Source organism: Nonomuraea sp. NPDC003709 (assembly GCF_040610775.1).
Classification (GTDB): Bacteria; Actinomycetota; Actinomycetes; order Streptosporangiales; family Streptosporangiaceae; genus Nonomuraea; species Nonomuraea angiospora_A.
This window is the reverse complement of record NZ_JBEXMW010000047.1, coordinates 1-57,671: the sequence shown is the minus strand read 5'-3', so window position 1 is coordinate 57,671 and position 57,671 is coordinate 1. Positions and strand designations below refer to the sequence as shown.

At 70.5% G+C, this 57,671-nt stretch carries 39 protein-coding genes and 1 pseudogene; 19 read left to right on the top strand and 21 right to left on the bottom strand.

Annotation, left to right across the window (positions count from 1 at the left end; genetic code table 11):
* The first annotated feature begins 93 nt into the window (after positions 1–93).
* Positions 94–339 (top strand): hypothetical protein, encoded by a 246-nt coding sequence (locus ABZX61_RS62515; protein WP_355211948.1) that lies wholly within the window; start codon positions 94–96, stop codon positions 337–339.
* 1,014 nt (positions 340–1,353) lie between these two features.
* Here ABZX61_RS62515 and ABZX61_RS62510 read toward each other — a convergent pair.
* Positions 1,354–4,614, bottom strand: a complete 3,261-nt coding sequence (locus tag ABZX61_RS62510) for a BTAD domain-containing putative transcriptional regulator (protein ID WP_355211946.1) — start codon at positions 4,612–4,614, stop codon at positions 1,354–1,356.
* A 102-nt stretch (positions 4,615–4,716) separates the two neighbouring features.
* Here ABZX61_RS62510 and ABZX61_RS62505 point away from each other — a divergent pair, with 102 nt between their 5' ends.
* Both ABZX61_RS62505 and ABZX61_RS62500 read left to right on the top strand, forming a co-directional pair.
* Entirely contained in the window at positions 4,717–5,148 is a 432-nt protein-coding gene (locus tag ABZX61_RS62505; RefSeq protein WP_355211943.1) for a hemerythrin domain-containing protein, read from the top strand.
* Between the two features lie 42 nt (positions 5,149–5,190).
* Complete coding sequence (locus ABZX61_RS62500) at positions 5,191–5,616, top strand: DUF4267 domain-containing protein (protein WP_355211941.1); 426 nt, start codon at positions 5,191–5,193, stop codon at positions 5,614–5,616.
* A gap of 108 nt (positions 5,617–5,724) precedes the next feature.
* On the opposite strand, the gene ABZX61_RS62495 is transcribed toward ABZX61_RS62500, so the two are convergent.
* Genes ABZX61_RS62495 through ABZX61_RS62485 form a run of 3 tightly spaced genes read right to left on the bottom strand, consistent with a single transcriptional unit; the run spans position 5,725 to position 8,454 of the window.
* Positions 5,725–6,861, bottom strand: a complete 1,137-nt coding sequence (locus ABZX61_RS62495) for a mandelate racemase/muconate lactonizing enzyme family protein (protein WP_355211938.1) — start codon at positions 6,859–6,861, stop codon at positions 5,725–5,727.
* Positions 6,858–7,793 carry a dihydrodipicolinate synthase family protein gene (locus ABZX61_RS62490; protein WP_355211936.1) on the bottom strand — a complete coding sequence of 312 codons (936 nt, stop codon included), beginning with the start codon at positions 7,791–7,793 and terminating at the stop codon, positions 6,858–6,860. The genes ABZX61_RS62495 and ABZX61_RS62490 overlap by 4 nt, the downstream gene beginning before the upstream one ends.
* On the bottom strand, positions 7,780–8,454 hold the full coding sequence (locus ABZX61_RS62485) for a GntR family transcriptional regulator (RefSeq protein WP_355211933.1): 675 nt from the start codon (positions 8,452–8,454) through the stop codon (positions 7,780–7,782). Before ABZX61_RS62485 ends, ABZX61_RS62490 begins: the two co-directional genes overlap by 14 nt.
* Positions 8,455–8,631: 177 nt before the next feature.
* On the opposite strand from ABZX61_RS62485, the gene ABZX61_RS62480 reads away from it, so the two are divergent.
* From ABZX61_RS62480 to infA, 6 genes are all read left to right on the top strand, one after another.
* Positions 8,632–9,990: a sugar ABC transporter substrate-binding protein gene (locus ABZX61_RS62480; RefSeq protein ID WP_355211930.1), complete on the top strand. Its 1,359-nt coding sequence runs from the start codon at positions 8,632–8,634 to the stop codon at positions 9,988–9,990.
* Positions 9,987–10,901 (top strand): sugar ABC transporter permease, encoded by a 915-nt coding sequence (locus tag ABZX61_RS62475; protein ID WP_355211927.1) that lies wholly within the window; start codon positions 9,987–9,989, stop codon positions 10,899–10,901. Before ABZX61_RS62480 ends, ABZX61_RS62475 begins: the two co-directional genes overlap by 4 nt.
* Positions 10,898–11,803 (top strand): carbohydrate ABC transporter permease, encoded by a 906-nt coding sequence (locus ABZX61_RS62470; protein ID WP_350734160.1) that lies wholly within the window; start codon positions 10,898–10,900, stop codon positions 11,801–11,803. The genes ABZX61_RS62475 and ABZX61_RS62470 overlap by 4 nt, the downstream gene beginning before the upstream one ends.
* A gap of 133 nt (positions 11,804–11,936) precedes the next feature.
* Complete coding sequence (locus ABZX61_RS62465) at positions 11,937–13,583, top strand: RecQ family ATP-dependent DNA helicase (RefSeq protein ID WP_355211924.1); 1,647 nt, start codon at positions 11,937–11,939, stop codon at positions 13,581–13,583.
* Between the two features lie 241 nt (positions 13,584–13,824).
* Complete coding sequence (locus ABZX61_RS62460) at positions 13,825–14,613, top strand: GNAT family N-acetyltransferase (RefSeq protein ID WP_355211921.1); 789 nt, start codon at positions 13,825–13,827, stop codon at positions 14,611–14,613.
* 53 nt (positions 14,614–14,666) lie between these two features.
* Entirely contained in the window at positions 14,667–14,891 is a 225-nt protein-coding gene (gene infA, locus ABZX61_RS62455) for a translation initiation factor IF-1 (RefSeq protein WP_350734166.1), read from the top strand.
* A 174-nt stretch (positions 14,892–15,065) separates the two neighbouring features.
* Here the strand turns inward: infA and ABZX61_RS62450 are convergent, their stop codons facing one another.
* The 7 genes from ABZX61_RS62450 to ABZX61_RS62420 form a co-directional block, all read right to left on the bottom strand.
* Positions 15,066–16,646: a hypothetical protein gene (locus ABZX61_RS62450; RefSeq protein WP_355211918.1), complete on the bottom strand. Its 1,581-nt coding sequence runs from the start codon at positions 16,644–16,646 to the stop codon at positions 15,066–15,068.
* The gene (locus ABZX61_RS62445; protein ID WP_355211915.1) at positions 16,643–18,463 is read right to left on the bottom strand and encodes an NAD(P)/FAD-dependent oxidoreductase; all 1,821 of its coding nucleotides are present in this window, start codon (positions 18,461–18,463) and stop codon (positions 16,643–16,645) included. The genes ABZX61_RS62450 and ABZX61_RS62445 overlap by 4 nt, the downstream gene beginning before the upstream one ends.
* A gap of 291 nt (positions 18,464–18,754) precedes the next feature.
* A complete protein-coding gene (locus tag ABZX61_RS62440; RefSeq protein ID WP_355211912.1) occupies positions 18,755–19,000 on the bottom strand; it encodes an SDR family NAD(P)-dependent oxidoreductase in 246 nt (81 codons plus the stop codon).
* Between the two features lie 588 nt (positions 19,001–19,588).
* A complete protein-coding gene (locus ABZX61_RS62435) occupies positions 19,589–19,891 on the bottom strand; it encodes a hypothetical protein (RefSeq protein WP_355211909.1) in 303 nt (100 codons plus the stop codon).
* Between the two features lie 116 nt (positions 19,892–20,007).
* A complete protein-coding gene (locus ABZX61_RS62430) occupies positions 20,008–21,234 on the bottom strand; it encodes an MFS transporter (RefSeq protein ID WP_355211907.1) in 1,227 nt (408 codons plus the stop codon).
* Between the two features lie 27 nt (positions 21,235–21,261).
* Complete coding sequence (locus tag ABZX61_RS62425) at positions 21,262–22,215, bottom strand: aldo/keto reductase (protein WP_355211905.1); 954 nt, start codon at positions 22,213–22,215, stop codon at positions 21,262–21,264.
* Between the two features lie 714 nt (positions 22,216–22,929).
* Positions 22,930–23,307 carry a ketosteroid isomerase family protein gene (locus tag ABZX61_RS62420; protein WP_355211902.1) on the bottom strand — a complete coding sequence of 126 codons (378 nt, stop codon included), beginning with the start codon at positions 23,305–23,307 and terminating at the stop codon, positions 22,930–22,932.
* 257 nt (positions 23,308–23,564) lie between these two features.
* Between ABZX61_RS62420 and ABZX61_RS62415 the strand changes: the two genes are divergently transcribed.
* Positions 23,565–24,788: a BTAD domain-containing putative transcriptional regulator gene (locus ABZX61_RS62415; protein WP_355211899.1), complete on the top strand. Its 1,224-nt coding sequence runs from the start codon at positions 23,565–23,567 to the stop codon at positions 24,786–24,788.
* A 191-nt stretch (positions 24,789–24,979) separates the two neighbouring features.
* Here ABZX61_RS62415 and ABZX61_RS62410 read toward each other — a convergent pair whose 3' ends face one another.
* Complete coding sequence (locus ABZX61_RS62410) at positions 24,980–25,588, bottom strand: TetR/AcrR family transcriptional regulator (protein WP_355211896.1); 609 nt, start codon at positions 25,586–25,588, stop codon at positions 24,980–24,982.
* 187 nt (positions 25,589–25,775) lie between these two features.
* Here ABZX61_RS62410 and ABZX61_RS62405 point away from each other — a divergent pair, with 187 nt between their 5' ends.
* Entirely contained in the window at positions 25,776–26,336 is a 561-nt protein-coding gene (locus ABZX61_RS62405; protein WP_355211893.1) for a hypothetical protein, read from the top strand.
* An 80-nt stretch (positions 26,337–26,416) separates the two neighbouring features.
* On the opposite strand, the gene ABZX61_RS62400 is transcribed toward ABZX61_RS62405, so the two are convergent.
* Positions 26,417–27,073 carry a M15 family metallopeptidase gene (locus ABZX61_RS62400; protein ID WP_350734186.1) on the bottom strand — a complete coding sequence of 219 codons (657 nt, stop codon included), beginning with the start codon at positions 27,071–27,073 and terminating at the stop codon, positions 26,417–26,419.
* Positions 27,074–27,175: 102 nt separating this feature from the next.
* A complete protein-coding gene (locus ABZX61_RS62395; RefSeq protein WP_355211890.1) occupies positions 27,176–30,184 on the bottom strand; it encodes a BTAD domain-containing putative transcriptional regulator in 3,009 nt (1,002 codons plus the stop codon).
* Between the two features lie 33 nt (positions 30,185–30,217).
* Between ABZX61_RS62395 and ABZX61_RS62390 the strand changes: the two are divergent.
* The 4 genes and pseudogenes from ABZX61_RS62390 to ABZX61_RS62375 all read left to right on the top strand — a co-directional run.
* Positions 30,218–30,883, top strand: a pseudogene (locus ABZX61_RS62390) (CHAP domain-containing protein); the annotation flags it as partial.
* An 849-nt stretch (positions 30,884–31,732) separates the two neighbouring features.
* Positions 31,733–33,184, top strand: coding sequence for a GH25 family lysozyme (locus ABZX61_RS62385; protein WP_355211888.1), 1,452 nt, complete (start codon positions 31,733–31,735; stop codon positions 33,182–33,184).
* 249 nt (positions 33,185–33,433) lie between these two features.
* Positions 33,434–34,951, top strand: a complete 1,518-nt coding sequence (locus ABZX61_RS62380; protein ID WP_355211885.1) for an RtcB family protein — start codon at positions 33,434–33,436, stop codon at positions 34,949–34,951.
* Between the two features lie 68 nt (positions 34,952–35,019).
* Positions 35,020–39,450 carry an AAA family ATPase gene (locus tag ABZX61_RS62375; RefSeq protein WP_355211882.1) on the top strand — a complete coding sequence of 1,477 codons (4,431 nt, stop codon included), beginning with the start codon at positions 35,020–35,022 and terminating at the stop codon, positions 39,448–39,450.
* Here the strand turns inward: ABZX61_RS62375 and ABZX61_RS62370 are convergent.
* Both ABZX61_RS62370 and ABZX61_RS62365 read right to left on the bottom strand, forming a co-directional pair.
* Positions 39,424–40,017 (bottom strand): methyltransferase domain-containing protein, encoded by a 594-nt coding sequence (locus tag ABZX61_RS62370; protein ID WP_355211879.1) that lies wholly within the window; start codon positions 40,015–40,017, stop codon positions 39,424–39,426. The two genes, ABZX61_RS62375 and ABZX61_RS62370, sit on opposite strands and share 27 nt — an antisense overlap.
* A 4-nt stretch (positions 40,018–40,021) precedes the next feature.
* Entirely contained in the window at positions 40,022–40,225 is a 204-nt protein-coding gene (locus ABZX61_RS62365) for a 2TM domain-containing protein (RefSeq protein WP_350734196.1), read from the bottom strand.
* A 319-nt stretch (positions 40,226–40,544) separates the two neighbouring features.
* On the opposite strand from ABZX61_RS62365, the gene ABZX61_RS62360 reads away from it, so the two are divergent.
* On the top strand, positions 40,545–42,167 hold the full coding sequence (locus ABZX61_RS62360) for an FAD-dependent oxidoreductase (protein ID WP_355211876.1): 1,623 nt from the start codon (positions 40,545–40,547) through the stop codon (positions 42,165–42,167).
* A 76-nt stretch (positions 42,168–42,243) separates the two neighbouring features.
* Complete coding sequence (locus ABZX61_RS62355) at positions 42,244–43,251, top strand: NAD-dependent epimerase/dehydratase family protein (protein ID WP_355211874.1); 1,008 nt, start codon at positions 42,244–42,246, stop codon at positions 43,249–43,251.
* 6 nt (positions 43,252–43,257) lie between these two features.
* On the opposite strand, the gene ABZX61_RS62350 is transcribed toward ABZX61_RS62355, so the two are convergent.
* A complete protein-coding gene (locus ABZX61_RS62350) occupies positions 43,258–44,445 on the bottom strand; it encodes a cytochrome P450 (RefSeq protein ID WP_355211872.1) in 1,188 nt (395 codons plus the stop codon).
* A 326-nt stretch (positions 44,446–44,771) separates the two neighbouring features.
* Entirely contained in the window at positions 44,772–48,131 is a 3,360-nt protein-coding gene (locus tag ABZX61_RS62345) for a BTAD domain-containing putative transcriptional regulator (protein ID WP_355211869.1), read from the bottom strand.
* A 134-nt stretch (positions 48,132–48,265) separates the two neighbouring features.
* Between ABZX61_RS62345 and ABZX61_RS62340 the strand changes: the two genes are divergently transcribed.
* The gene (locus ABZX61_RS62340) at positions 48,266–49,459 is read left to right on the top strand and encodes an SGNH/GDSL hydrolase family protein (RefSeq protein WP_355211866.1); all 1,194 of its coding nucleotides are present in this window, start codon (positions 48,266–48,268) and stop codon (positions 49,457–49,459) included.
* Positions 49,460–49,604: 145 nt separating this feature from the next.
* Here the strand turns inward: ABZX61_RS62340 and ABZX61_RS62335 are convergent, their stop codons facing one another.
* From ABZX61_RS62335 to ABZX61_RS62325, 3 genes are all read right to left on the bottom strand, one after another.
* Entirely contained in the window at positions 49,605–50,441 is an 837-nt protein-coding gene (locus ABZX61_RS62335; protein ID WP_355211863.1) for an alpha/beta hydrolase, read from the bottom strand.
* 284 nt (positions 50,442–50,725) lie between these two features.
* Positions 50,726–53,851 (bottom strand): amidohydrolase family protein, encoded by a 3,126-nt coding sequence (locus ABZX61_RS62330; RefSeq protein WP_355211861.1) that lies wholly within the window; start codon positions 53,849–53,851, stop codon positions 50,726–50,728.
* A 1,082-nt stretch (positions 53,852–54,933) separates the two neighbouring features.
* On the bottom strand, positions 54,934–56,787 hold the full coding sequence (locus ABZX61_RS62325) for a PHB depolymerase family esterase (RefSeq protein WP_355211858.1): 1,854 nt from the start codon (positions 56,785–56,787) through the stop codon (positions 54,934–54,936).
* Positions 56,788–57,032: 245 nt separating this feature from the next.
* Here ABZX61_RS62325 and ABZX61_RS62320 point away from each other — a divergent pair, with 245 nt between their 5' ends.
* Positions 57,033–57,503 carry a MarR family transcriptional regulator gene (locus tag ABZX61_RS62320; protein WP_349449740.1) on the top strand — a complete coding sequence of 157 codons (471 nt, stop codon included), beginning with the start codon at positions 57,033–57,035 and terminating at the stop codon, positions 57,501–57,503.
* Positions 57,504–57,671 lie beyond the last annotated feature (168 nt).

Sequence of the window (57,671 nt, the reverse complement as noted above, 5' to 3'; positions counted from 1 at the left end):
TGTCGGGTAAGCAACCAGGAAAGGATCATTGGGTCCGGCCCGCCATCCGCTTGTGATGAAGTCGGGATTGTGCGCTGTCGGTGATGGTCTTCGGTGCGCGCGATCCTGGTATGGCGGGAACACGGCGAGCAGCAACTGTCGCCGATGAAGGCCCCGGCCGAGGTGTCGGAGCTGTGCTCGGCCGACCAGTTGGCCGCCCTGCGCGCTTGGGCCGAACAGCTGACTGGTCAAGCTTGTGCCGATGCGCTGGCGCTCATGGCTCTGACCTGCGGGGTGAGTCCTGGCGAGCTGGCCGCCGCACGCGGCGGCCACCTGCGCCGTCTCCTCAGCCGTCGGTGACGCAGGTCATCATGGGGAAGGCCAAGATCGATGGCGCGTACGCACCTGCCGGCGTACCGGCAAAGGGGAGCGGATCTCGACCGCATGTGGCGGGATCTTCGACAGCTTCAGCACCCTGCCGTACTGATCCGCCGGGTATCCTTCGAACCCCAGCTGACCTCGGCTGGCGTCGGCGGCAGCCCGAGCGTCCCAGACGCTGACGCGCAGATCGGGGTCGTGCTCTAGCCAGCCTTCGAAGTCGTCAGGATGGCCGGCGACCTGCTGCAGGCCATCCCCAGCACGACCGTGCTGCCCAACCGGGGCAGCCCCCGGGACTTTGATTTCCTCTCGCCGACAGAAAGAGTTGAACCACTCCGCTGGAAACCGTCCGAACCAAAGTGTGGTGCCGCAGGTCAAGATCTGTCCAGGCCGTCAACTTCATCCGGAAGAGACAGCGAGAAGTAGCAGTGCCCCTTCGGCTGTTCGGCCTCCCGGATCGTGGTCAACGTGGCCGATCTTGGTTAGCTGCTTGCCGATTATGCGCCGCTGCCCGCTGGTGCCAGGCGGCGCGCTCAAGATGTTGGTCGATGAGCCCGATTTCAAGGGGGGCGCATTGCCGCTGCAGTGCCGCGGCCCTGTCCTTGCAGATCGCCACCCGCCTGACCGACACCCGGGAGGTTACGGGGGTGAGCGTGGCGACCGGATGCTCCGGGCCGGTGATGGCGGTCAGCCGGGTGAGGGGCTCGGCGTAGCCGGCACGGGTGGTGACCGCGGTATGGGACGCCAGGAAACGCTCAACGGCGGCCGCGACCGGCGCGACGATCGCGGTCGGGACGCCGAGGGCGGAGTCGGGCTGGCCCGGGGAACGCCACGACGGACACGGGGATGCCCTCCTCAACGTCGATGTGACACCTAATGTTGCCGAGTCGCCCGCGGCGCGGCGGAGGCCGAGCTGGGCGGAGGCGATCCGACGACAGTCGGCGTGACAGATAATGCACCTTCTGTGTCACAGGCGTGCGGCGCCGTGGGCAGAGGCTAGGTGGTCGTTCGCAACCGGGCCTCGGCGGCCCAGTGGGGTGCGTTCCACCGGTCGGCGATGGTGGCGGCCTGGGTGAAGTGGGCGGCGGCCTCGGTGCGGCCCAGGAAGAGGGCCAGCTCGCCGAGGGTGTGGGCGACCGGGCGCAGCGCCACCGCCAGGCTCGCGGCGCCCGCCGGAGGGCCGTTGCGGTGCGGAAGCAGCGTCGCGTAGATCTCCTCGGCGGCGTCGCGGTCGTTGAAGGCGACGATGGCCATCGCGCGCAACGTTGTGAGGAAGGTGAAGAAGAAGTCGGGGCGGATCGGGCTGGGTGACGCGCGGACCGCGCGGGCTTCGGTGTCCAGGCCGTTGGCGTGGAGGGCGAGCGCGAGCAGGTCGGAGGTCATGGGGCCGAGCGCGGTGTGGAGGGCGCGCACGTCGTCCAGGTGCGCACCGAGCGTGCCGTCGTTCAGCCAGATCGTGGCCAGGGCGAGTTGGAGAAAGCCCGTGCCGTGCACCGATCCGGCGCGCCGCATGCCCTCGTCGGCCCTGATGTAGAAGCGCTCGGCGTCGGCGAATCGGCCTTCGACGAGCGCCAGGGTCGCCAGCGTGATCTCGGCGACGGCGATCGCCTCGCGCATTCGGTAGGTGCGCGCGAGGTCCAGGGCCTCGGTGGTCGCCTGGCGCATGGTCACCGGGTCGTTGGCGGCGGCGGCGACGGTGGCATGGTTGATCAGCCCGGTGACGCGGTAGACGGGCAGGTCGTGCTCGGTGCCGATCGCCACGAGTTCTCGGCAGAGCTCGGCGTCGCCGTGGACCCGGGCCAGGCTCTGGAGTGCCGCGGCCCGCAGCCGGGGTCCGGTGGCGAGGTCGAGTGCCTCCTGCGCTGCCTCCAGAACGGTCGGGTCGTCCTCGCCGACCAGTTCGTCCACGTACGCCGTCAGGAGCCGGGACCGCACCGAAGGGGTCAGGTCGCGCTTCAGCAGGCGGCTCAGGCGGTCGACGATGGACCGGTCGACCGTGCCGTACATACGGGCCTGCCAGGTGGTCGGCTCCGTCCACGCGGTGAATGCGGCGATCATCAGGTCGTCGCGGCCCAGGGACTCCGCGTACTCAACAGCTTCACGGCGGGTCTCGCGGGCGGCTCCGACGGCTCCCGCCCGGATCTGCGCGCGCAGCAGCCTGCCGAGCAATTCGATGCGTTCGTCCGGTCCGGTCGAGTTGGCGACGGCGTCGGTGAGGAGGGCAGCCGCCACGTCGTGGGCGTAGCGGGCCTCGGCAAGCTCGGCGGCCTGGACGCAGTAGCCGACGGCCTTTGGTGAGCCGGCGCGCGCGTAGTGGTGGGCCAGCGCCGCGATGTCGTGGGTACCTTCAAGAGCGGCGGCGATCCGGGCGTGCATGCGGGCTGTGCGGAGGCGGCTGAGGTCGGCGATGAGCGTGTCCCTGACGAGGGCGTGGACGAAGCGGACGCGTCCGGGGGCGGGCTCGTTCAGCAGCCCGGCGATGACGCCCGCGTCCAGCGCGTCCATCACGCCGTCCTCGTCGGTGTCGGCGGCCTTGACGAGGACGTCCACCGAGCTTTCCCGGCCTGCGACCGCGGCCAGCCGGAGGATGGACACGCCTCCCTCGGGCAGGCGCGCGAGGCGGCGGCGGAGGACGTCCCGTACGCCTTCGGGTACCTCGGAGAGGGCGACCAGCGCGCCTTCGCCATTCAGCAGCCGGGCGCTTTCGCGCACATAGAACGGGTTGCCGCCGGTGCGCTCGGCGATCCCCGCGATGGTCTCCTCGTCGGCCTCGCATTCGGTCCGTACGAGCTCCGCGACGGCCTCGTCGTTCAGCCCCGGCAGCGCCAGGCGGAGGGGTGTGGCGCGCGCGAGGGAGGCCAGCGTTTCGGTGAGGTGCCCGCTCTCGTCCGCGCGGTACGCGGCGACGACCAGGATCGGGGCCCGCATGCCGAGGCCGCCGCCGAGCAGCTCCAGCGTGGCGGCGTCCGCCCAGTGCAGGTCGTCCAGCACGACGGCGACCGGGCGTTCCGCGGCGACCGCCGCGAGCCATTTCCACACGGCCTGGCGCAGGCGGAACCGTCCCGCGGTGGCGTCGGCGTTCACCGGCTCGGTGTCGGTGAGCAGCGGCGCGAGGCCGTCGGCGAACTCGCCCGGGGACGTGACCGCGGCAACGGCTCTCAGCGCCTCGGTCCAGGCCCACGCGGGCGGCGCGCTGTCGACCTCGGGGCAGTGGCCGACGGCGACCAGCCATCCGTCACGTTCAAGCCGCCTGCCCAGGTGTTCCAGTAGCGTCGACTTGCCGAGCCCGGCCTCGCCGGTGACAAGGGCGATGCGGGCGCCGTCGGTGGTGGCCCCGGTGGCGGCCCCGGTGGCGGCCCCGGTGGCGGCCCCGGTGGCGGCCTCGGCGGCGGCCGTGACCAGTGCCGACAGTTCCGCCTCGCGTCCGACGAACGGCGCCTCGGTGATCGGAGCCGGCCGCGGCAGCGGTGCGCTCGGCGGTGGCGGGGGCACGGTCTCGCGCAGGACGTCCGTGCGCTGGGTGAGGATCGCCTCCTCCAACGCCGTCAGGTCCGGGCCGGGGTCGAGCCCGAGCTCCTCGGCGAAGATGCCGCGGGCGCGGCGGAGCGTCGCGAGCGCGTCGGCTTGGCGGCCACTGCTCCACAGTGCCAGGGCGTGCAGCCGCCAGCCCTCCTCGCGCAGCGGCTCATCACGGGTGAGCCGCTCGGCCTCGGGGACCACCGCGGCAGCGTCGCCGGTTCGCAGACCCGCCGCGACGTGCAGCTCGGTGGCGAGCAGGCGCAGCTCGTTCAGCCGGGCCGTCTCGGCGGCGGCCCACGGCTCGTCGGCGACCTCGGCGAACGCCGGTCCCTGCCACAGCCCCAACGCTTCGGCGAGCCGGGACCGGACGGCACGCGGGTCGGTGACCGTACGGGCCTGGTCGAGCAGGTCCTCGAACCGCCACGCGTCCACCGACTCCGATGGCAGCCGCAGCGCGTAGCCGGGCGACGCGCTCACCAGCAGCCGGGCCGACGTGCGCGGCGGGCGCCCGGGCTCCAGCAGCCGGCGCAGGTTGGACACATACGCCTGCAAGGACATCAGCGCCCGCGCGGGCGGCTCCTCGCGCCACAGATCCTCGATCATCCGATCGACCGGCACGACCTGCCCACGCGCCGCCACCAGCAACGCCAGCACGCCCCGCTGCCGCGGCCCGCCGAGGTGAACGGCCGCACCGTTCACCTCGGTCGCGAACGAGCCCAGCACCCGGATGAAAACCATGATTCGCACATCGTACGGGGACGGTTCCAAATCGGCTCCAAGCCCCCTCCAAATACCCGGGAGCAGCCTGAACACATCGCCACCGAAGAAGGGCAGGAACAGATGAGCGTCAACACCCAGGACATGGAGATCGTCCACCGCGCCTTCCGGCGCGAGTCGCGGCTGTTGATGGAGCTCGTCGCGGCGGTCGCCCCGGGTGACACCGCTCGCGCCAAAGTGATCGCCGACCATTTCCGCGACTACCGGCTGGGACTGAAGAACCATCACGAGGGAGAGGACGAGCTGCTGTGGCCGCCGCTGCTGTCCCGGGTCGATCTGGAGGCCGACATCGTCCTGCGCATGGAGGCACAGCACGAGCGCGTCGCGGCCACGCTGACCAGGCTGGACGCCGCGGTCCCGGCGTGGGAGGCCGCCGCCGGGGCGGACGAGCGCGACACGCTCCTGTCCGCCCTTCCCGCTCCGGTACGCGGCATCTGGCACATCATCGGCCGCCCCCGCTACGCCCGCCACATCAGCCGCGTCCGCGCCGCCTGACCAGACCCCACAGAACTCCCAAGCCCTCGCAGGAGAAGAACAATGTCACTGAAGAAGATCAACACCGTCCTGACCGCCGCCTTCATCCTCTTCATCCTCTGGTTCGGGACGGATTTCATCCTGAGCCCGGAGACGACGGCGCCGGGGTTCGGCCTGCCGGGCTGGCCGTCCGGCGACGGCGGCGGCTTCCTGATCATCAAGGGAATCCGCGACGTCGTCCTGGCCCTGGTCCTGGGCATCCTGCTGGTGACGGGCCACCGCCGGGCGCTGGGCTGGGTGCTGCTGGTGGAGGCCCTCGCCGCGTACGGCGACATGACCACCGTGCTGGCCCACCACGGCTCCGTGGCCACCGCGCTCGGCGTCCACGCCCTGACCGCGACGCTGATGGTGGTCAACGGCCTGCTGATGATGCGCGAGACCCGCAAGGTCGCGGCCGCTCCGGCGACGCCCGCCCCGCAGCCCGCCTGACGCTGCGCGGCAACGGTCCCAGGGGCGGTCGCCTACGGCATCCACGGCGCCCCCGCCGCGGTGATGCCGGCGATCAGCGCGCTCCTGGCGGATGACGACGGCGCGGTGTCAGCAGAACGCGAGGGACCCGTCCGGCCGGACGGGAACCCGGCGTTCCCAGTGCACGTAGTCGTCCTCCGCCAGGGAGTCCTCGTCGATGGTGATCCCCCAGCCGGGCCGGTCGGGCCGCAGCTCCAGGTGCCCGTCGACCGGCACGTACGGGTCCGGGCACCACCTCGTCGTCTCCGGCTTGTACTCCAGGATCGAGAAGTTGCTGCAGGCCGCGGCGAAGTGCACGTTGTGCGCGGTGGCCAGGGGCCCCATCGGGTTGTGGGGCGCCACCATGGTGTTGAAGGTCTCGGCGAGGGTCGCGATGCGCCGCATCTGGGACATGCCGCCCACCACGCAGATGTCCGGCTGGACGAGGTCGGCGCCCCCGTGGGTGAGCAGGTTCAGGAACTCGTGGGGAGAGTACAGGCTCTCGCCGGTGGCCAGGGGCACCTCCAACTGCCAGCGCAGGTGGCCCCAGGAGGCGAAGTGCTCCGGGCGGAGCGGCTCCTCCAGGAAGAGCGGGTCCATCGGCGCCAGGGCGTTGCCGAGCTGAACCGCCTGGTAGGGCTCGAAGATCTTGGCGTGCGCGTCGAAGGCGAAGTCGAACTCCTCCGGGCAGCACCGCCTGACCTCCTGAGCCCATTCCGCCGTCTCGGCGACGACGAGGCCCCAGCGTCTGGCGTGCAGGTCCGTACGGAACGGGCTCAGCTTGAAGGCGGTGAATCCGTGTTGCCGGTGCAGCTCGGTGGTCTGGCGGCGGCACTCGTCGGGGTCGGGCGCGGAGTAGAGCCCGCAGTAGACGCGCACCCGATCCCGTACGGCGCCACCGAGCACCTGGTAGACGGGCACGCCGAGCGCCTTGGCGGTGATGTCCCACAGCGCGTGGTCGATGGCGGCGATCGCCGCCAGCCCGAGCGCCCCCTGCGGGAACCTGGCGGTGCGGAGGAGGAGCTGGGACACGTATTCCACGCGCCGCGGGTCCGCACCCCTGATCTGCCCGCCGAGGTAGTCGAGCAGGGGGCCGAGCGCCAGGTCGGGGCCATGGTTGTAGGCCTCGCCCCAGCCGCTGACGCCCTCGTCGGTGTCGACGCGCACCAGCACCCGGGGACGATCGCCGACGCGCTGCACGAACGAGCGGAGGCCGCTGATCCTCATGACGCCGCCACGGGCAGGGGCCCGAGGTCGTCGGCCTTCGCCCACTCGGTGAGGATCCGCGCGACCTCCTGCCGTTCGGGTTCGCCGAGGACGGTGCTCGGCGCCCGGACCGCGCGGTCGCACAGGCCGAGCTGGTGCATCGCCTCCTTGACGACGCTGACGTTGTTGGCTCCGCCGTCGACCGCGCGCAGGTGCTCGAACCGCGCGATGTCGCGGAGCATCCGCTCCGCCGCCGGATAGCGCTCCTCACGCAGGGCGTCCCTGAGCCGGAGCGAGAAGGCGGGGTTGACGTTCACCAGCCCGGAGGTGAAGCCCTCGGCCCCGTGGACGGCGTAGGACAGCGCGTACGGTTCGGCCAGCCCGGCGATCCAGACGAACCGGTCGGGTCCTGTCTCCGCGCGTAGCTGCGCGAAACGGTTCACGTCCGCGACGGCGTACTTCAGGGCGATCACGTTGGGGCACAGGTCGCCCAGCCGCGTCAGCAGCCGGCCGTCCACCCAGGCGTTGCGCAGGTAGAGGACCAGGGCCAGGTCGGGCACCGCTTCGGCGATCTCCCTGTGATAGTCGAGCCAGCCCTGGGCCGACACGTGCGGGTGCACCGGCTGGTGCACCATGACCATCCGGATGCCGTGCGCCGCCGCGTGGCGGGCCTCCGCGACGGCGGTGGCGACGTCGAGGCCGATCCCGGCCAGGAGATGCGCCTCTCCCTGGACGGCCTCCGCGGCGGCCGTGATCAGCTGGAGCCGCTCCTCGGCGCTCAGGGCGTAGAACTCGCCGGTGTTGCCGTTCGGGGTGAGCACGTTGACGCCCGCGTCGACCAGGCGGCGCAGCAGCGAACGATACAGCGTGAGGTCGGGGACGCCGTCGGCGTAGGGCGTGACCGGGATGGCGACGACGTCGCTCAGGGCCCGGGAGAGCTCACCGAACCTCACGGCCGGCCTCCTTGATCTGCTGGAGCGCCCGCTCCTGGAACACGCTGATGTGCTGCAACACGAGCCGGGCCGCCTCGTCGGCCTGCCCGTTCAGTGCCGCCTCGAGAATCTGCCGGTGCTCCTGCGCCTCGTCCTCCCAGGAGGGACGCTGGGACCAGACGTTGACGGAGATGAGGGCCGTCTGGTCGCGCAGCTGGTCGAGCACGCCGACCAGCACCTCGTTGTCGCAGTCGGCGTAGAGGGCGCGGTGGAAGTCGCGATTGGCGAGGCTGCGGGTCACCTCGTCCGTGGCCTCGTCCGACTTGCGCAGGGCCTCGCGGGCGAGCCGGCCGCCGTCGCTCAGCCCGGCCTCGACGCTTCGCCGCACCGCGGCCGGCTCGATCAGGCACCGGGCGTCGAACACGCTCCGGGTGAGGCGCTCGTCGACCTTGCGGACCGTCACCCCGGTGTATTCGCTGATGGTGACCAGGCCGGCCCCGCTGAGCGTCTTCAGCGCCTCGCGCACCGGAGTCTTGGAGACACCGAAACGGCTGGCGAGCTCCACCTCCACGAGGGCACGCCCGGCCGGCAGCTCGCCGCTCAGAATGCCGCGACGCAGCGCTTCGAGGACGAGGGCCGTCCTCGAAGACGCTTTGATCGCGCCCAACGCTGTCTCACTCACCCGCGCTCCTTCACTTGTCATCGACCACCGCAACCGGCGCTCTGTCTGGCCGCCGGGGGGATCGGAGGGCATATGGCCCATTGTATAGAACCGACCATACCCTAAATCTCATATCTCATGTACCGTATGGCAACCGCACAGCGGAGCGCAGTTCTTGGTGAACGAGAGGAAAGACCCATGACCCGTCAGCACCACCCGGCCGAGGTCCTCGGCCGGTACGCCCTGTCCAGGCGCAGCTTCATCCGGACGGCGGCACAGGCCGGCGTCGCCATGGGTCTGGCGTCCGCGGTGAGCGCCTGCGGCGGCTCAGGCGGCGGCAGCGGCGGCTCCGTCACGCTGCAGTTGTGGGACACCGACACCCGCCCGGAGCGCACGGCCAACCTCAAGAAGCTGATCTCGATGTTCGAGGCCAAGAACCCCGGCATCCGCATCAACTACCTGGGCCTGCCCACCGACCAGTACATGCAGAAGATCAACACCGCGATCGCCACGCGCTCCACACCCGACCTGCTCACCCCGAAGGCGTCCGACCTCGCGGCCCTGGTGGCCCAGAACGCGCTCGCCCCCCTGGACGAACGCCTGAAGAAGGCCGGCCTCGAACAGCACATCTCCGAGCAGATGCTCAAGTCCTCCCGGGCCGCCGCCCCCGACGGCAAGCTCTACCTGACGCCCACCACCAGCCTCGCCGACGTGATCTACTATCGCGCCGACTGGTTCCAGGAGGCCGGGCTGAAGCCGCCGGCCACCTGGGCGGACTTCGACGCGGCCGCGAGCCGCCTCACCGACGCCTCCTCCGGCCGCTTCGGCTACACGCTGCGCGGCGGCAACGGCTTCTTCAGCCAGTTCGTGCAGATGGTCTATCCACGCGCGGGCGTGAGCACGTTCTTCCGCGAGGACGGGTCCTCCACGCTGGACGACCCCGCGGTCATCGCCGCCTGCGAGAAGTACGTGGCCCTGTTCGGCAAGCAGACCGCGCGCAGCGATCTGACCGCAGACTTCAAGACCATGGTGGCCCAGTTCGGCAACGGCGGCGCGGCCATGTTGAGCCACAGCATCGGCTCCTACCCCAACCACGTCGCCGCCCTGGGAGCCGAGAGGGTCGGCGCCGTCGCGCCCTTCCCCGGGCCGGACGGCCAGGTGCTGACCGGCTGGATGACGACCGGGTTCGCGATGTTCCAGGAGAGCGAGCATCAGGAGGAGGCCTGGAAGTTCCTCGCCTACACGATGGAGCCCGAGGGCAACAGCTTCTGGGCCCAGAAGTCCGGATACCTCCCGGGCAACAAGACGGTCGCGAAAGAGAAGTGGGTGACCGAGAACGCCGCCATGAAGGCCGCGCTGGACGCCGCCGCGAAGCCCGGCGTCGTGACCCTGGAACAGCCCTACTACCTGCCGGAATTCACCTCCATCACCGTCACCGACCTGCTTCCGGAGTGGCAGAAGGTGCTGCAGGGCAGCCTGACGCCCCGTGACTTCCTCACCGCCGCGGCCGCGGCCCTGACCACGGCCAAGCGCAAGTACGACAAGGAGCACGGATGAGCTCCACGACCGCCGAACCGCTGCACCGCCCGGCGGGGTCCCGGGCCGGGCACGCGTACCTGCTGATCGCGCCGGCCGTCGTGCTGGTGCTGGTCTTCCTGCTCTATCCCGTGCTCAGCGTCTTCTGGGAGAGCCTGCGCCACCACAACCTCACCCGGCCCCTCGACGACGGGTTCGCCGGCCTGGACAACTACCGGGCACTGCTGGCCGACGAGCGGTTCTGGCGGAGCCTGCGCTTCACCGCCCAGTGGGTGGTCGTGGAGGTGGGGCTGCAGTTCGTGCTCGGTCTGGCGCTGGCGCTGGTGCTGAACCGCACCTTCGTGGGCCGCGGGCTGGCCCGCGCCCTGGCCTTCAGCCCATGGGCGGTGTCGGGCATCCTCACGACGACGATCTGGATCCTGCTCTACAACCCCACCACCGGGATCGGGCACTACCTGGCGTCCATGGGCATCGGCGAGTACGGGACCTCCCTGCTGTCGGATCCCGACACGACCTTCTGGGCCCTGGTCATCGCCGAGCTGTGGAAGGGCATCCCGTTCTTCGCCATCCTCATCCTCGCCGACCTGCAGTCGGTGCCGCTGGAGCTGTACGAGGCCGCGAACGTCGACGGCGCCGGGCCGCTGCGCCGGTTCTCGGCGGTGACCTGGCCGCACATCCGCAGGGCCGTGATCATCGCCACGCTGCTGCGGGCGGTGTGGGAGTTCAACAACGTCGACCTGCTGTACACGATGACCGCCGGCGGCCCGGCGGGTTCGACGACCACACTGCCGCTCTACGTGGCCCAGACCGCCATCCACGACCAGGACTTCGGCTACGGCTCCGCGCTCACCGTCACGGCGTTCCTGCTGCTGACCTTCGCGTCCCTGGTCTACCTGCGCATCAGCTCCGGCGATTCCAAGGAGAGCAAGTGAGCCTCGCCACCCGCGACGACGTCGGGCGGGCCCCGGCGACACCACCGACCCGGGGGCACGCGACCGGCGCGCACGCGGCCCGCAAGCGGCGGCGCCCGGTCGGCGGCCGCCTGATGCTGTGGTTGCCGCTGACGTTGTTCCTGCTTTTCACGCTCGTCCCGTTGTACTGGATGGTGCTGTTCGCCTTCCGGCCGCCGGGTTCCACGGCCCTCGTGCCGTGGCCCATCACCTTGGAGAACTTCCGCAGGGTCTGGGAGGGCTCGGGTTTCGGCGTCTACTTCCGCAACAGCATCGTCGTCGCGGTCGCCAGCCTCCTCGTGTCGACGGTGATCGGCATGCTCGGCGGGTACGCGCTCGCCCGCCTCACCTTCCGCGGCAAGAACGTCTTCCTGGTCATCATGCTGTGCACGCAGTTCATCCCGGGCGCCATGATGCTCATCCCGCTCTTCCAGATCTTCAACGGGCTCTATCTGACGAACAGCCTGTGGAGCTTGATCATCGCCGACACTGTCTTCCACCTGCCGCTCTCCCTCGTCCTCATGGCGGGCTTCATCAGAAATGTGCCGGTCTCCCTGGAGGAGGCGGCTCAGGTGGACGGGTGCGGCCGGATCCAGGCGTTCTGCGCGGTCGTCCTGCCGCTGCTGAAGCCCGGGATCGTCGCCGTCGGGTCCTTCGCGTTCATCAGCGCGTGGAACAACTTCCTGTTCGCCATCATGTTCATCAGCTCGCAGGACCGGTTCACCGTGCCCGTCGGGCTGAGCTACCTGCTGGGGGAGTTCGGCACCGACTTCGGCGCTCTCGCCGCCGGGGGCCTGATCGCCGTCGCGCCCGTCGTCGTGCTCTTCGCGTACGTCCAGCGCTTCCTCATCCAGGGGTTGAGCGCCGGCGCGGTCAAGGGCTGACGCCGGTGTGCGGTTCGATGTGGGGAGTGCCCGGCCTGGCGGGCGAGTTGCCGTAAGCTGCGGCCCGATCGGTCGCAGGCATGCGGCCCGCCAGTGCGGGTAATGACCGCCACCGAGCGGAGGGTTGGGCGGCATGGGCTTGTGGATGAGGTTGAAGGGCCGGTTCGGGCGGCGAGGGCGGAAGCTGCGGGCCACGGCCTTGCAGCGCTTCGGCTGGAGAGAGCTGCGCCCGGGCCAGCAGGAGGCGATGGAGCACTTACTCAAGGGCCGCGACGTGCTGCTCGTCATGCCGACCGGCGGCGGCAAGTCAGCGGTCTACCAGGTGCCCACGCTGCTGCTCGACGGCCCCGCGATCGTCGTCTCGCCGCTGATCGCGCTCCAGCGCGACCAGGTGACCAGCCTGCTCAAGGCGGACGCGGGCGGCGCCGTGGCGGTGAACTCGACCTCCTCCGTAGCGGCCGGGCTGGAGAAGGTGACGGCCGGGGACGCGGCGTTCGTGTTCCTGTCGCCGGAACAGCTCGCCAAGGCCGACGTCGTCGAACGCCTCGCGCAGGCCGGACCCTCGCTGATCGTCATCGACGAGGCCCATTGCGTCTCGTCCTGGGGCCACGACTTCCGGCCCGACTATCTGCGGCTCGGGAAGGTCATCGAGCGCCTGGGGCATCCGCCGGTGGTGGCGATGACCGCCACCGCCGCCCCGAACGTCCGCGAGGAGATCACCCGCTCGTTGGGGCTGATCGACCCGGCGGAGATCATCAGGGGGTTCGACCGCCCGAACATCTCGCTGGAGGTCCGCCGCTTCGTCTCCGCCCAGGACAAGAAGCGCGCGCTGGTCGAGCACGCCGCCTCCCAGAGCGGTCTCGGCCTGGTGTACGTCGCCACCCGCAAGGAGACCGAGGAGTACGCGGCCGCGCTGACCCGGAAGGGACGCCGGGCCGAGCCGTACCACGGCGGCATGCGGGCCACCGAACGCACCCGCGTGCACGAGCTGTTCACCAGGGGCGAGGTGGACACCGTCGTGGCGACGTCGGCGTTCGGCATGGGTATCGACCGGCCCGACGTGCGCTACGTGCTGCACGCCGAGCCGCCGGAGTCGCCCGACGCGTACTACCAGGAGATCGGCAGGGCGGGACGGGACGGCGCTCCGGCCTCGGCGGTGCTGTTCTACCGGCAGGAGGATCTGGGCCTGCGCCGGTTCTTCACCGGCGGGCGAGCCGACGCCGAGGCGCTGCTGCGCGTGGCGACCCTGGTTCGCGAGCACGCCGGCACGGTGCCTGCCGGCGAACTGGCCGCGCTGCTCAAGGTGAGCACGTCCAACCTCGCCAGGCTCGTCAACCTGCTGGAACGCGCGGGCGCGCTGACCGTGACCCACACCGGCGACCTGCGGTACGCCTCCCGCACGCTGACGCCGGAACAGGCCGCCGCGCGGGCGTCCGAGCTGGACGAGGCGCGACGACGCGTGGACGACTCGCGGATCGACATGATGCGCGGCTACGCGGAGACCAGGGGCTGCCGCCGCCGGTTCCTGCTCCACTACTTCGGCGAGCCGTACGCCGGAACCTGCGGCACCTGCGACACCTGCGAGAACGGCCAGGCACCCGGACCGGCGCCCGCCTCGGATGGTGGGGAGCTACCCGTGCAGGCCAGGGTGACACACAAGATGTGGGGCGCGGGGACGGTCATGAGCCGCGAAGATGACCGGATCACCGTGCTGTTCGACTCGGTCGGCTACAAGACGCTGTCGCTGGCCGCGGTGGGTGACGTCCTCCACCGCGGGTAGGTCCCGCACCGTTCCGTGGATCCGCTCGGCCATCGCCCGGGCGGCCCGGGCGGCCCGGGAAAATGATTGGACGGGACGATCCGCGCGTTGATAGCGTCCTGCGAACCGTGACACCGCACGAGGAGGTGAGACCCATGAACGCTGTATCGATGTGGGTGCTCCCCTCGTCGTCACGGTCGGGCGACTGACATAGATGTCGCCGGGAGCGCCTCGACAAGGCGATCCCGAAAGGCGACAACCTATGAATTCTGATTGTTTCCCGCCAGGCACCGGCGAGCATGCCGTAGCGATCAGCCGGGTTGCGGAGCGGCAATGGCACGCCGTCGAGGGCGACCGGGTGGTCGGCCGCGGCGACATGTCACGCAGGCCCGACGGACGGATGTTCCTCAGCATCGACGCGTGGGACGGCGAGGTCTTCGACCGGCTCGCCGACGCCATGCTGGCGGACCTGCCGAGGCCGCTGCACACCGTGGTCGACGAGGCCGACCCTGACCTGACGTCGCAGTGGGAGCGTGCCGGGTTCGCGATCCGACGCCGCGAGTGGGAGTACCTCGTGCCCACCGACCCGCGGATCACGGGTCTCGATTCGGCGCCACCACCGGAGGGCGTGACGATCGTGGCCGCGGGCAGGGTGGAAGAGGCCCCTCTGCGTACGTTGGACCGCGCGATTCGCGACGAGGTCGAGGCCACCGTCGGCTGGCAGGAGATGCCCGCCGAGGTGGTGCCCGGCCCGATCGTGCTGGATCCGTCGAAGTACGCGGTGGCCGCACGGTCCGATCAGTACGTGGGCCTGGTCCGGCTGGCAGCCGTGACTAGGCGGCCACGGATCGGGCTGATCGCGGTCCGGTCCGACCGGCGGCGCCGCGGCATCGCGCGGGCGCTGCTCGCCCACGTCCTGGGTGCCCTGCACCACAGCGGCACCGAAGCGGCCTCGGCCGAAGTGAACGAGTCCAACCGGGCGGCCATGGCGCTGTTCGAGGGCGTCGGGGCCCGGCATACGAGCAGCAATCTGGAATTGGTGCTCCGCTGAGACCGCACTGCGGCTCGCGTCAACGACATTCGTAGTGAAGAGGTGAGAGAACGATGGCAAGATCACCAGACGGTATCGAAATAGAGGGCACGGTCATCGAGTGCATGCGTAACGCCACCTTCAGGGTGGAGCTCGAGAACGGGCACAAGGTACTGGCGCACATCAGCGGGAAGATACGGAAGAACTACATCAAGATCTTGCCGTACGACCGGGTGCTTGTGGAGCTCAGCCCGTACGACCTGACCCGCGGCCGGATCCTGTACCGCTACAGGACGTAGTCACCGCCCGGGGCAGCGCATATCGGCGGGCGGCCGCGCTCACGCGCGTCGGCCGCCCGCCGTCATGCCCCGCCATCGCTCCACGGCCAGGGCCGCGATCTCCTCGGGCCGGCTGGATCGCTCCGACCACCCCGTCCCCGAGACCATCGGGTTCCGCGTTCAGGCATCGCGGCCTCAGCGGTCACTCCGGCCAGGTGCGGCTTCTTCGGGGTGCAGGAGCAGGACGCTGCCGTCGCCGTTCGCAGCGATGATCAGGGAGCCGTCCGCCGTGGCCGCGATCCCGGCGAACGGCCGCGGCATTCCGGGCAGGCCGGGCGGGATGAACAGGCCGGGTTCCGGGCCGGTCAGGCCGGCCGCGGACGCGACCGGAAGCGAGCCGGCTTCGACCTCCACGTCGCCGGTGGCGAGGTCGATGGCGAGCAGGCGGCGGTGGGCGGTCTCGACGACGTACATGGTGCCATCGTGGACGGTGATGCCCTGCGGGGTGCCGAGCCCGTCGGCCAGCACCACGGGTACGCCGTGCTCGACGCGGTACACCGCGGCGAGCTGCTCGTCGCTGACGTAGCAGCGCTGGCCGGCGTCGACGGCTACGTCGACCGGGCGGCCGAGGCCCTCGGCCAGCACGCTGACCTGGTCGTCGTGGTCGATGGCGACGATGCGGCCGGCGCCGGATTCGGCGACCAGCAGCGTGCCGTCGGCGCGCACGGCGATGCCCAGCGGCCGGTTCAGGCCGTCGGCCCGGGTGCGCACCGTGCCGGAGCCGCGGTCGTAGGTGCGTACGTGCCCGTACTGGGAGGTGGTGTGGAGCAGGTCGCCGTCGGCGGCGATGCCGTGCACGAAGGTCAGCTGCTCGGTGGTGGTGACGTCTTCGTCCGGCCGGTCGGCGGGCTGGGTGAGGCGGTAGTGGTCGGCCACGTGGACGCCACCGCCGAGATCGATGGTCACCCCGAAGGGGCCGCCGAGGCCGCGGGGCACGATCTGGCGGGTACGTCCGTCGGCCGCGAGCTCGGCGACGCCGCCATGCGCGTAGCTGGAGACGAACATCCGGTTGTCGGCGTCGAAGGCGGCGTTGTCCAGGGCGTTGAGCTCGCTGACGATTTCCGACCGGTCGCCGGTGCCGGCCAGGTCGACGCGCGTGACGATCCCGCTCGCCCCGCGGGCGAGCACCAGCAGGGCGCCGGCGCGGTCGAAGCGCACGGCGACCGGATCCGGGACGTCCGCGGCCACCAGCTCCGGCTCGCCGCCGTCGAGCGGGATGCGGAACACCTCGCCGGTGAGCATGTGCGGGTAGTAGAGCTGCCCGTCCGGGCCGAGCTGCATCGCGTTGCCCATGGCGAGGCCCGCCGTGAGCACCGTGGGTTCGTCGCCGGCCGGGGACAGCTCCAGCAGGCGTCCACCCGGGATCATCTCGTTGGCGAACACCCTGGTTCCGACGCAGGCGATGCCGTTGGGCGCGGTGATCCCGCCGGTGACGAGCGTGAAGTCCCCGGTTGGGCCCCGTCGCCACACCCGGCCCGGGACCAGGTCGGTCACGTACATCGCGCCGCCGCTGTCGAAGGCGAGGTCGTCGGGGGAGTGCAGCGGCCCGTCCGGTGGCACGACCACCTCGACGTCGCCGGTGGCCAGGTCGACGGCGCTGATCTGACCGGCGAGGAACTGGGCCACGTACAGGCGCCCGTCGGGTCCGAAGGCCATGCCGTTCGACCCCCACAGCGGACTCGCCCGGACCAGCAGCTCGGCCTTGCGGCGGTTCATCGGTTGCCCGCCAGGATCTCGTCCATGCCGCCCTCGGTACGCCACCGGCGCAGCAGGTCGTGGAAGGCGACCGGACCGGGCCCGTACGTTTGGCTGACCCGGCGGGGCTTGCCCTCGTTGTTGTAGTAGCCGGGCGTGCACTCGGCCTGGAACCGGCTGTTGTCCGGCGCCAGCTCCCGGATGGTGGCGACCCACGCGTCCTCGGCGTCCCTGGTCGGCTCGACCACACCGAGGCCACGCCGGCGGGCCTCGGCGACCACGGCGCCGATGTGGGTGGCCTGCTCCTGCAGGATGTGCACGAAGTTGACCGCGGAGGCGTTCTGTAGCGGGCCCAGGTGGAAAAGGTTCGGGAAGCCGTGGCCGTAGAAGCCGTGCAGCGTGCGGGGGCCCTGCCGCCAGGTGCCGAGCAGGGGCGCGCCGTCCCGGCCGTACACCGGCAGGGCGCCGGAGAGGATGCCGGAGACGCCGACCTCGAAGCCGGTGGCGAAGATGACGCAGTCGACCTCGTACTCGTGCTCGCCGACCACGACCGCCGACTCCGTCATCGCGGTGACGCCGCCGTGGTCGGCGGTGTCGACCAGGGTGACGTTGGGCCGGTTGAACGTCTGCAGGTAGTGGTCACTGAAGGTGGGCCGCTTGCACATGTAGCGGTACCAGGGCTTGAGCAGCTCCGCGGTGGCCGGGTCGTCGACGATCTCGTCGACGCGGGCGCGGATCTGGTTCATCTTCTGGAAGTCGGCGATCTCGTCGAGGTACTCGCGTTGCTCGGGTGACAGGTCGGTGTCGACGGTGCCGGCCATCAGATGGCGTTGCAGCCGTGCGGTGCTGGTCCAGCCGTCGTTGATCAGGTCCTGTCCGGCGGGCCCGCCGGTGACGACGGTGAGGAAGTTCGCCATCCGTTCCCGCTGCCAGCCGGGCTTGAGCGCGGCGGCCCAGGCCGGGTCGGTGGGGCGGTTGTCGCGCACGTCGACCGACGAGGGGGTGCGCTGGAAGACGTACAGGTGCTGCGAGTCGCGCCCCACGTGCGGGATGACCTGGATCCCGGTGGCGCCGGTGCCCACGACCGCGACCCGCTTGCCGGCGAGCTGGTGCAGGCCGCCGCTCTGGTCGCCGCCGGTGTAGCCGTAGTCCCAGCGGCTGGTGTGGAAGGTGTGCCCGCGGAACGTCTCGATGCCGGGGATGCCGGGCAGCTTCGGCTGGGTCAGGGTGCCGGAGGACATGACGACGTAGCGGGCACGGAAGTCGTCGCCGCGGTCGGTGCGCACCTGCCACTCGGCCGCGGCGTCGTCCCAGCGCAACTCCGTGACGCGGGTGTGGAACAGCGTGTCGCGGTACAGGTCGTAGAGTTCGGCGATCGCGACGGCGTGCCGGCGGATCTCCTCGCCGGGCGCGTACCGCATGGTGGGCAGGTAACCGACCTCTTCGAGCAGCGGCAGGTAGACCGATGATTCGATGTCGCAGTGGATGCCCGGGTAGCGGTTCCAGTACCAGGTGCCGCCGAAGTCGCCGGCCTCGTCGAGCATCCGGATGCCGTCCACGCCGGCCTCGCGGAGCCTGGCGCCGGTGAGCAGCCCGCCGAAGCCGCCACCCACCACCAGCGCCTCGACTTTGTCGCGGACCGGTTCCCGCTCGGCGCGTTCGGTGTACGGGTCGGCGGCATAGTAGCCGAACTCGCCACGGGCGCCCTGGTACTGGGCGTTGCCGTCGGGCCGCAACCGGCGGTCGCGTTCGTGGCGGTACCTGGCGCGTAGCACGTCCGGGTCGAAGCCCAGGTCCGCGACTGTGAGGCGGGCAGGCGGCGTCGGAGAGTGTTCCATGGATGCCCTTCCGATTCGGGTGATCAGGTGGGGAGCGGGTGAAGCTCAGTTCGGCGGCGTGCTCAAAGGCGTTCTCGTTGCGATCGGCGGCAGGCAGGCTGCGCTCTTGGCCGTACGAATGAGCGAGCGGCCGGTGGCGAGTCGGTCCCGCTTGGCGCGGTCGCCCAGCGGCATGCCGATCATTTTGGCGTGGGCGCTCATGTACGCGGCCTGAGCGGCGTCCTTCTCCTCAGAGGTGAACTCGGCCAGGCTGACCAGCGTGTCGGACCAGTACGCGAACTTGTCAGCGGGTCAGCACTGGCCGGCCGGATCGGCGCCACCGGGCAGCCCTCGCGCGGTTCGGCCCATTCCGCCGATGTCCGCGGCCACCGCGAGGGCGGCGTCGCCGATGTCGGCAGCGGTGCGATGAGCGCTCTCTTCGTTGACATCACAGACCACGACGCGAGCGCCGGACTTGGCGAAGGCGACGGCCATCGCCCGGCCAATGCCGGAGCCCGCGCCGGTGACCAGGCAGATCTTGCTGTCGAAAGCGCTCAACGTCCTCTCCTGTCTGGAGCGAGTATCACAACCGGACAATGTTGTCCGGTAACAATGTAGCCCGTCTGACTGATCATTGTCGACTTCGGGGCATGCTGATGTTGAGCATGCGGACGCTGTTGTCCGGTTGGTGGTGTGAGAGTCATGTCCGTGGCACGTCCGGCGGGCAAGAGGCGCCGCGTCGCCGCTCGCAATCGCGCGGCACTGATCGCGGCGGCCCGCGAAGTGTTCGCGAACGTCGGCTACGACGCGCCGCTCAGCCTGGTCGCTCGCGCATGCGGGGGCCGGCCGGAGCGGTCTCTATCGGCACTTTCCCGACCGGCTCAGCCTCGCACCGGCCGTCTTCAATGACGGCGCAGCCGCCCGTGGGTGGTCGCTCCTACGCCGGGGCATGCGTGCCTGACCGGCTCCGGCCCTGTCCGGATGGCGGAAGGCATGTCGACACACTCGGCCCGCAGGCGGTCTCCTGCCGCCCCAGATGATCGCCGATCTGGAAGTCGGCTCACCGAACCGGCGACAGGCTGACCAGGGCCGTCTTCGCGCCATGACAGCCATCCTGCGGACGCACCACCACCCAACCGGCGAATATCAGCCGTAATCGTCGATCTCGCCGTAGAGGGCAACCGGTCTTTTGTGGTGCACGGCCCAGATCTGGTTGCCGTAGTCGAAATGCCACCACTCATCGGCGTCACACCGGAAGCCGGCCATGGCGTCCCTGAGTATCCGTCGACGGTCCCGCACGGCCGTGTTCTCTGTATTGTCCTCGAAATAGAGCGCTGCCGACTCACGCCGGTGATCACGCCGATGACGGCCGTCGCGGCCACCCTGGGTGTGGTTGCAACCCGGCTGCGCGCAGCGGAAGCCGCCGGTCGGGCTGGAGAAGATCGGCACGTGAGACGCATCAACTTGACGTCAGGCGACCTTCAGGTGCCTGAACGATCTTGTAGGGCGTCAAACTCGTGCACCGTCGTACGCGTCGCCTGGTCGCCACGCCGACCGGTGGGTGCTCACCCAGGCACGGCGGTCTGTTCGCGCTCGCCCGATGCTCGTCGTGCGCTGATCGTCATCACCGCGAGGCCGGCCAGGACGATGGCGGCGCCGGCGTACAGGGGAGCGGTGTAGCCGAGGCCGGCGCTGATGGCCAGGCCGCCGAGCCAGGCGCCCAGCGCGTTGCCGACGTTGGAGGCCGAGACGTTGGCGCTGGCGGCGAGCGGGACGCCGTTCGCGTAGTCGGTGACGCGGGTGATCATGCCGGGGACGGCGGCGAACCCGAACAGGCCCAGCAGGAAGACCAGGACCACCGACGCGGCGGGGCTGCCGGCCAGCAGGCCGAACGCGATGAGCGTGGCGGCGAGGCCGGCCAGGGAGGCGATCAGCGTGCGGTCCCGGTTGCGGTCTGCGGCCCGCCCGCCGGCCAGGTTCCCGATCACCAGGCCGGTGCCGTACACGACGAGCAGCCAGGCCACGTCGGCGCTGGAGAAGCCGGTGACCTGGGTGAAGGTGTAGGCGATGTAGCTGAACGCGCCGAACATGCCGCCGTAACCGAGCGCGGTGGCCGCCAGCGTCAGCCAGACCTGCGCGGAGCGGAACGCGCGGAGCTGGACGCGCAGCCCGTTCAGGCCGGAAGCCGCCGAGGGATGCGTACGGTCCACCGCGCCGGCCCAGCCCGGCACCAGCGCCGCGATGGCGAGCAGGGCGATCACGCCGATCACGGTGATCGCCCAGAACGTGGCGCGCCAGCCCCAGCGTTCGCCGACCAGCGCGCCGAACGGCACGCCCAGGACGTTGGCGAGGGTCAGCCCGGCGAACATCACCGCCACCGCCCTCGACGCCCGCTCCGGCGGCACCATGCGCCGGGCGACGAGCGAGCCGATGCCGAAGAACGAACCGTGACACAGGGCGGCGACGACGCGGCCGAGCAGCATGACCGGATAGTCGGACGCGACGGCGGAAATGAGGTTGCCGGCGACGAAGAGCGCCACCAGCCCGATGAGGACCGACTTGCGGGACAGCCCGCTGGTGGCGGCGGTCACCACGATGGCGCCGACGGCGACGCTCAGCGCGTATCCGGAGATCAGCCACCCCGCCGCGGCCTCGGACACGGCCAGGCTCAGGCTCACCTGGGGGAGCAGGCCCGCGATCACGAACTCGGTCAGGCCGATCCCGAAGCTGCCGAGGGTCAGCGCGATGAGCCCGGCGGGCATCCGCCGGCTGCCGTTCGCCGGAATCGTCACGAGAGCATCATCTCGTTGCGATCTTACTCACCCGCCACGTAGCCAGGCGACCTGCTCGGCGGACAGGTGAATCTCGCCGGCCCTGAAGCCGGCTCTCAACTCCTCCAGCGTCTTCGGCCCGTACCGGGCGAACGTCGGGAAAGGCTGGTGCAGGAAGTAGCCCATGGCGATCGCCGAGGGTGAGACGCCGTAGTCGCGGGCCGGCTTTTCGGCTCGCTGCTTCCGCTCGAAGTTCTCCGGCCCGTAGAAGCACCGCACCAGCGTCGCGTCCGTCCGGTCCGAAGGATCGGCTCGGGTGAAGAAGCTGCAGGACCGGGCCGACCACGCGAGCAGTGGCAGCTGCCGTTCGGTGAGCCAGCGGATCGATTCCGCGTCGCACGCGTCCAGGCAGCCGGGCCACGGCAGCTCGTTGGGTTCGGCCAGGCCGAAGTAGTTGCTGAGCAGCGAAAAGCCGCGTTTGCCATTGGCCCGTGCCCAGGCGTTGGCCTCGTCCACCCGTCGGATCGACCAGTTCGAGCCGCCGAAAATGCGCACGAGGCCGGCGTCGGCGTGCTGATTGAGGACGTCGACGAACTCGCCGACCGGTATGTCCTCGTTGTCGCGGTGCAGCAGGTAGACGTCGAGGTGGCCCGTTCCCTGCCGCTCCAGCGACTCCAGGAGCTGACGGGTCAGCCCGTCCGGGTCGCAGTCCGGCGTGTGCGCGCCCTTTCCGATCACCACGACGTCGTCACGGATGCCACGGTTGGCGATCCACCGGCCCAGACGGCGTTCTGCCTGTCCGCCGAGATACAAGTGCGCGGTGTCGAACACGCTGCCGTCGAGCGTGACGTAGTGGTCGAACAGCGCGGACACTGTTGGGATCGTCGCGTTGTCCCGCTCGAACGGGTAGCAGACCCCGACCACCGTACGCCATCGCTCGAGAGCCGCGCAGGCGGTGGTGGTACCACGTGGCCCGGTGGGCGGGAAACTGGGGATCGACATGGCATCCCTGATCAAGCGCTACAAGGGCGGCGAAGGGTTGCCAAGTCTGGCGAGAGCATACGGGCGCAATGCGGCGACGCTTCGCCGCTGGCTGTGTGATGCGGGCGTGGAGATGCGCAGACGGGGACGCCCTCGGACGGCAGCCCGCGCCGGGTTGCGATCTCGGGGGATGGGGTAAGTCCCGACACTGGACACACCGCGCCGGGCGTGGTTCGCGGGTGCGGGTTGGCATGGGTCGCGCCGGGCACGCGGCGGCCGTTCGGATGGGTCAGGGCGTCGGCGGTGCCGGTGCGGTTCGAGGGGCGCGGCGAGGGCGGGCCTGCCGGACAGCGAGGGCGAGCACGGCGCGTCAGCGCCGCACGCAGTCCCGATGACGGTGGGGCCGGCACGTCCTGATGCCGTGTCCATCCGGGCGGGCAACCGGGGTGTTGGCGCGCGCCTGCTACGGCGTGATGCGGCAGTGGGGGTTGGGTCATCACACAGTGCTCGGAGTGCGCTGGGCTCCGCCTGACAAATGGTCATTGGATGGAGTCGCGGAGTCAGACGATGAGTCCGGCGCGCCAGCGGTCGGCGCACTTCCTGGGGCGCCCTCGCCGACGATCTGATCGATCAGCGAAGAGCCGGCGGACGCCGCAAGATCCGCCTTATACCGAAAGTGTCATCGGATGATCCGGGAAGGTGTACTCTTTCCCGGCCGACCCACAAGTTTCGTTGTTACTCATCAGCAATATCTTGGTATATGCCATGGGCGACGTAGTATGAGTCGCCATCCTGTACGAGGATGAACGTCTGAACGAAATGCTGTAGCTCGCTATTCTGCTTGCAGCGTCCTCTCGCCAAAGCGAGTATGGTGCCGTCCGCCAGGAGATGTGCGTCGACGGTCACAGTGCGGTCGGAATAGCTCAAATCAGGGCCTGTGGGGCTGGCCAGGTAATCTGGGAGGGCGTCTTCGCCCACGAACGTCCCACCGTCAAAGGTTATAACGGTGCTCTCCCTGAACAGTCTTCCGAGGTCCGGTAAATCGTTATCAAGCGTGTGGAAATAGCGATCCTTGATGAAAAAGCGGACGGCCTGAAGAGTGTCGTAGTCCACAGTCTTCCATTCAATTGCGCGTCGGTACGGATCCTCATACTTGAGGGCTGGAGAGTTCTGACAGCGCGGACTCGGCTGGATGTCACTCCGCCCCTATCGATGGTAACGATCATCCTTCGATATCCCAACCCCTGCTGCCCTAGGAGGGGAAAACTGTGCGACTCACGTGGAAGCGCTCCCATCGCACCGTCCTGCGCCCGCGGTGGACCATGCAGCCAGACCTCGCAGGAACCGTACGCGTAGCCACGGAGGTGTGAATGCGCTTTCGCATCCTTGGGCCGCTGTCGATCGAAGGCCCGCACGGCTCCTTCGCGGTGACCGGCCGGCAGCGCCGCTTGCTGCTGTCCGTCCTGTTGCTGAACTCCGGACGGCCCATCGGGGTGACCTCGCTCATCGAGCGCATGTGGGGTTCGAACCAGCCCAAGTCCGCCGTGGCGAACCCGCGCACCTATGCGTACGAGGTCCGCCGGCTGCTACGGCAGACCGGCGACGAGGACGGCAGGGTGGAGAGCCATCCCTCCGGCTACGAGCTGAAAGTGGGCAAGGGCGAGCTCGACCTCGAGGAGTTCCGCACCCTCGCCACTCGGGGACGGACGGCGGCGAACTCCGGAGACCACGAGGAGTCGGCGGCCATCCTGCGCCGCGCCCTCCAGCTGTGGCGGGGACGCCCGCTGGAAGAGGTCCCGGACCTCGAGCCCAACCTGGCCACGGACGTTCTCGCGCTTGAGGAGCAGTACTGGGGGGTCGCGGCGGACTGGGCCGACGCCGAGCCCGCCGTCGGCCGCCACACCGTCGTGATGCCGCACCTGCGCCGGGTGGTGGCCGAGCGGCCACTCGACGAACGCGGCCGGCTCCAGCTCATCGCGGCGCTCCGCGCGGCCGGGCAGACCGCCGACGCCCTCCGCGCGTACCGCAGCGTCCGCCAGATCTGCGTCCGTGAACTCGGCGTCGAACCCGGCGAATCCCTCAAGCGCCTGCACGCCGAAATCCTCACCAGCGGCGCGCACGCGCTGCCCGTGCCGGCGCATCCGTCTCCGGACGGGCCGGCGCCAGAGGCGAACGACTCCCGCCCCGCTGACACGCCGGACGCTCCGGCAGAGCCGCAGCCGCAGGTCCGGCCGCTGCGGCGGCGCATCACACCGCTGAACGGCCGCGGCAGCGCGAACCGGCCGGCACCCGTGCCCGTCACGGCCCTCCCGCCGCCGCTGCGGCATCTGGTGGGGCGGGAGCATGAGCGTGCCTCCGTCCTGGCGCTGTGCGGCGCGGGCCGGCCACACCGGCAGAGCGCCGCGTCCCCGGTCACGGTGTCGCTCACCGGCACGGCCGGGATCGGCAAGACGGCGCTCGCGCTGACCCTCGCCCGCCAGCTGCGACGGTACCGTCCGGACGGGCAGATCTACCTCGGCCTCGACAGCTCGTCCGCCCGGCCGAAGTCGCTGTCGGACGCACTGGAGGAACTGCTGATCATCCTCGCCGGGTAGCGCGCCCGACGGTGATCTGCAGCGCATCGCGCTGCTGCGCCGGATCCTTGACGGCCGCAGGATGCTGCTCGTCCTCGACGACATACTGAACGCCGAGCTCGTCCGCCCGCTGCTGTGGAGCGGCTGGTCGATCGAGCACCTGCTCCCCGAGTCCCTCCGCTGAGAGCGTTCGCCGGCGGAGGCCTGCGGCTTCAGGCGCCCGCCGGTCCGCTGTAGTCGGTGACGGCGTAAACCTGTAGGAGTCTCTCGACTCCGCGCAGGAAGGTCTCGCAGATCAGCGCCGGGTCGAACAGGCAGCCGGCGGCCATGGCGCCGTCGCGCATCATCACGAAGTGGCGGGCGGCGGGCTCGGCTCCGGTCTCCTGGATCTTGGCCAGCAGTGCCGTGACGGTGTCCAGGAACCATTGGCGGTGGGCGAGCACGGCCTTGTGCACCGGGGACTCGGGGTCGGGATACTCGGCGGCGGCGTTGAGGAAGGCGCATCCCCGGAAGCCGGGGGACTGGATGCCTTGGGCGATGGACTCGCTGAGGGCCTGGATGGTGCCGGCGGCCGGTAGTCCGGCGGCGACGGCCTCGTCGGCCTGACCCCGCATGGCCCGGTCGACCTCGTTCAGGTAGGCGAGGACGAGGTCTTCCTTGCCGGGGAAGTGCCGGTAGAGGGTGGCCCGCGTCACCTGTGCTTCGGCGACGATGCGATCGATGCCGACGGCGTGGATGCCCTCCGCGTAGAAGAGCCGGGTGGCCGTGTTGAGCAGCCGGGACCGCGCTTCGGACGGCCGGCCTTCGGATTGGCTGGGCATATGGCCATCTTAGGGGGTAGAACGTTCGGTCTTGACATTCCGCGCCGCACGTTGCCATGCTGTGCCGAGACAGAACGTTCGGTCTAGCTAGGAGCGAGCCTGGCGGCGGCCTGGCAGGACCCCCACCGGACGAGAAGGCCCGACCACGGGCCGCTCCCCACATCGCTCATCCACCGAAAGGATCATCATGAGCACGATCGCTGCTTCGCCCGGTTTTTCCGGGACCGCGTCCGCTTTGCGGCGGCTGTACTTCGTCCGGTTCGCGTTCGCCATCGTCTGGGCCCTCGCGATGTTCACGACCGCCTCGAACCTGGGTCCGCTCGCGGTCACCCTGCTCGTGCTCTACCCGCTGTTCGACGTGGCCGCCGCCATCGTCGACGCCCGCGCGTCGCGCGCCACCGGATCAGCTGCCCTGCTGTACGTGAACATCGCGGTCAGCCTGATCACCGCCGTCGGCGTGGCCATCGCCTGCGCGTCCGGTATCCCGGCCGTGCTGCGCGTGTGGGGCGCCTGGGCGGTCGTGGCCGGGCTGGTCCAGCTGATCGTGGGCGTCACCCGCCGCAAGATGGGCGGCCAGTGGCCGATGGTCATCAGCGGTGGCATCTCCGTACTCGCCGGTGCGTCCTTCATCGTCGGCGCCTCCGCGGCCGGCCCGACGCTGACCAACGCGGCCGGCTACGCCGTCCCCGGCGGCATCTTCTTCCTCATCTCGGCCTTCCGCCTCGGCCACGCCGCGAAGGGAAACTGACCTGGACGGCAACACGTACGACGTCGTCGTCATCGGGGCCGGCCCGTGACGGAGTGCTGCCGCCGGCCGCGCCGTCCACTTCAGGACGGCAACTCCCAGGGGCCGTACAGCGCGTGGTGAGCGCTCGTGGTGAAGGCCCAATAGCGCTCGCCGTAGGACCAATGCCACCACTCGGTCGGGTAGTTGACGAAGCCGATGGAGGTCATGGCGGTGCCCAGGATGTGCCGGTTCGCCGTGGCCTCCGCGGAGATGGCGGTCGAGGCGGTGTAGCAGGCCTCGCCGTCCTCCGGCGGGGTGGCGTTGACCGGCGTGCCCATCGGCAGTTCGTCGCCGTTGGAGGTGCACAGGGTCAGGTCGACCGCGCCGCCGGTGACGTGGGGGGCCACGTCGGGCGGGGAGACGTATCTGCTGGCCTCGACGCGAACGCGGTTCTCGTCCCAGCCGGGGTGCGCGGCGCGGTGACGGGTGACCGATGAGTCGAAGTACTGCTGCTGCAGTCCCACCCGACGGTACCCCTCGGTGATCAGCAGGCGCAGCTCGCGGGGCAGCCGGGTCTGCGCGGCCACCAGCCGGTCGGCCACGCTCAGCCGTACGTGCGCGTAGGCCCCCTCGCGGTCGGCCAGCCTCGGATCGACCCGGATGGCCTCCACGGTGCGCAGGTCCACGAGCGGTTCCCCGCACTCCTTGACGGAAACCGCGGCGATCCGCGGGTCGGACAGGAGCACGATCTTCGGCATGGAAGCCCTCCGTAGTGAACCATGGACACGCCACATGAGGCGTGCCGTCGCCATGGTTCACGAGCGGGATCCAAGACCGCTGTAATCCCCCTGGAACGGTTTTTACTGCGACATCTCCTCGTACTCGCGGGCGCCGTGCAGCCGGAACACCTCCAGCGCCTCGGCCCGGGTCGTACGGGCGGTGGCGTCATCGCCGAGGGCCTCGTGGACCAGCGCCAGGTCCCGCAGGGTACGGGCCCGGAACAGACCCAGGCGCAGCGCCTCCCACAGCCGCACGGACTCCTCCAGATCAGCCTTGGCCTGGTAGAGGCGGCCCTCGGCCAGGTTGAGCTCGCCGAGGGTACGCAGGGTGCAGGCCTCGCCCCAGCGGTCGTGCAGGGTCCGGGTGACGCCGAGCGCCTCCTCCAGCAGCCGCCGGGCCTGCTCGTGCCCGCCGAGCCGGAGCCTGACCTTGGCCAGCGAACGGGAGCAGTAGGCCACCATGAGCCGGTCGCCGAGCTGCCGGAAGATCTCCAGCGCCTGCTCGCACACCTTCTCGGCCAGGTCGTACTCGCCTCTGGCGCGGTGGTGCAGCGACATGTTGCGCAGGGTCAGCCCGGCGCCGCGCTGGCTGCCGGCCTGCTGGTAGAGGGTCAGCGCCGTGGTGAAGTCGGTCCAGGCGGCGGCGTAGTCGCCGCGTTCGAGGCGTACCGTGCCGGTCAGCCGTTTGACGTGGGCGATGGCGGCGGTGTCGGCCAGGCGCTCCCAGAGCGGTTCGGCCTCGCCGAGGAAGTGCAGCGCCTCGGCCAGGTACCCCTGTTCGCGGCACGCCGCGCCGAGGGCGGCCAGGGTGGAGGCCTCTCCCCGTACGTCCGCGGCCTCGCGGAACAGTGAAAGCGCCTGGCTGAGGTACTGGCGGGACTCGGCGTAGAAGTCCCGCTCGTAGTAGAGCTGCCCCAGGCCCGCCAGCAGGCTCGCCTCGCCGAGCACGTTGCCGGTGCGGCGCGCCGCGGCCAGCGCCGCCTCGTGGGTGCGGTGCCAGGAGGTGAACGGGTCGTCGACGACGTACTGGCTGCTCCCGAGGGCCACCAGGGACAGCGCGGAGGCGAGGTCGACGGCCAGCTGGTCGAGGTCCATCGAGGCGGCCAGCTCGACGGCGGCGATCAGCGACTCCTCCTCGCTCCGGAACCAACCCCGCGGGTCGGCCAGCGCCGGGCGGGCCGCCTCAGCCCCAACCGGGTGCGGCAGCCCGGGGGTGACGCGCATGGGCACGGCCCCGGTCGGGACGACCTTGCTGACCTGCTCGACCAGCCACAGCCAGCCGCCCAGCACCCTTCTGGTCATCGCCGTCAGCTCCTCGGCCCCTTCCTCGGCCCGGGCGCGCTCGCCGGCGAACAGCCTGACCAGGTCGTGGAGCCGGTAACGGGCCTGCCCGGTCTCGTCGGGGTCCACCTCGTCGACCAGCGAGGTGTCCACGAGCTGCTCCAGCAGCTGGTCGGCCTCGCGAGGGCCGATGTCCACGGCGGTCGCGGCCACCCAGAGGGGGAAGCTCGGCAGCCCGAGCAGGCCCAGCCGGCGCAGCGCCCGCTTCTCCTGGGCGGAGAGCATGTCGTAGCTGAGGGCGATGCTGGCGCGTACCTCCAGGTCACCGGCGGCCAGCTCGTCGAGCCGGTGCTGCTCGTCGGCGAGCCGGTCGGCCAGCCGCTGGGCCGACCAGCGGCGCCGCGAGGCCAGGCGCGCGCCCGCGACCCTCAGTGCGAGCGGCAGGCCACCGCACTGGCCGACGATGCGCGCCGCCGCCTCCGGGTCGCCGGTGATCCGCTCCTCGCCCGCGATGCGGATGAGCAGGTCGATGCCCGCTTCGGGCGGCAGCATGCCGAGGTCGACGAGCATGGCGCCGGACAGCCCGGCGAGCCGGTTCCTGGAGGTGACGACCACCGCGCAGCCCTCGCTGCCCGGCAGCAGCGGGCGTACCTGAGCCTCCGAGGCGGCGTCGTCCAGCACGATCAGCCGGCGCCGGTCGGCCAGCAGCGTCCGGTAGCGGCTGGCGCGCTCCTCCAGCGTGAGCGGGAGCGGCGCGCCGGTGGGCTCAAGCTCGCGCAGCAGCCGCCCGAGCACCTCCTCGGCACCGGCCGGCGTGCCTGTGGTGCCGCGCAGCTCGACGTGGAGCTGCCCGTCGGGATAGTGGTGCGCGATCTCGTGCGCCGTACGCAGTGCCAGGGCGGACTTCCCGACGCCGCCCTGGCCGGAGATGACGCAGATCGGGGTGGCGCCGGAGCCGGTGAGATGGTCACGCAGCGCCAGGATCTCCTTCTCGCGCCCGGTGAAGTCGGGCACGGGGGAGGGCAGCTGGCGAGGCATGCGGGGCGCGGCCTTGACCGGTCTGGCCAGCGCGGGGTCCGAACGCAGGATGGCCTCCTGCGCCTGGCGCAGCTCGGGCCCGGGCTCGACCCCCATCTCCTCGATCAGCACCCGGCGGCCCTTCTGGAAGACGGCCAGCGCGTCGGCCTGCCTGCCCACCCGGTACAGGGCCACCATGAGGTCGCGGCGCAGCCGCTCGCGCGTCGGGTGCAGCTCGACCAGCTCGGCCAGCTCGTCGATGAGCCGCTCGTCCTGCCCGGCCGCGAGGTCCGCGGCGATCCGCTCCTCGGTGACCGCCAGTCTCAGCTCTTCCAGCCGTACGGCTTCCGCGCGCAGGTAGGCGCCGCCGATCCCGCCCAGGGCCTCGCCGCGCCAGAGCCGCAGAGCCGTACGGAAGGTTTCGGCCGCCTCCTCGTGCCGCCCCTGCTGGGAGGACTGCCTGCCCTGGGTGACGAGTCGCTGGAAGAGGTCCCGGTCCAGGACGTCCGGGGGGATCTCGGCCAGGTAGCCGAGCCGGTGGGAGACGATGACGTCGGGCAGCCCCGCGCCGGTGAAGGCTCTTCGCAGCGAGGCGACGTAGGTCTGCAGCACGCCGCGGGCGGTCGTCGGCGGATCGTCCTCCCAGATCGCCTCGATCAGCCTGTCGACCGTGACGACGCGGCCCGCCTCCAGCAGGAGCGCGGCCAGCAGCGACTGCGGCTTGGCGCCCCCGAGGAGCACCTGCCGTCCCCCGTTCCACACTTCCACCGGTCCCAGGAGCCGTAACTCCATGTGAATCTCCCAGGTTTCGTGCCCGCACCGATCATGCCAGTACCGACCGGTACAGCGCTATTGCAGTCCATTTGGAGAGACCCCGACCAGTCTCAGTTCTCGTCAAGCAACGCAAGCGAGAGGGACGTCATGAAGAACTCGATGGCCAAGCGCGCCACCACCTGCCTGCTGTCGGCGACGATCTCGGTGGTCGGGCTGCAGGCGGCCGTCACCGCCCCGGCCTCCGCGGCGAGCCGGGACACGATCGTCTCGGTCGCGCAGGCGGAAGCCGGCAAGGCGGCCCGCAACAAGGAGAACCCCATGGGTAGCGGGTGCAACTACTACACAGGGGTCTTCCGCACGTGGAAGTCGGCCTCCGGCTGCGGTTCGGGGGACGGCGTGCAGTTCCGCAACAGTGACTGGTGCGCCGACTTCTCCAAGTACGTCTGGAAGACCGCCGGGGTGCGCTACGCGGACGTGGCCGAGACCAGCGGGGGCATCCTGACCGGCTGGGCCTCCTCCTTCAAGGACTACGGGACCACGCACGGGACCTGGCACGCCCGCTCCAGCGGTTACACCCCTCAGCCCGGGGACGCGCTGGTGTTCGACTGGGACCAGAGCGGGGACATCGACCACGTCGGCATCGTCACCTCGTCCAACGCGAGCACCGTCTACACGATCGAGGGCAACAGCGGCGACGCGATCAAGGCCCACAGCTACTCGCGATCGGACATCGACATCGTCGGCTACTCCTCACCGGTCGGCATCGACGGCGGTTCGCCGAGTCTCGGTGTCCTGGAGTTCTACCTGTCCGACAGCCAGAGCTCGAACGTGGCCACCCGCCCGGTCATCGCGTACGGCAACAGTCCCATGGTCCCGATCCGTGGTGACTGGGACGGTGATGGCAAGGACACGGTCAGCAGTTTCGACCCGACCACTGCCACCTTCTACCTGTCCAACACCCCCGAAACCGGAGCGGCCTCCTACACCTTCCGTTACGGCGACGCCGGTGCCGCTCCTCTGGTCGGTGACTGGGACGGCGATGGCAAGGACAACGTCGGCGTTCGCATGGGCAACACCTTCTACATGCGTACCAGCCCTGTCACCAGCGCCACCGAGACGACGACCTCCGTTGCCTACGGTGACGCCGACATGATCCCTCTGGTCGGTGACTGGGACGGTGACGGCAAGGACACCGTCAGCGCCTACAAGGCCACGAATGCCACTTTCTACCTGTCCAACACTCCTCAGACCGGAGCGGCTTCTTACACCTTCCGTTACGGCGACGCCGGTGCCGCCCCGCTGGTCGGTGACTGGGACGGTGACGGCAAGGACAACGTCGGGGTCCGCATGAACGGCACCTTCTACATGCGTACCAGCCCTGTCACCAGCGCCACGGAAACCACGACCTCCATCGGCTACGGCGACCCCTCCGACCTGCCCCTCATCGGCGACTGGGACGGCAACCACATCGACTCCCAGGGCATCGTCCGCTGACCCACCCCCCAACACGGGGGCGGACAGGAATCCCGCCCCCGTTGGAACCGGAGAAATCTCATGATCAGATCCATGCGGGCCGTCCGTGTCATGGCCGGAGTGGCCGCGTTCGTATCGGTGATCGCCCTGGGGGTGCAGCCGGCGCAGGCCGCCGTCCCGGCGGGATACACGGTCGGCGGCACCGACGTCTCCAACCATGCCGGAACGATCGACTGGGCGCAGACGGCGGCCAAGGGCGTCAAGTTCGGCTGGGCGAAGGCCACTGAGGGCCTCGACTTCGTCGATGCGACGTACAACGCCAACTACCACAATGCCAAGGCCAACGGCGTCTACATCGGGGCCTACGCCTTCGGCCGCCCGGACAAGGGCGTGAACACCGGAAAGGCCCAGGCGGACTGGCTCATCTCCCACGCCCAGTACGTCAACGACGGCAAGACCCTCCCCCTGCAGCTCGACATCGAGTGGCCCTGGTGGACGACGTCCGCTCCGATGTATCCCTGCTACGGGTTGTCGACCACTCAGATGGTCACCTGGATTCGCGACTTCGTGAACGAGGTCAAGGCGCAGACCGGCCGGGAAGCGGCCATCTACACCAACCCCAACTGGTGGAACCAGTGCACGGGGAGCAACAAGTCGTTCTCGGCCAACCCTCTGGAGACCTCCAACTACAGCGGGTCCCCCGGGGCGTTGCCCGCGGGCTGGTCACGCTTCACCGCCTGGCAGTACGCCGGCTCCTCCAGCACCCTTCCGGGCTCGCCGACGGTGTTCAACGGCAGCCTGGCCGACCTGGCCGCCTTCGCCGGTTCGCCGAGTCTCGGTGTCCTGGAGTTCTACCTGTCCGACAGCCAGAGCTCGAATGTGGCCACCCGCCCGGTCATCGCGTACGGCAACAGCCCCATGGTCCCGATCCGTGGTGACTGGGACGGCGATGGCAAGGACACGGTCAGCAGCTTCGACCCGACCACCGCCACCTTCTACCTGTCCAACACCCCCGAAACCGGAGCGGCCTCCTACACCTTCCGTTACGGCGACGCCGGTGCCGCCCCGCTGGTCGGCGATTGGGACGGTGACGGCAAGGACAACGTCGGGGTCCGTATGGGCAACACCTTCTACATGCGCACCAGCCCCGTCACCAGCGCCACCGAGACCACCACCTCCGTCGCCTACGGTGACGCCGACATGATCCCTCTGGTCGGTGACTGGGACGGTGACGGCAAGGACACCGTCAGCGCCTACAAGGCCACGAATGCCACCTTCTACCTGTCCAACACTCCTCAGACCGGAGCGGCTTCTTACACCTTCCGTTACGGCGACGCCGGTGCCGCCCCGCTGGTCGGTGACTGGGACGGCGACGGCAAGGACAACGTCGGGGTCCGCATGAACGGCACCTTCTACATGCGCACCAGCCCCGTCACCAGCGCCACCGAAACCACGACCTCCATCGGCTACGGCGACCCCTCCGACCTGCCCCTCATCGGCGACTGGGACGGCAACCACGTCGACACCCAGGGCATCGTCCGCTAACGGGTAGCCGGCGATCCGGATCGCGCGTGGGGCGTGCCGCCAGCAGGCGGCACGCCCCACCGCCGTGAGCGGAGACGTAAATCCGTGGTGTGCGCGGCGCGTGCCGTACTACAGTCGGACACGCCTTCACCTCGCGGCTGCTGAACCACGAGGCCCACGGCGGCGGCCCCGGCCCGTCGCCCTCTCCGGCGCGCTTTCGACCGCGCCCGCCCTTGCATCGCTTTCAGCAGCCCGAAGGACTTCACCATCATGCGCACCCGTCAGGACCACCGTCTCATGCGCCGAGACGAGCAGTGGCTCACCCTCCCGAACCCTTGGGACGTCCCCGTCGACATCTGCGCCGACGAACGTGTGCCTCTCGAACCGGCCGCCGTCGACGAAGTGCTGTCCGTCCTGGAGACCGCCGACACCCTCGCCGGCCTCGCCGAGGCCGTACCCGGCCACGACGGCCCGCCGCCCCGCCTGATCCGCCTCGTCCTCACCCCCGACTTCCACAAGGGCGCGGGCATCCCGATCGGCACGGTCATCGAGACCGAGGGCGTGCTGCTCCCGCAGGCGGTCGGCAACGACGTCAACTGCGGCATGCGGCTGGAGGTCACCTCGCTCACCGTGGAGCAGGTACGGCCGCGCCTGGACGACCTGGAACGGCGGCTGCGGCACCTGTTCTTCGAGGGCGGCCGCCGCATCGCCCTCACCCCCGCCCAGCGGGAGGCACTCCTGCGCGACGGACTCCCAGGGCTGTTGCTCACCGGCGACGCCCCCTGGCAGGGCCACCAGCCGACCGACACCGAGGACTGCCTGGACCGCATGCACGCTCCGGCGTACCCGACCGGCACCGCCGAGGCGTTCGCCGACTGGATCACCAGCGCGGGCGGCACCGAGGCCGCCAGCCACGACAGCCTCATCGGCAGCATCGGCGGCGGCAACCACTTCGCCGAACTGCAGTACGTGGCACGGATCCACGATCCCGCCGCCGCGTACGCGTGGGGCCTGACAGCGGGCGCGGTCGTCCTGATGGTGCACAGCGGCTCACTGGCGCTGGGACACCAGGCCAACGCCACAGCACTGGACCGGCTGCGCCAGACCTGGCCGCCGGGGTTGTCGCGGCCCCGCAACCAGATCCTGCCGTTCCTGCTGAACGAGCGCACGGCCGCCGCCCGGCGCCGCTACCTGGACGCGTTCGGCAACGCCGCCAACTTCGCCTCAGGCAATCGGTTCTTCCTCGCCCTCACCATGCGGGCCGGGCTCGCCGCCGAATGCGGCCAGATGACGGCGCGGCTGGTCTACGACGCGCCGCACAACCTGTTCTGGCAGGAGGAGGACCGCGTCATCCACCGCAAAGGCGCGACGCCGGCGGGTGGTCACGAGCAGATGACCGGCGGCCCGTACGCGATGTGGGGCGAGCCCGTGATCGTGCCCGGGTCCATGGGAGCGTCCAGCTACCTGCTGCGGGGCCACGGCAACGCCCGCACGCTGGCCAGCGCCTGCCACGGCGCCGGACGGCGCGTCCCGCGCGGCGCCACCGCACGGGGCGGCGACCATGACCTCGACGCGTTCCTGCGCGAGTTCCGCGTGGTCACGCCGCTGGACCACCGCGATCCGACCGTGGCGCGCCGCACGGACGTGATGGCGGCCTGGCGGCGCGACCTCAAGCAGGAAGCTCCGTGGGCGTACAAGGACATCGGACCCGTGGTGTCGAGCCTGCACGCGGGAGGTGTGGCGGACCCGGTGGCCGAGTTGCGCCCGCTCCTCACCGTCAAGGGCTGACCGCCTTCCCCGCGCACGGTACAGGCACCTCGACGACCCGGTTGCCGACGTCCGGATAGGGTTCGTGCGTGCGCCACGGTGAGCTCGTCGGACGGGACGAGGAACGATCGCGGCTCGTGGCGCTGCTGGGCGACGAGGCCGGCCCGGTCCTGGTGCTCTGGGGTGAGGCCGGCCTCGGCAAGACGGCGTTGCTGGACGGGTTGGCAGCGGCGGCTGCCGGGTTCCGAGTGGTGCGCGGCGCCGGGGCGGAGGCGGAGCGGGACCTGGCGTACGCCGGGCTGCATCAGCTGATCTCCCCGCTGCTGCCGGACTCGGCCGGCTTGGATCCCGGGCACCGGGCGGCGATCGACGCGGCCTTCACCGGGACCACCGGTGCCGCGCCGCAGGTGATGGCGCTCGGCATCGCCGTACTGGACCTGCTCACGCTCGTGTCGGCGGCCACGCCGCTGCTGCTGGTCGTCGATGACGGGCAATGGCTGGACGCGCCGAGCGCGCAGGTGCTCGCGTTCACCGCGCGGCGCCTCGCGGGTACCGCGGTGCGCGTGGCGATCGCGGTGCGCGCGGAGGTGCCGTCACCGTTCGACGGGGCCGGGCTGCCGGAGCTGGTCCTGGAGCCGCTGACCGAGCACGCCGCCGCAGAGTTGCTCGACCTGCGGCAAGCCGGGCTCGACCCGTACCGCCGGAATCTGATCTTGCGGACCGCGGCTGGGAATCCGCTGGCGCTGCTCGAATTGCCCCGATCCACGTTGCTGGACTCCGGCACGATGACGCTGTCGCGGCGGCTGGAGCAGGTCTACGGCGGGCGGCTGCGCGAGCTGCCCAAGCAGGAGCGCGGCGAGCTGCTGCGGGCGGCGCTGGACGGCGCGGGTGCCGGATCGGCCCGCAGAGTCGGTGCGGTCCGGTACCGGATGCGCGGCGTCGGCCGGGCGGTCGAGGCGGGCCTGCTGGCCCCGGACCCGGCCGGCGGGGAGCCGGTGTTCCGGCATCCTCTCGTGCGGTCGGCCGTCGTCCAGGCCGCGACGCCGAACGAGCGCCGCGCCGCCCACGCCGACCTTGCCCGGCTGCACCGCGACAGCCCGGAACGGCGGGCCGTGCACCTGGCCGCCGCCACCGTCGACCCGGACGACGACGTCGCGGCGGCCCTCGAAGTGGCGGCTGTCTCGGCGACCAGGCGCGGCGGCGCCGCGATCGCGATCACCTGGCTGACCCGTGCCGCGGAACTGAGCCGCCGCTCCGCCGACCGGTCCCGGCTGCTGGCCGACGCGGCGTTCGTCGCCGGGCAGGCCGGCTTGCTCGACGCGGCGCAGGGCCTCGCCGAGGACGCCGCGGTGGACGGCCCGGCGGCGGTGATCACCGCCGGATTCGTGGCGCTGTACCGCGACGGTGATGTCGCCGCGAATCACCGGCGGATCTCGGCACTGCTCGAGTCCGGGATCGACGACGCCCGGCTGACCGAACGTGCGCTGAGCCTGCTGCTGGCGATCAGCCAGTTCGCCGTCGACCCGGTCCGCTGGGCGCGCACCGACGCGCTTTTCGACCGGTTCGGTGGCGGGGTCAGCCCGTCGACGGCGATCGTGCGGGACGCGTGGGGTGACGTCGTGAACCGCGGCCACGGTGTGCCGGAGCGGATCGCCGAGGCGCTCGCCGGGCCGGCCGCCGTCGCGCCGTGGCATGCGATGCGGCTGATGGTCTCCGCGTTCTACCTGGGAGTGCTGGGCGAACATCGGGCGTTGCTGCGGCGCATGGTCGACCGGGAGGCGGAGTCCGGCGCGGTCACCAGCGTGATGACCCTGCTCCAGGTGGTGATGCTCGATCAGATCGCCACCGGTGCGTGGGCGGAGGCCGAGCAGACCGGCCGCCGCGGCCTGGACCTCACCACCGAGCACGGGTACCGGCTGTTCGCCCAGGCGTTCCGGGCATTCCTCGGGCTGCTGGCGGCGTACCGAGGCGACCTGGCCCGGGCCCGCGAGCTGCAGGCGGCCGTGGACGCCTGGGGGCGGCCGCGCGGGGTGGGGTTCCTGACCGAGTACGCGGAGGCGATCGGCGCCGCCGCCGCGCTCAGCGAGGGTGAGTACGAGACCGCGTACGCCTACGCTGCCGGGATCACCGCCCCGGGCGGGTTCACCCGGTACTCGCAGCAGGCCACCCGTACCCTGCTCGACCTGGTCGAGGCCGCCACGCACACGGGCCGGCACGCCGCCGCCCGTGCGCACGCCGAAGCCGCCCGGGACGCGGGCCTGCCGGCGCTCTCCCCACGTCTGGCGCTGCTCACCGCAGGGGCGCTGGCGATCACCGCGCCGCAGGAGGAGGCCGGTGCGCTGTTCGCCGCCGCGGTCGCCCACCCCGCGGGCGCGGCGTTCCCGTTCGAGCTGGCCCGCATCCGGCTGGCGTACGGCGTGTGGCTGCGGCGCGCCCGCGAGCTGGTCCTGGCCCACCTGCTCGCGCTGCTCCTCGCACGCGCGGGCAAGCCGATCAGCACGAGCGAGTTGATCGATCTGATCTGGGGTGATGACGTCCCGGCCTCGGCCGTCAACATTCTCCAGAAGTACGTGGGCTCGCTCCGGCGGTTACTCGAACCGGCGTTGCCGGCTCGCACGAACGGCACGTACCTGGAGCGCCGCGCCAACGGTTACCTGTTCGCGGGCGGCGCCGACATGCTGGACCTCCTCGCCTTCCGGGAGTTCGTCGAGGCGGCCAGAGTCAGCGTCGCGGAGCAGCGCCCCGATGCGGCGCTCGACTCTTACGTACGTGCGCTTGTGTGCTGGCAGGGGCCTGCGGGTGATGGGCTCTTCCACGGATCGACCGCGATGTCGATCTTCGCCGCACTGGACGGTGAGTTCTTCGACGCGTGCGCGGCGGCGGCCGAGCTCGCAGTGTCGCGGGGCCGGCCCGCGCGTGTGCTCCAGCCCTTGTACCTGGCCGCCGGGATGGCTCCGTTGCACGAAACCGTGCAAGCCGGGCTCGTCGCCGTCCTGGGCGCCGCCGGTCACCAGTCAGAGGCGCTGAAGGTCTTCCGGACGGTTCGCGCCCGGCTCGCCGAAGAGCTCGGCATCGGTCCCGGCCCGGCGCTGCTGGAGGCGTACCAGCGGGTGCTGCGTCAGCCCCTGACCTCGGCCGGCGGGTACGACGCGCACGCGAGGACGGCGAGCATCACACGGCCGGCTACCGCGCCGAAGCCCGCGCTCGTCGGCCGTGCCGAGGAGACGCACACCGAGCAGCGGCCGGCCCCCACCCTCGGGGAGCGGCCCACCGGCGGTCTGGTCGGCAGGGTGGAGGAGCTCGCGGTGCTGCGGCAGGCGGTGGAATCGGCACGTGCCGGAGGCACGGCGCTCGTCCTCGTCGAGGGTGAGCCGGGAGTGGGCAAGACCCGCCTGCTGGAGGAGATCAGCGCCGAGGAGGGCCGGCGCGGCGCGCTGGTCGTGTGGGGGCGCTGTCTCGAGGGAGACGGCGCGCCGTCGATGTGGCTGTGGGTGCAGGCCGTCGGCGCGGTCCTTGAGGAGTTGCCCGCCGCGGCGCGGGAGGAGTGGCGGTCAGGCGAGCTCGGCCGGCTCGTGGAGCCGCCGCCGGACAGCGGAGCCCGGTTCCGCCTGATCGAGCAGGCTGTCGCCCTCGTCGGCCAGGTATCGGCGCTGCGGCCGGTGGTGTTTGTCGTCGATGACCTCCAGTGGGCCGACGTCGCCTCGCTGCAGTTGTTCGGGCACCTGGCGGCTCGGCTTCCGAGCGGCACGGTGGTCATCGGCGCGCTCCGCGACCGCGCGCCGATGCCGGGCTCGGAGCTGGCGCGGATGCTCGCCGCGGCGAGCCGGCTGCCTCGTCATCGCCGGGTCCGGCTCGGCCCGCTCGGACCGGCCGAGGTGGCGGAACTCGTCCGCCACGAGACCGGCCGGACGCCCGGGGCCGGCGTCGCTCGCGGCATCCATGCCCGTACTGCCGGTAATCCGTTCTTCGTACGGGAGCTGTCCCGGTTCCTTGCCGACAGCGGTGAGCTCACCGAGGATGCCGCGGCGCGGGCCGGAATCCCGTTCACTGTGCGGGATGTCGTGAAGGACCGGATGGCCGGACTTGACGACTCTGCCCGAGAGGTGTTGCGGATCGCTGCTCTCATCGGCCGGGACGTCGAGCTCGCTCTGCTCGCGCGCGCCGCCGGGTTTGACGTGCAGACCTGTCTCGACCGTCTCGAGCCGTTGCAGGACCTCGGCCTGCTCGAGCCCTTTCCCGGCGACCCGTTCTCGTTCCGCTTCCCGCACGACCTGGTCCGGGAGTCGGTCGTCAGGACGATGCCACAGCGGCACGCGCCTCGGCTGCATCTGCGCGTCGCGGACGCACTGGAGCCCACCGCCCAGGACGACGAGCATGTCGCCGAGCGCCTCAGCCATCACCTGTGGGCTGCCGGCCCGCTGCTGAACCCGATCAGCGGCCGGCAGAAGGGACGCCCGGCCGCTGATCGGGTTCAGCGGCGGGGTGAGGTCAGGTCAACCTCGATCGCCGGCCTCGCGTAAAGGGCGACGGCAGTAGTAGACCAGAGCAGGCGGGAGATTGGCCCACACCGTCCGGCTGATGACCACCTCCTCGAATCGCGACTGCATGGAGCGCAGCAGGCGCCGGGCCGGTGGCGCCCATCGAGCATGTACGTAGGCAAACGTGGTGAACGCGCCGTGCGGCGACAGGCTTTCCACCACCGCGGACAACACGTCGCGTTGATGGTCCTCGGTGAACGCCGCCCAAGGAAGGCCGCTGACCACGACATCGGCCTGGTGCAGCCCGCGCTGCGCCAGCTCCGTGACGAGGTCGGTCGCGTCCGCACGTACGACGTCGACCGCCGGATAGAGGGCGGCCAGCTGCTGCGCGAATCGTGGATTCAGCTCGACGGCTATGTGCCGGCCGCGTCCGGCGAGGCGCCGCTGGATGGCCTCGGTGAACGAGCCGGTACCCGGGCCGAGCTCCACGACGACCGGGGAGCCGGTTCCGGGCACGGCCGCGGTGGCCACCCTGGCCAGTGCCGGGCTGCTCGGCGCGACCGCGCCGACCGTCAGAGGATCGCGTACGAACTCAAGGAAGAACGACATCGCGTCAATCCCGCTGGGACGGGCTGTGCCGGATCCGGCGGGACGGCGAGCAGACCGCCCAGATGTGCCACGCCAGTCCGACGCCCCAGACGCCCAGCGAGTACAAAGGCCAGAAGAAGTGTTTCGGGGTGAAGAGCCTCCACACCACGACCTGGGCCAGATTGGCCACGACATAGGAAATGACGTGGGCCGCCAAACCCCGCTTCATTTGCTGTGGACTTCTTCTCGTACTCATTCCGACCAGCCGCCCCGTTTCCATGCCGACCTTACGACGGTGCCAGGCTAGATCGGTCAACTTGACGACGACGGAACTGTCCGTGGATCTTTCATGCAGTACTCGTGAAGTGCCCGGCCCTACGCTGACCCGCGATCGAACCTGCCGGGAAGGGAGCCACGTACATGACGACCACCCGCCGAACACTGCCGGCCGGATCAGCCGCGGTCACCACCGGCGCCGGAATGAGACCCCTGTCCACAAGGGCCCATGCCGTCCCGGCGAGGGCAGCGCGACCACACGGAGGAACCACGTGAGCGACGGTGCGGCGCAGCGCGGGCCGGTCCTGGACGACGAGCAGTCCCGCCGGCTCGCCGAGTACGGCGAGGTGGAGCACGTCAAGGTCGGCCAGGTTCTGTACGCGTCCGGCGACGACTCCTACGACTTCTTCCTGCTCCTGACGGCGAGCGTGGACATCGTCCGGAACGCGACGGCGATCGAGCCGGAACGTCTGATCTACCACGGTGGCCCCGGCGACCACCTCGGCGAGCTCAATCTCCTGACCGGGCAGTACGTCTACCTGACCGCTCGAGTGGTGACCGCCGGGACACTCGTCCGGATCGGTGCGGCGATGTTGCGCCGGGTCCTCGCCGAGCAGGTCGACATCGCCGACCTGTTGCTTGAGGCGTTCCGGGAACGGCGCGAGTTCATCCGCTCGGTGGCCGGCAACGCCCTGGAGATCGTCGGCCGGCCGGACGCCGCCGAGACACTCGCGCTGCGCACCTACGTGACGCAGCTGCTCCTGCCGCATTCCTGGCTCGATGCGACCTCGGACTCCGGGCGCTCGCTGATGACGTCGGCCGAGCTCGCAGAGGACGAACTTCCGGCGGCGATCGCCGGCGGTTCGGTGCTGCGACGCGCGACGCCGGGAACGCTCGCGGAGGTGCTCGGCCTCACCTACCGGGCCGACGGACGTCCCGTTGATCTCGTCGTGGTGGGCGCGGGCCCGGCGGGGCTGGCCGCCGCCGTGTACGGGGCGTCCGAGGGCCTTGTCACCGTATTGCTGGATCGAAGCGGACTCGGCGGCCAGGCCGCCAAGAGCGCCAGGATCGAGAACTACCTGGGCTTCCCGCACGGGGTCAGCGGCGCGGATCTCACCCGGCTGGCGATGGTCCAGGCGCTCAAGTTCGGTGTGCGGATCTACTCGCCCTGTGCGGCGGCGGGCCTCGATCTCTCCGATGATCGACGGCCGGCCGTCCTGCTGGAGGACGGCTCGCGCATCGAGTGCCGTGCGGTGATCGCCGCCACCGGGGCGCACTACCGGAGCCTCGGCATCCCGCAATGGGCGACGTTCGAGAAGTCGGGCTGCATCCGGTACGCGGCGACCGACCTGGACGTCCGGGAGTACGAGAATCAGCCGGTGACGGTCATCGGGGGCGCCAACTCGGCCGGACAGGCAGCCCTGTCCCTTGCCGCCCGCGGCGCCACGGTGGATCTGATCATTCGCGGTGCCGATCTCGGGGCTCGGATGTCGTCCTACCTGGCCGACCGCATCCGGGCGCATTCCCGGATCAAGGTCCACGCCGGCAGCACGGTCCGCGAACTGGTGGGCGACGACACTCTCGCGTCGATCGTCGTCGAGAAGTCCGGTGGACGCCGGGAGCGGCTGGCTTGCCGCGGGCTGTTCTGCTTCATCGGCGCTGACCCGGTGTCGGGCTGGCTGAGCGGCGTGGCCAAGGACGACGACGGCTTCATCCTCACGGACAGCCGGCTGCCTGCCGGATCGTCCGGTACGCCCCTGCCGTTCCAGACGAGCGCATCCCGGGTCTTCGCGGTCGGCGACCTCCGCTCAGGCTCGACGAAACGAGTGGCCACCGCCGTGGGCGACGGTGCGAGCGCGGTCTCATCCGTCCACGCGGCGCTCGCGAGCGACTGACGGTCCAGCGCTGAGATACCGCCCGGCGGCCACCACCCGCCGGGCGGTTTCCTTTGTGGCGGGTTAATATCGGCTCGTGACGGTTCAAGATCGAAGCGCTTTCATCATCGGAGGCACGGGGCAGATCGGCCGGGCCACGGCCGCCCGGCTCGCCGCGGCCGGGTATGCGGTGACCCTTGGGCACCGCCGACTCCGTCCGGACGACGCGGAGCCGGACGGGGTGGTGTCGGTCCAGGTCGACCGCGCCGACACCGAGGCGCTGCTCAAAGCCCTCGACGGCCACGATCTGGTCCTGGACACGGTCGCGTTCACCCCACACCACGGTGCGCAGCTCGCCCAGTTGGCCGGCCGCGTCGGCTCGCTGGTGGTCATCTCGTCGGGAGCGGTCTACGAGGCTCCCGGCCTGCCGGTGCCGATCCCGGAGACGTGGCCGACGGTCGAGCGCGACACCCACGACTATCCGGCGGGGAAGGCGGCGCTGGAGCGCTGCCTGCTGGCGACGCCCGGCCTACCGGTCAGCATTCTGCGGACAGGCGTGCTGCACGGCCCGTACGGCAAATCGCTGGATCACTGGTCGTTCATCAAGCGGGCGCTGGACAAGCGGCCGCACGTCGTACTCGCCCAGGACGGGCGGAGCCGGTTCCCCACCACGGCGGTCGCGAACGTCGCCGAGCTGATCTATCTGTGCGGGCAGCACCCGGCGGCCCGGGTCCTCAACATCGCCGATGACCCGCTGACCGTCGCCGAGATCGGCGCCAGGATCTTCGCTGTCATGGGCCACGAGGCGGAGATCGTCACCTTCGCGGGCCCGTCGCGTCCGGACGGCCTGGGTTTCCATCCGTGGAATGTGCCGGAGCCGATCGTGTTCAGTATGGACAGAGCCCGTGCCGAGCTCGGATACCGCCCTGCCGTCTCCTACGACGACGCGCTGCGCCAGGACATCGAATGGGCCGCCCGCGCCGTGTCCGAGGCCGAGGCGGGCGGCGGAGGCTGGCAGGACGTCTTCCCCGATCTCGTCGATCGCCACGGCCCCGACGTCTGGTTTCCCTATGCGGCCGAGGACGCGTACGTCGCCGGCGCATAGGCGGCACTACCAGGCGACAGGCATCGCGTGCAGCCCGAAGAACGGGGCATCGTCGGCGAAGGACAACTCCTCGAACCCCGTCGCCAGGTGCAGCGTCGGTATCCGGGTCAGCAGCGTGCCGAAGGCGATCTGCAGCTCGGCGCGGGCGAGGTTACGGCCGATGCACTGGTGTACCCCGTAGCCGAAGGCGACGTGGTGGTGGGCGGACCGGCGGATGTCGAACTCGTCGGGGTCCTCGAACGCCCGCTCGTCACGATTGGCGGATGCGGCCAGCACCGTCAGGCGATCACCGGCGCGGATCCGCGCGGAGCCGATATCCATGTCGTCGGTCGCGATCCGGTCGAAGCTGACCCAGTCCTGCACCGAGTGGAAGCGCAGCAGCTCCTCGATCGCACCCGGCAGCAGGCCCGGGTCGTCGCGCAACGCGGCAAGCTGCGCCGGGTGCCGCAGCAGCGTGAGTACGCCTAGCGAGATCGTGTTCGCAGGCGAGTCGTAACCCGCGAGCAGCAGGAGAAAACCGATGTTGATCAGCTCGTCCGTGGTCAGCTCACCGGTGGGCAGGTGTCTGGCGGCCAGCCGCCGGATCATTCCGTTGTGCGGTTCACGCTCTGCGCTGCCGATAAGTTCTTGCAAATAACCGCGAACGTCCCTGGACGCCTGGGCCGCCACACTCGGATCCATACTCGTTACCGACAGCATCCGCAGCCGCGACTCGAAGAACTCGTGGTCGCCGACCGGGATGCCGAACAACTCGCAGAGGACTCGCGACGGAACGCGGCGCGCGTACAAACCGACGAGGTCAGCGGGCGCCCCGGACTCCAGCAACTCGTCGATCGCCGTATCGGCGATCCGCTGGAGGGCCGGACGCATGGCGTCCATCGGACGGGCACCGAGCTCCGAGATCAGCAACCGCCGGAACCGGCTGTGTTCCGGTGGATCCATGTCGACGAAGAAGCCGTCGTCGGGACGATCGTCGTCGGGCCCGCGAGGCCGTTCAGGGCGTCCGGTGTTCGAGCTGATCCTCGGGTCACTGAGGATCTGCCGCGCCTCGGCGTGGCGGGTGACCGCCCAGACCGGTGCGCCGTTGGGCAGGGCGGCTCGGACGACCGGCGCGGTGGCACGCATCCGCTGATACTCGTCCGGCGGTGCGAACGGGCAGGTCCGCTCCATGGGGAAGGTCGGCGTCGCGGTCATTTCCTGCTCGGATGTACTCATTGCACTTCCCCGTTCGAGCCGGACGCCACCCTGGCGATGTGATCGGAAACGACGAGCCGACACCTTGGCCCGGCTCCGCGGTACTGACGCTCACCGAGCACCACCACCTCGCACGCGAGCATGAGCCCAATCGGTCCACCACCGACTACCGCGACCTGTGCCATACCTACCTTTGCTCGGAGAATCATCGGATTGCCGACCACAGTGGCCGGAGCGCGGTCCTGCTTCTCGTGTGTTGGCAGATGCGTCTGTTCGGGTAGTGCCGATGCTAAATCGGGCGGTTCAAAATTGCTAGACATGGGCGCTCATACTGGAAGGTCCCGAAGATTCCCATGCGCCGCCTCGCCGTCCGGGTCGGCCGCGGTCACGGCCGTCTTCGCGTCCAGCTCCCAGCCTTTCGCGTACGCCGCGGCGAACTCTTCCCCACCCAGCGCGGCCTGACCCCGGCGGATGAGCTCGCGGACCTGCGGATCGGTGTGGTCGTGCGCGCCCCGCAGCCGGGCGGCGACCCCGAGCAGCACGGCCGACTCGTGCCGCCGCCCGCACGTCTCGGCGAGCGCGGCCGTGTTCACCGTCACCTGCGACAGGATCGGCAGTTCCCGGGTTGCCAGCGCGGCCGCGTACGCCTCCCGCAGCGCCTTGTCCGCGCCGGGCAGGTCACCCAGCGCCAGGCAGAGCGCGGCCCGTGCGCAGCCGACCAGCGTCCGGGCGTGGCCCGCGGGGAACGCGGTGTCGCCGAGCAGACCCCGTTCGGCGTCGTCGAGCAGGTCGCCCGCCCTGTCCAGGTCGCCGAGCCGCACCCGCAATCCGGCCTCCCGCGCGTCGACCAGGACCAGCATCTCCGCCGAGGACGCGTGCAGCGCACGCTCCCGGGCGGAGTCGATCACCGCCATCGCCCGGTCGGTGTCGCCGCGCCGCAGGTGCACGTCGATCCAGCGCAGGTCGCTGTAGAGCTGGTCGCCGAGGCTGAGTGAGCCGAACTCGCCCGCCAGTGTCCGGGCCTCGCGCAGGTCGGCCAGCGCGCCGTCGAGGTCGTCGTACCGTCGCAGCTGGGCGCGCATCGCCAGCGTGGCGCCCTGGCCCCAGCGGTCGCCGGCCTGCCGGAAGCGGGCCAGGGCCGCCTTCACGTGGACACGCTTCCGGTCGAGCGCGCCCGCGTTCTCGGCGATCTCGGCCTGGAACATGTTGGCCAGCCCGGACAGCCACACGTCGTCGCCGTCGGCCAGGCGCTGGAAGGTCGCGAGCGCGGCCTGCTCCTCCTGCAGGAAGAGCAGGATCGGGCCGAACACGCGGTAGTGGCTCGGCAGCTCCGGATGCGCGAGCAGCCGGTCGGCCAGCTCGCGCATCTCCGCCCGGTCGTCCGCGGCTTCCCCGGCGGTGATCCCCGACAGGATGTCCGCCCGGTTGAGCAGGTAGACGGCTCGCGCGCAGTCGCGATCGGGAGTCGGCCCGCCGCCGGGCACCGCCAGGGCCTCACCCAGCCAGTAGGCGGCGTCGAGGTGGCGGCCGAACATCTGCCAGTACCAGGTCAGGGTCAGGGCGAGGGCGGTCGCGCCGGGGGAGTCGCGGGTGGCGCACAGGTGACGCAGGGCGGCGAGCGTGTTGTCGTACTCGGCGCCGATGACCTTCATGGCTGTCAGCTGGCCGGCCCCGCGCAGCTGAGGGTCGTGGCGGGCCATCAGCTCGGTGAAGTGTGCGGCGGCCAGGTCACGGGCCGTGCCGAGGTCGCCGGTGTCGGTCAGGCGGCCGGCGCCGTACTCGCGGATGGTTTCGAGCATCCGGTAGCGGCCGGTGCCGGGCACGAGCTGCAGCAGTGACCGGTCGACGAGGGTGGCGAGCAGTTCGGGGATTTCGGCGGTGGGTACGGCGGTGCCGGCGCAGACGGCGGTGGCCGAGGCGGGTGTGACGCCGCCGGCCAGGATGGAGATCCGTTCCGCGACGGTGCGTTCGTGCTCGTTGAGCAGCTCCCAGCTCCAGGCGATCACCGCGCGCAGGGTGCGATGCCGGGGTGGTGCGGTACGGCTGCCGGTGGTGAGCAGCCGGAACCGGTCGGAGAGCCCGTCGGCCAGGTCGGGCAGGGACAGCGTCCGCAACCGGGCGGCGGCCAGCTCGAGGGCCAGCGGCATGCCGTCCAGGCCGTGCACCACGCGCATGATGTCGGGCAGCGTGATCTCGTCGACGTCGAAACCGGGTCGCACGGCGGCGGCCCGCTCGGTGAACAGGCGCACCGAGGCCGCCCTTCGGGCCTGTTCGACGCTGTCGTCCGGGTCGGGGAGCGCGAGCGGGGCCAGTGGCACGAGCGCCTCGCCATCGACCGCGAGGGGTTCGCGGCTGGTGGCTAGCACGCGCAGTCCGGGGCAGCGGGGGAGTAGCGCCGCGACCAGGTGGGCCACGGCGTCGATCAGGTGCTCGCAGTTGTCGACCAGCAGCAGGCTCTCCCGGCCGCCGAGCTCGCCGGCGAGGACGTCCAGCTCGTTACCCTCGACTCGCTTGCGGGCGTCGAGCATCGCGCCGCCCCGCAGCCCGGTCCCGGCGAGCACGGCCGTGGCGATCTTCGCCGGCTCGGTGACGGACGCGAGGTCGATGAGCCAGGCGCCGTCGCGGTATTCGTGGCGGTGGCGGCGGGCGGCCTCCAGCGCGAGCCGGGTCTTCCCGGCGCCGCCGGGGCCGAGGACGGTGACCAGGCGTCCGGTGGTGAACAGGGCGCCGATGCGGGTGAGATCGTCGTCGCGGCCGATGAAGCTGGTCAGCGGCGCGGGCAGGTCGGTCGGCCGGATCGGGTCGGGTTCGGTGGCCGCCTGCAACCCGGTTACAACTGCAGGGCTCCCGCCTTCGGCGTTCGCGCCCGCAGAGCTCCTGGCCGGAGCGCCTCCAGACGAGGCTTCTGGCGCCTGGATGGGCCGGTCGGGGCGCAGCAGGCGCAGGTGGCGTTCCCGCAGGGCGGTGCCCGGGTCGGCGCCGAGGACGTCGGCCAGGGTCTGGCGGGTCCGCTCGTAGACGGCCAGCGCCTCGGCCTGACGCCCCTGAGCGGCGAGCGCGTCCATCAGCAGCGCGGCCGCCCGCTCGTGAACCGTGTGCTCGGCCAGCAACCCGGTCAGCCGGGCAGCGGCCACCTCGGCCCGCCCCAGCGACAACTCGGCGTCGGCGAGGTCGGCGACCGCCTCGATCGACACATGTGCCAGCCGTGTCGCGACCGTGGGCGCGACCGCGGCGATGACCGCGGGTTCGGCGCCAGGATGGTCGCCCCACAACGCCACGGCCTCGGCGAGCGCGGCGCCCGCGGCCTCCGGGTCACCTGCCCGCAGCCTCTCCCGGCCGGCAGCGGTGAGCTGTTCGAAGCGGAGCGCGTCCACGTCGGCCGCGTCCACCGCCAGCCGGTAGCCGCCCGCGACCTGCACGACCACGCCACGGGCCGCGTCGGCCGGGGTGAGGGCGCGGCGCAGCCGGGAGACGAGGGTCTGCAGGGCGGGGGCGGGGCCGGACGGCGGCTCCTCGGCCCAGATCGCGTCGACCAGCACGCCCGGCTCGACCCGCCGGCCACCGGCGAGCGCCAGCCGTACGAGCAGGCCCTGCAACCGCGCGCCCGGCACGGGCAGGACGGTGTCACCGCGAGACACCTGAAACGCGCCGAGCAGCGTGACGCGAAGCCGTGCAACCCCGTCCATTCCCCAATCTTCGCGTGCTCCCCCGCAAGACCCCAAAGCAGGGCCGCCGTGTCAGCGCCGTGTTTGCCCCATGTCAGAGACCCGCCCCAGTCTTCGGCATGCCGTACCACCATCACGAACCACGGAGGCAACAGATGACCACGACGAACGACGCCGGCAGCTGGGTCCGGAGCTGGGGCGCCTCGCCCCAGGCGGCCCACGACGGGCTCGGCTCGCTCGACGACCACCCGCCCCTCGCCGACGTGACCCTGCGCCAGGTGGTGCGCATCAGCGGCGGCGGGCGCCGGGTGCGCATCCGCTTCACCAACGAGTTCGGGACCGCGCCCTTCACCATCGGCGCGGCACAGGTGGGCCTCGCGGTGCCCGGCGGCGGGGTGCGGCCGGGCAGCGAGCGCGTGCTGACCTTCTCCGGCGCGTCGGCCGTCACCGTCCCGGCGGGGGCGCCGATCCTCAGCGATCCGGTCGACCTGCCCCTGCCCGCCCTCGCCAAGCTGTCCATCAGCCTGTACCTGCCGGGGCGCGTGGAGACCTGCACCTGCCACGACCCCGCCCTGGAGACCGGCTGGACGATCCCGGGCGACGCCGTCGCCGCCCCGACCCTGCCGGAGAACGCCGAGGTTCTGCCGGTGCGGGCCCTGATCTCCGCCGTCGAGCTGCTCACCGACGCCCCGGCCAAGGCCATCGTCGTGGTGGGCGACTCCCGCGCCGACGGCGCCGGCTCGACCCCGGACACCAACCACAGCTGGCCGGAGCTGCTGGCCGAGCGTCTCGCCGAGCGGGGCGTGGCCGCCGGCTACGTCTCCAACCAGGGAATCAGCGGCAACCGGCTGCTCAACGACGGCATCGGTGTCGCCGCTCTGGCCCGCTTCGACCGTGACGTGCTGGCGACGCCCGGCCTCGGCTACGTGGTGCTCTCCGTGGGCGGCAATGACCTCGGCATCTCCTTCGCCCCACAGGACGGTCCGCTGGCGGATTTCCTGAAGATGTTCCCTGGCGCGCCGGTGACGACGGACGACGTCATCGCGGGCTACCGGCAGCTGATCGCCCGGGCGCGCGAACGCGGCGTGAGGGTCTACGCCACCACGATCCCGCCCTACGAGGGTGCGGAGATCTACACGCCGGCGGGCGAGAGCGCACGCCAGACGGTCAACGAATGGATCCGCACCGGCGGCGCCTTCGACGCCGTGCTGGACTTCGACGCCGTCTGGCGCGACCCGGACCGCCCCAGCCGGATCAGGGCGGACTTCCACGCCGGTGACCATCTGCACGGCAACGATGCGGGTTACCGGGCCCTGGCCGACTCCATAGACCTGTCGCTGTTCAGTTGAGTCAGCCGGCCGGCCGCGGGGGCGCGCACCACCGTGGCGAGGGCCGGCCGGGCGGCTCCGGGAGGGCTCAAGCGGGCACACGCCAAGGTCATGCGGCGGCTGATGCCGCCGCTGACCACGATCCGGCTCCGCGCGGTCCGAGATGTCAGATCTGCCGGTGAAGCCACTCCAGGCCCTCTTCGGCGTGGTTGACAATGGTGAAGTGGCTGTCGCCCGCGCAGAGCCGCAGCTCGGCGGTCGGGCAATGGGCCGCCAGCCATGACCCGTGAGTGGCGGGGATGATCCGGTCCGCGGTGCCGTGCAGGAGCAGGACGGGGGCGCTGATGGTGCCGGGATCACAGCCCCACGCGAGGGTGTAGGAGACGTCGTCGTCGATCTGGCCGTACGGGCCGGCGGCGAGAGCCGGTTCGCCGACCTTTCCCAGCCACCCCCACGGCCCCTCGAACAAGGCCAGATCGGCCGCGGTGAACTGGCAATCGTAGGCGAAGCCCGACGCCTGCAGCGCCGCCCTGACTTCGCGGCCCGCCGCCGCCGTCCCCAGCGCGGCCACGCCGGACGGGACCATCCCGGCGAACCAGTCCAGCCCGGCCGCGCCGTACGGGGCGATGCCGGCCAGACTCAGCACCCCCTGAACGCGATCACCCAGAACCGCCGCGCATCCCAGAGCATAAGACCCGCCGCCGGAGTACCCCGCGACGGCGAACCGATCGATGCCGAGCGCGTCCGCGACGGTTGCCGCGTCAGCGGCGACCGACGCGGTGGTGCGCCCCGGTGCGACGCTGGAGCCACCGTAGCCCGGCCGGTCGAAGGACACCCAGCGCAACCCCAGCCTGTCGGCCGCGGCGAAGAGCGGCTCCGGAGGCGCCCCCACGTTGGGCGTACCGTGATGCCACAGAACAGGCAGCCGCCCGCTTCCCTTCGAAGCGGTGTCGTAGACGTGCAGCGTGCGGCCCGCACCCACCTGGACGTCCAGCTCGATCATCTCATCCTCCTGTCCGCGGTCAACGCTCGCCGCCCCCCTCAGCCCTGCGGGCGGTAGTACGGAGGGACGCCCAGGATGATCGGATTGACCATCAGGTTCGCGCGTAACAAGCTACCGGTGAGCGTGGGACTGCCGAGGATCGCGATGTCCGTGCTTGACCTGGGCGAGTGCGTCCACCGAGGTCAGCGCGATGGACGAGGCCGCCCAGGAGACCGCGTCGAACGAGCTTGGCCAGGCCGTTCATCCGGTCGACGTTCGCACCCCTGTTACACGAGAACTCGTGCTCAGTGATCGTCGCAGCAGGCAGTTCGGGCTCCCTCGAGCTGGGCGGGGTCGTTCCACCAGTGGCTCGCCGTGCTCTGGTGGACGGGGACGCGCTCCTTGACCTTGCCGGCAGGCGCGGAGGCCGCGGGTGTCGCCTGGCCGGTGGTGGTGGAGGACGGGTAAGGCGCGAGGAGCTGCTCGACGGTGTGGTGTCTCCCGCCGACGACGACGGCGGTGACGTTGGCGGCGTCCTCGATGCGGGACAGCGGGTCGCCGTCGATGATGGCCAGGTCGGCGTACATGCCCTTGGCGATCCTGCCCAGCGGGAGGCCGAGGTAGGCCCCGGACGTGCTGGTCGCGGCGGTGAGCGTTTCGCGCGGGGTCAGGCCGTACTTGACCATGGCGCGCAGGTTCATGTGCAGGCTGATCCCGAGGTGATCGATCGGTGCGTCGGTGCCGGCGGTGACCACGCCGCCGCCGCGGATCATCGCCACGAGCTGCGCGACCTGGTTGGCGAGGTTCGTCCTGATCACCTGGACCGCCGTCGGGTCGGCGGTCTGGGCCGTGGTGACCGTCGCCCGCAGCGCGGCCATCCGCCAGTTCGGGTAGAGCCGGCGGACTCGTTCGTCGGTGACCAGCGAGGTGTCGTCCCTGTAGAGGGTCGAGGAGTTGAACAGGGTGGGGGTTCTGGCCATCTTCGAGGCGTTGAACATGGAGATGACGTCCGAGTAGGCGGAGCCGACATTCGTGACGGTGCGTGAGTAGCCGAACCGGTTGGTGGCGCCGACGTGCTCGGTCTGGTCGCCGCCCATGGCGATCGCCGGATAGTGGTAATGCGAGCTGACCGGCTTGCCCTGGCGGTGGGCCCAGTCGATGACCTCCCTGTGCCAGGCGACCGGCAGCCGCACGTAGCACTTCATCATGTCGTAGTCGAGGGCGGCGGCCCGCTGCAGTTCGAGCCGCAATTGGTCGTGGGAGTACGTCGGGCGCATGAAGTTGTAGTAGATGCGCGCCCCGTCGATGGCCTCGCCGGTGCCCAGGTAGCGCGGTGCGAGCCGGGAACCGGACTGCACCGACTCGCGCTCCTCGACCATGTGGTACGCAGGTGAGCCAGGTGAGCGCGTCGTGGTGACGCCCAGGGCGAGCCACAGCGGACCCTGCCGCGATCCGTACGCGTAGCCCTGCATTTCACGGTGATGGTGGATGTCGATCAGGCCGGGCATGACGAACCTGTCGCGGGCGTCGATCCGGGTGCCGGGCCTTCCGTCCCGGTGCGGCTCGATCGCGGTGATGCGCTGGCCTCGTACGATGATGTCGACGTCACGGACGACGCTGTTGGAGACGCCGTCCCACATGCGGCCGGCGTGAATGACGACCTGATCGGGGCCGGTGTCGTTGCGCCAGGTCAGCCGCATCGGAATCGACCGGGCGGGCTTGCCGTCGAGGCGCACACTCTTGAGACGTCCCTCGTTCAGGTAGAGGAGGGTGGCCGAGTCGCCTGCCCAAACGGGGGCGTCGGTGACCTCCCGGGTGACCTGACGGGCGCTGCCGGTGGGCCGTCCGGTCTTGTCGACGGGCAGGACCCACAGGAGCGATTCCATGGCGAAGGCGAGCATGGTGCCGTCAGGGGACCAGACGGGGCCGTCGTCACCACGCGTCTGCAGGGATCGGTGCGGCGCGGGGTCGATGTACGTGCCGGCACCGGTGGCCCGGTCGACGAGCAGGATTTTGGACAGTCCCTCACGGTAGCGTCGTGAGTACGGCACCACCGCGGCCAGCGCAAGGGTTCTGCCGTCGGGTGACCAGGTCGGGCGGCCTGGTTCGAAGGTGGCGTCGAAGACCTTCTGGATGTCGCCGGTGGCGACTTCCACGACCCACAGGGCGCCGTCCTGGTCCAGGTAGGCGATCTCCCTCCCGTCGGGCGACCACCGGACCGACAGGGCGGCGGAGTCGGTCAGATGGGTCACCTGCCGGTCGGCGCCGGTGCTCAGGTCGCGGACCCAGATATTGAGGGTGCCGGTACGGTCGGTGACGAACGCCAGTTGCCGCCCGTCCGGGGAGAAATCCGGGTCGGCTTTCCACCAGCGGTCACGGAAAAGCGGTTCCGGCGTGCCACCGACGCGCATCAGATAGATGTCGTTGAGCGCGCGGAAGGCGACGGCGGACCCGTCCGGGGACACGGCCGGGCTGCCGATTCCGACGACGGGGAACGACCCGGGCTCGTCGAATACGCGGACCCTCTTCTTGTACTTCGGCGTCGTCGTCGTCAGCGCGGCGGTGAAGCCGATGGTGCCGACGGACGCGGAGTTGAGGCGGCGGACCTTGATGGTGCCTGCGGAGGTGTAGAAATAGCGTCCGTCCGGGGCGAACCGGGCGCGGAACGGGAACACCTCCTCGCCGGTGACGAGGGCGCCCGCCGTGCCGGCCAAATCATTGGCGCCCGAGTGGAAGAGGTGGTAGGCGAGGTCGGTGCCGTTCGGCAGCCAGGACGGCTGGTGGATGACCTGACCTGTGGGCACCGTGACCGCGGTGCTGCGCGTGCCGGTGGCGACCTCGATGACGTCGATCCTGGTGTCGGCGACGACGAACGCGACCTTCCTCCCGTCGGGTGACCAGGCCGGCTCGTACTCCTCGGCGGAGCTGTCGGTCAGGACGCGGCTCGCTCCGGTGGCGACGTCGAGCAGGTGGATCCCGTAGCTGCCCCCCGCATCGGAGGAGTAGGCGATGGTGCGCCCGTCCGGGCTGTAGCGGGGCTCTCGATGATCGAACGGGCCGGTGGTCAACTGCGTGATCGCGGACCCGTCGGGCCGGATCGTCCACAGGTTGAAGACCCCGTCGCGGTACGACTGGAACACGATGGTGGATCCGTCCGGGGACCAGTCGGGCTGGGCGACGTCGTACAGATCGCTGGTGAGCCTGCGGGCGGTGCCCCCGGAGGCGGAGCAGACCCACAGAACACCGAGCAGGTCGAGGGCGAGCAGGCGGCCGTCGGGCGAGGGCGCGACGCCGAAGTCGGTGCCGGAGGCGACGGATGTCTTACCGGCGTCCCCCGCTACGCCGGCCCTCGCCGGTGAGGCCGGGGCGAGCACGGCGGCGAGAACGGCACCGCCACCCGCCAGGACGGCCCGGCGGGACGGGCGTGACATCGATCCGGAGGTGGAGGTGCTGGGGGGAACCGGTGAGTGAGACATCGGGGCTTTTCACTCCACTATTCACACATGGTCAGAGAGTCATCGAGCTGACACCCTTCTTCGGAGAAGGCGTCAGTGAACGGCTGAACGTGGTGACGCGCTATTCATGGTCCGAGGCGAAACGCGTTATCTGCCTGGCGTTCGTCCAGTCGATCAACGCCACCACCCGCCAACTCATCGAGCAGAGGCGGGCTGATGTGCTCATTGAGGGCAGTGGGACCTGCTTGACTAAAGTATGTGCATAGGAATGTACATACGTCGGTCAACAGAATTGGTCAAGAGGGGCGGGTGGGACGGGATCGCGTCGTGGGTCTGCGTCAGGCCGGACAGCCGGGCGTGAACTCGATCGGGGCTGCGCACCTTGGATCGACGACCGCCACTGCTACAACCATCACGGCGGACACACCGCGCTGAATGGTCAACCACCCGGCGGTAGGCGAAGGGAGGTGGACTCCCGTCGTCGGCGTGTCCGCTCCTGCGTGGTCAGGTCCTGAGTCGACGTTTACGGGCGTTCGATGCGGGTGGGGTTGCCGCGTACGAGCTCATCGTGGATGGGCCAGCGGGCGGTGGTGGCGGCGCGCCCCGCCGCCTCTGCGCCTGCCGAAAATTCCATCCGTGTTCTTGTCCCGATCGCTCACGTGTAGCAACCGCAGTGCGGCGAACGCGTTCGTGACGATCAGGTAGGCCAGGCGAAGGAGCACGGCCGATCATCATGCCGCAACCGCCTTGCTCCTGCCCGCCGGAACCCGTGCATGCCACACGTAGCCATAGCAGGGGCATGACCTGGGCGCACGTAATTTTCGGCAGGCGCAGACGTGGTCAACACCTGCGCCATCAGCTGACCAGCTCGCCCGCCCGGTCCCTGATGAGCCGCCGCACGACGAGGGCGGACGGTGAGGGCCTGCTGGCCTGGCGCTGGGTCAGGCACAGGCGGAGGGGCGGTACGCAGCCGGTTCTCCCGCCGGCGCGGATTCCTTGATCACGGCCCGGTCCCACCTGTCAATGACGGGGCCGTGATCAGGGAAGCGCGCTGATGGTCAGGCGCAGGTGTAGCCGGACGGCAGGGCGGTGTTGCCGTTGGGCCTGCTCGCTTGGAAGCCGAAACTGGTGGTGCTGGCTCCCGGCGCGAGCGTGCCGTTGTGGCTGACACTTCTGACCGTGACGGTCTGGCCGCTGGTGGTGACGGTGGCGTTCCACGAGCCGGTCAGGGTGTGCCCGGCCGGCAGGGTGAAGGTGACGGTCCAGCTGGTGATCGTCGAGGTGCTGGTGTTGGTGACGGTCAGCGGCTGGATCACATACCCGTTGCCCCACTGGGACTGCACGGTCGGGGTGGCCGAGCAGGCACCGGTCGTGCCTCCCTGTGTGGTGATCTGGACGGTGTTGGAGACCGGTGAGACGTTGCCAGCGGCATCGCGCGCCCGCACCTGGTAGCGGTAGGCGGTGTTCGCAGTCAGGCCCGTGTCGGTGAACGAGGTCGTGGCCGAGGTGCCGATCTGGGTGAACGTGCCGCCCATCGCGCCCGGAGCGCGCAGGATCTCATAGCCGGTCACACCGGTGTCGTCAGTGGAGGCCGTCCAGGTCAGGCTGGTGCCGGTTGTGGTGGTGCCCGAGGCGGTGAGCCCGGCCGGGGCGGTCGGCGGCGTGGTGTCGCCTCCGGTGGCGGCCGTGGTGAAGGTGGCCGGCGCGGAGTTGCCCGACAGGTTGCCCGCGCCGTCACGCGCCCGTACGTACACCTGGTATTGGGTGTTGGCACTCAGCCCGGTCAAGGTGATCGAGGTGGTGGTGGACTGGCCAAGCTGCGGGTCGGTGGCGCCCTGCTCCCGGTAGACGTTGTAGCCGGCCAAGCCGGAGCCGCCCTGGTCGGTGGACGCGGTCCAGGTCAGTGTGGCACTGGAGGCGGTCACGTTGGACGCGATCGGGGTGCCCGGCGTGCTCGGCGGCGTGGTGTCGGTCGGACTGGTGGTCAAGCCGAAGAACTCGATGGCGTAGAGGGCCATACCGCTCTGCGGAAGAGCATGCCCGGCGCCCTGGATGCTGTACGCCTCCACCTGCACGGTGCCGGACGGATTGGCGTACCGGCTGCGGGTCCAGTTTGCCTGCGGGGTGTCGGTGCTGGTCGGGGTCTGGCTCAGCCCGAACACATTGGTCCACTGCTCGATCGACTCTCGCAGCAGCGAGTAGGGCACGAGGGTGTCGCTGGTGCCGTGCCACAGCTGCATGCGCGGGCGGGGGCCGGAATATCCCGGGTACGCCTGGCGGACCGCATCGCCCCACTGCTGGGGGGTTCGGTCCATGCTCCCGCCGGTGCACCTGCTGCTTCCGGGTGGATAGTCGGAGGCGCCGGCGAAGCAGTTGAAGGGCACACCCATGAAGGAGGCCCCTGCCTTGAACATGTCCGGGTAGACGGCGAGCATGTGCTGGGTCATCATGCCGCCGGACGAGCTTCCAGTGGCGTAGACCCGGTTCGGGTCTCCCTGATAGTTCCGCTCGACATAGTCGATCATTGAGGCGATCGAGACCGGATCGCTGCCGCCGCCGCGCCGCTTGGCCGCGTCCGACCAGGTGTCGAAGCAGTTGCCGAACCCTGCCGACTGGGTGGCGGTCGGGTAGATGACGATGAAGCCGTATCGATCCGCCAGCGAGGCGAACTCACTGCCCTGGTAGAAGCCGGGACCGGAGCCGCCGCAGCCATGCATCGCAACCACGATCGCCGGCGAGGCCGGGTGCGAGTCCGGCACATAGACGTGCATCCGCATGTTGCTCGGGTTGTTGCCGAAGCTGGTCACCTCCACCAGGGTGGCGGCGACGGCCGGCGATCCGAGTACCACGGTCATGACGGCAAAGAGCGCCGCGGCGCAGGCACTAGCCAGCACCGTGGTCAATCGTCTCATTCGCGCTCCTCCTCTCCATATCCGCGGCGCGCCGCGGATCGGTCCGCCGCGTATTGACGTCGGTCGCTGGAAAATAGAAGGACCACGATCCGCCGTCAATGCACGCTTGGTGCGCCTGCCCGCCAGTTCACCTGGCAGAAAGCCGTTTTCCCTGGTTATCAAGTAACTTGCTATCAAGACCCTTGATATGGGTGTGGGAAACTTACATTGGAGCCCGTTCTGACGGGGCGCGATATCGTCTCCTGGTGACCGATCCGGGTGTCCCCGCGGCCGCTGCGCCGGACGCACCGCCGCCCCGTGTGAGCTACCTGGTGTTCCGGCTGGAACGCCGCATCCGCGCCTGCCTGGATGAAGCGCTCGCCCGGCACGGCATGACGACCACCGAATACATGGCGCTCAGCGAGCTGCGCCTGCGCGACGCCCCGTCCTCGGCCGACCTGGCCCGCATCGCCTTCGTCACCCCGCAGGCGATGAACCTGGTCATCCGCGATCTCGAACAACGCGGCCTGATCCGCCGTGACCCGCATCCCCGTGGCGGCCGCGCTCTGCGCACCCGCCTTACCCCGAAAGGCCTGAGCACCCTCCGGCGATGCGACCGCTCCCTCGACAGCATCGAAGCCGTCATGCTCGCCGAGATCGACGACCCGGACCGCACGACACTCGCGGAAGCGCTCACGCTGTGCGCCCGAGCTCTCCATCCGGACATGCGGCCCTGATCCCAGTCCTTCGCTCGCAGAAGCCACCACCGTCGCCCTGGCCATGCTGTGGTGCGGGGGCGGGCCCCGGCCACCCCAACGGGCCGGGGCCCGTGGTGGGTTATGGGGGCGCAAGAGTTGGTTAGTGGGCGCAATGCAGGTGGTTGATCTGGGGGGCGCAACGTTAGA

Coding starts and splice junctions, on each gene's coding strand:
- ABZX61_RS62510 (WP_355211946.1), bottom strand. CDS start 4,614: ATGGTTTTCATCCGGGTGCTGGGCTCGTTCGCGACCGAGGTGAACGGT.
- ABZX61_RS62505 (WP_355211943.1), top strand. CDS start 4,717: ATGAGCGTCAACACCCAGGACATGGAGATCGTCCACCGCGCCTTCCGG.
- ABZX61_RS62500 (WP_355211941.1), top strand. CDS start 5,191: ATGTCACTGAAGAAGATCAACACCGTCCTGACCGCCGCCTTCATCCTC.
- ABZX61_RS62495 (WP_355211938.1), bottom strand. CDS start 6,861: ATGAGGATCAGCGGCCTCCGCTCGTTCGTGCAGCGCGTCGGCGATCGT.
- ABZX61_RS62480 (WP_355211930.1), top strand. CDS start 8,632: ATGACCCGTCAGCACCACCCGGCCGAGGTCCTCGGCCGGTACGCCCTG.
- ABZX61_RS62475 (WP_355211927.1), top strand. CDS start 9,987: ATGAGCTCCACGACCGCCGAACCGCTGCACCGCCCGGCGGGGTCCCGG.
- ABZX61_RS62465 (WP_355211924.1), top strand. CDS start 11,937: ATGGGCTTGTGGATGAGGTTGAAGGGCCGGTTCGGGCGGCGAGGGCGG.
- ABZX61_RS62460 (WP_355211921.1), top strand. CDS start 13,825: ATGAATTCTGATTGTTTCCCGCCAGGCACCGGCGAGCATGCCGTAGCG.
- infA (WP_350734166.1), top strand. CDS start 14,667: ATGGCAAGATCACCAGACGGTATCGAAATAGAGGGCACGGTCATCGAG.
- ABZX61_RS62450 (WP_355211918.1), bottom strand. CDS start 16,646: ATGAACCGCCGCAAGGCCGAGCTGCTGGTCCGGGCGAGTCCGCTGTGG.
- ABZX61_RS62445 (WP_355211915.1), bottom strand. CDS start 18,463: ATGGAACACTCTCCGACGCCGCCTGCCCGCCTCACAGTCGCGGACCTG.
- ABZX61_RS62425 (WP_355211905.1), bottom strand. CDS start 22,215: ATGTCGATCCCCAGTTTCCCGCCCACCGGGCCACGTGGTACCACCACC.
- ABZX61_RS62415 (WP_355211899.1), top strand. CDS start 23,565: ATGCGCTTTCGCATCCTTGGGCCGCTGTCGATCGAAGGCCCGCACGGC.
- ABZX61_RS62410 (WP_355211896.1), bottom strand. CDS start 25,588: ATGCCCAGCCAATCCGAAGGCCGGCCGTCCGAAGCGCGGTCCCGGCTG.
- ABZX61_RS62405 (WP_355211893.1), top strand. CDS start 25,776: ATGAGCACGATCGCTGCTTCGCCCGGTTTTTCCGGGACCGCGTCCGCT.
- ABZX61_RS62400 (WP_350734186.1), bottom strand. CDS start 27,073: ATGCCGAAGATCGTGCTCCTGTCCGACCCGCGGATCGCCGCGGTTTCC.
- ABZX61_RS62395 (WP_355211890.1), bottom strand. CDS start 30,184: ATGGAGTTACGGCTCCTGGGACCGGTGGAAGTGTGGAACGGGGGACGG.
- ABZX61_RS62385 (WP_355211888.1), top strand. CDS start 31,733: ATGCGGGCCGTCCGTGTCATGGCCGGAGTGGCCGCGTTCGTATCGGTG.
- ABZX61_RS62380 (WP_355211885.1), top strand. CDS start 33,434: ATGCGCACCCGTCAGGACCACCGTCTCATGCGCCGAGACGAGCAGTGG.
- ABZX61_RS62370 (WP_355211879.1), bottom strand. CDS start 40,017: ATGTCGTTCTTCCTTGAGTTCGTACGCGATCCTCTGACGGTCGGCGCG.
- ABZX61_RS62365 (WP_350734196.1), bottom strand. CDS start 40,225: ATGAAGCGGGGTTTGGCGGCCCACGTCATTTCCTATGTCGTGGCCAAT.
- ABZX61_RS62350 (WP_355211872.1), bottom strand. CDS start 44,445: ATGACCGCGACGCCGACCTTCCCCATGGAGCGGACCTGCCCGTTCGCA.
- ABZX61_RS62345 (WP_355211869.1), bottom strand. CDS start 48,131: ATGGACGGGGTTGCACGGCTTCGCGTCACGCTGCTCGGCGCGTTTCAG.
- ABZX61_RS62340 (WP_355211866.1), top strand. CDS start 48,266: ATGACCACGACGAACGACGCCGGCAGCTGGGTCCGGAGCTGGGGCGCC.
- ABZX61_RS62335 (WP_355211863.1), bottom strand. CDS start 50,441: ATGATCGAGCTGGACGTCCAGGTGGGTGCGGGCCGCACGCTGCACGTC.
- ABZX61_RS62330 (WP_355211861.1), bottom strand. CDS start 53,851: ATGTCACGCCCGTCCCGCCGGGCCGTCCTGGCGGGTGGCGGTGCCGTT.
- ABZX61_RS62325 (WP_355211858.1), bottom strand. CDS start 56,787: ATGAGACGATTGACCACGGTGCTGGCTAGTGCCTGCGCCGCGGCGCTC.